Source organism: Microbacterium sp. sgz311019 (genome assembly GCF_056135325.1).
In genome coordinates this window covers 56,435-114,105 of sequence record NZ_JBWAXO010000008.1, presented here as the reverse complement: position 1 = coordinate 114,105, position 57,671 = coordinate 56,435, and the positions used below count along the sequence as shown (strand labels likewise).

The following is a 57,671-nucleotide window of genomic DNA, read 5'->3' as shown; positions in this document are numbered from 1 at the left end:
GCTTGTCGGGGACCGTGCGCATCGCCGCGTCGACATAGCGGTCGGTGAGGGTGGTGGCATCCATGTCAGTCCTCCTGAGGGAGATCGGCGATCGATGCGGCGATCGCTCCGAAGTCGTCGGTGAGCGACCGGGCGAGGGACCGTCCGGCGGCGCTCGTGCGGTAGAACTTGCGCGGCCGGGCCTCGTCGGTGTTCCACTCGCTGGTGAGGTACCCCTGCTTCTCGAGCCGGCGGAGCAAGGGGTAGAGCGTGTTGGCGTCGGCCGCGAAGCCGCGGCGGGCGAGCTGCTCGAGCAGCCCGTAGCCGTAGCCCGGCGTCGCCAGCAACCGCAGGCAGGCGAGCACCACGGTGCCGCGACGCAGCTCCTGCAGGTGCGTGTCGAGGATCTCGTCTTGGCTCACATCTCACACGATACTGTTTCTCACACACTATCGTCAACGGCACATTGTCGTCCGCGTCACGCGGACTGAATCCCGAACCTGGGGCGGCGGACGAACGCACCGACCGGATCGGAGGGCATCATGGGGACATGCCGCGCGACCTGCCTCCGCTTCCCGACCTCCTCGACTCCGCGCGCGTGGTCGCGCTGCCGATGGCGACCCGATTCCGCGGAATCGACGTCCGCGAGGCTCTGCTCTTCCAAGGGCCGGAGGGATGGGCCGAGTTCTCGCCCTTCGTGGAGTACGGCGATGCCGAGGCGTCGACCTGGCTCGCCGCCGCCATCGACGACGCCTGGATGCCGCGCCCCGAGGCCGTGCGCGACTCCGTCCGGGTGAACGCCACGGTGCCGGCGGTGCCGGCCGACCGTGTCGCGGCGGTGCTCGGGCGCTTCGACGGGTGCCGCACCGCCAAGGTCAAGGTCGCGGAGCCGGGGCAGACCCTCGCCGACGACGTCGAACGCGTGCGCGCGGTGCGCGAGGCCCTGGGCCCCGAGGGGCGTGTGCGCATCGACGCCAACGCCGGGTGGAACGTCGACGAGGCCGAGCGGGCGATCCACGCCCTCGCCGAGTACGACCTCGAGTACGCCGAGCAGCCGTGCGCGACCGTGGACGAGCTGGTCGAGCTGCGCAGGCGCGTGAAGTACATGGGCGTGCCGATCGCCGCGGACGAGAGCGTGCGCAAGGCGTCGGATCCGCTCGCGGTCGCCCGCGCCGGCGCGGCCGACCTGCTGGTCGTGAAGGCGCAGCCGCTGGGCGGCGTGTGCCGGGCCCTCGAGATCGTGGCCGAGGCCGGGCTCCCCGCCGTGGTGTCCAGCGCGCTGGACACAGCCGTCGGCATCTCGATGGGCGTCGCGCTGGCGGCGGCTCTTCCCGAGCTCGACTACGACTGCGGACTCGGGACGGGCGCGCTCTTCACCGCGGACGTGGCGGAGTATGGGGTCGTCGACGGCGCGCTCACGGTCACGCGGGTGACTCCGGATGCGACGCGCCTCGACGAGCTCGCGGCATCCCCCGATCGTCGCGACTGGTGGATCGCGCGCCTCGAGCGCTGCTGGGGTGCGCTCGAAAAAGCCGACTGATCAGCAGAGGATGAGGCGGGCGACCTCGTTCAGGCGAGCGCTCGCGGCGGCGCGCAGCGCCTCATCGCCCTCGAGCGACCGGTCGGCGACACCGCGGATCAGCGCCCGCACCGCCGACGACTCCCACACCGTGAGCATGAGCCGGGCGGCCTGCTCGGCATCCACCCGGAATTCGATGCCCTTGAGGGCGCCGATGTCGGTGATGATCTTCGCGACGCTGCGCTGCATCGCGGCATCCTGATCGAGGAACGCCCGCGCGATGTCGGGGTCGCGCAGGGCGCGGATGCGAATCTCGCTCATCAGCAGCACGCCCAGGCGGTCCTCGGCGCCGACGTCGAGCACCTGCTCGAGGATCGCCGAGATCTGACTCTCATCGAAGCCGTCCGAGCCGTCCGAGACCAGACCGCCGATGCGCGCCTGCACGGACTGCACACGCTCGGACGCGACGCGCGCGGCCAGCTCCAGGAACAGCTCGTCCTTCGAGTCGAAGTTCGAGTAGAACGCGCCGCGCGTGAAGCCCGCCCGCTCGCAGATCGCCTCGACGGACGCGGCGTCGAGGCCCACCTCGGCGAAGACCTCGAAGGCCGCCTCCATCAGGCGCGCGCGGGTGTTCTCGCGGCTGCGGGTCGCCACTCTCGTGTCGGTCATCGCGCTTCTCCCCTCTTCGTGATTCTCACATGGAGCATTCAGATTTGCCGGTCCCGATTCCTTTACGATACACGTATGTATCGGATACAGCGCCGTATCGAACTGTACTGATCACCACCCGGAGGCTCTCTCCGTTCTCCTGGAGGCATCGTGTCCACTCTCCTCTCCACGCTCGGGCGATGGTCCTTCCGCCACCCGTGGCGCGTGCTCGTCTCGTGGCTCCTCCTGCTGATCCTCGCCCTCGGCGGCGTCGCGCTGTTCGCGAAGGGCACCAACAACTCCTTCTCGATCCCCGGCACCGAGGCGCAGGCGGGTCTCGAGCAGCTGAGCCGCACCTTCCCGCAGGCGAGCGGCACGAGTGCGCAGTACATCGTCGTCGCCGCCCCCGGCGACAAGGTCACAAGCGACCCGTACAAGGGCGACATCAACGCCTCCGTCAACGACCTCCAGAAGCTCCACGGCGTCAACGCCGCCACCAGCCCCTTCGACCAGCACGTGACGGGGCTCGTCTCGGACGACAAGAGCGCGGCCATCGTCCGCGTGCAGTTCGCCGGGCAGTCGTCGACCATCAGCAAGGAGACGAAGGACGCCCTCCAAGCCCAGGTCGACAGCCTCGCAGGGCAGCTGCCGCACGGCAGCACCGTGAAGCTCGGCGGCGACCTGTTCGCCACCTCGGTCCCCGGCGTCTCGCTCATCGAGGCCGTGGGTCTGCTGGTCGCCCTCGCGGTGCTGATCGTCACGTTCCGCTCGTTCGTGATCGCCGGACTGCCGCTGGCGACCGCCCTCCTTGGCGTCGGACTGTCGATGGCGCTCATCTTCATCGCGACCGCCTTCGCCTCGGTGTCCTCGACGACGCCGCTGCTGGCGCTCATGCTCGGGCTCGCGGTCGGCATCGACTACGCCCTGTTCATCATCGCCCGACATCAGGACCAGGTCAGATCCGGCATGGACCCGGAGGAGTCGGCATCCCGCGCCACCGGCACGGCGGGATCGGCCGTCGTCTTCGCCGGCATCACCGTGCTCATCGCCCTCATCGGCCTGAGCTTCGCGAACATCCCGTTCCTCACGACCATGGGCATCGCGGCATCCGTCGCCGTCGCGATCGCCGTCCTGGTCGCCGTGACCCTCACGCCGGCACTGCTCGGCTTCGTCAAGGGACGCGTCGTCGGCTGGCGCCACCGCCCCGTTCCGGAGGGGAAGCGTGCCGCGGCGAAGCGTTCGAACCGCTGGGTCGTGCTCGTGACGCGGCATCCGATCGTCACGACCGTGTCGGTCGTTGTGGGCCTCGGCCTCCTCGCCCTCCCGGCGCTGAGCCTCGCCCTCGCCCTGCCGAATGCGGGTCAGCTGCCCAAGGAGTCGCAGGCGCGCCAGTCGTACGATCTCGTGGCCGAGCACTTCGGGCCGGGCTTCAACGGCCCGCTCATCGTCACCGGCACCATCGTGACGTCAAATGACCCGCTGAACCTCATGAAGAACCTCGGCGATGAGCTCGGAAGGCTCCCGGGGGTGAAGGCCGTCGCCCTCGCGACACCCAATCAGACCGCCGACACCGGCATCGTGCAGATCATCCCCGACTCGGCCCCGGACTCGGTCGCGACCGCGAACCTCGTGCGAGAGATCCGCGCCCAGCACGATCACATCCAGAAGAAGTACGGCGTCGACATCAAGGTGACGGGATTCACGGCCGTCGGCATCGACATCTCCGACCGGCTCGGCGGAGCCCTGCTGCCGTTCGCGATCTTCGTCGTCGGACTGTCGCTCGTGCTCCTCGCCATCATCTTCCGGTCGGTGTGGGTGCCCATCACCGCCGCTCTCGGGTACCTGCTCTCGGTCGCGGCGGCGTTCGGCATCGTGTCGGCCGTGTTCATCCACGGCGTCGGCGCCGACCTGCTGCACGTCACGAGAGTCGGGCCGATCATCAGCTTCATGCCGATCATCCTCATGGGCGTGCTCTTCGGCCTCGCGATGGACTACCAGATGTTCCTCGTCACGCGCATGCGGGAGGACTACGTCCATGCACGGCGCGCCCGGCACGGCCACAGCGACCGCGCGATGGCGATCGACGCCGTACGCAGCGGCTTCACCGCCTCGGCGCGCGTGGTGACCGCGGCTGCGATCATCATGTTCTCGGTGTTCGCGGCGTTCGTTCCCGAGGGCGACTCGTCGCTGAAGCCGATCGCCCTGGGTCTTGCCTCGGGCATCGCGATCGACGCCTTCGTCGTGCGCATGACGCTGATCCCCGCGGTCATGGCGCTCCTCGGAGACAACGCGTGGTGGATGCCGCGCCGGCTGGAGCGCGCCCTCCCCCACTTCGACATCGAGGGCGAGGCCGTCGAGCGCGAGCGAGCCCTCGCCGAGTGGCCCGAGCCGCACACGACCGCGGCGGTCGTCGCCGAGGATCTGTGGCTCCGGGCTCCCGCGACCGGAGGCTCCGCGCGACGTGCCGGCGGCGCGCGGAACGGGCGTGGGGACGAGCAGGACCGCGCCCTCTACAGCGACGTCGCGCTGCGCGTCGAGCCGGGCAAGGCGCTCATCACGACCGCGGCGGACCCGCGCACGACCGAGGCGCTGCTGCTGACGATCGCGGGCCGACTTCACGCAACCGACGGCCGGCTCAAGGTGGACGGCCACCTGCTGCCCGCCCGGGGCTCATGGGTGCGTCGACGTGTCGGCGTCGCACTGCTGCAGCGGACCCGCCGGCCGCTGCGGGACCTCCAGCAGGCGCTGCGCGGGTCGCGGATCGTCGTCATCGACGGCGCCGAGGCGCTGTGCGCCGCGGAGGTGCGCACGCCGGCCGTCGAGCTGCTGAGGGATGCCGCATCCCTCACTCCCCTGGCCCTCATCGTGTCGGCCGCCGACCCGGCTCCCGTGCAGGCGCTGCTGCGCGACGCGGGATGGGTGGATGCGCCGGTCCTCGCCGTCTCGGACGCCTCGATGCCTGAACCCACTTTCCCCGAACCCGCAGATTCTCCGTCCGCAGAGGTGAACGCATGACTCTCCACATCGAGCGCGCCCGCTCCCGTCGCCCCGTGACCTGGCTGACGATCGTCGGCGCCATCCTGCTCCCGGTCGTCATCGGCGGCATCCTCGTCGCCGCGCTCTACAACCCGACGACGCGCCTCGACTCGATGCATGCCGCGATCGTGAACAACGACGAGCCCGTGACGATCAACGGCCAGATGGTGCCGCTCGGACGCCAGCTGACGGCGGGTCTCGTGAAGGGGTCGCCGACTCTCGACAGCAACCTCGACTGGACGATCTCGAACACGTCGGATGCCGCGAAGGGCCTGAAGGACGGCACCTACCAGGCCGTCATCACGATCCCGAAGGGCTTCTCGGCCGCCGCAACCTCCATCGGCGGGACGACGCCCGAGCAGGCGACGATCCGGGTGACAACATCGCCGCAGGCGCTCGTGGTCGACGAGGCGATCTCGCAGCAGGTCGCCACCACCGCCGCATCCGTCATGGGCACGACCCTCACCGAGACCTACCTGAACAAGGTGTTCCTCGGGTTCACGACGCTCGGCGACAACCTGCAGAGCGCCGCCGGTGGAGCCTCGCAGCTCGCGGACGGCGCGAAGCAGACCGCCGATGGTGCTGCGCAGCTACCGTCGGGTGCAAGTGCGCTGGCGTCGGGCGCCACACAGCTCGGCTCGGGGGCGTCGGCGCTCGGCAAGGGTGCGGACCAGCTCGGTGCTGGCCTCGACACCATCGCATCGGGGACGCACGGTGCTGCGAGCGGGGCCTCGCAGATCGCCGACGGGATCAACCAGGTGGCGACCGGGCTCACGACCTCCGGCCTGGACAAGGGCGGTCAGGCGACACTCGACTATGCCAACAAGACCGCGGCGGACACGCAGGCGGTGGCGAAGTCGATCGGTGTGATGCTGCAGACGTACTGCACGCCGACCGCCACCACGCCCGCACCCGCGTCCCTGTGCGGCGACCTGAACGCCGCCCTGACCCAGGCGACCACGGCGGCCGAGAACGCCGGAGCCACCGCTTACTCGGCGAACCTGACTTCGCAGGGCATCGACACCCTGATCTCGAAGACCAGCGCGGGTCTCACCGAGATCGCCACGCAGACGAACGGTCTCTCTCAGGGCCTCACGGCCCTGGCGAACGGCACGAGCCAGTCCGCGGACGGTGCGCGCAAGCTCGGGGCGGGCGCGTTCAAGCTCGCCGACGGCGCCACCGGACTCTCCTCCGGCGCGACACAGCTCTCCTCCGGCGCGCAGAGCCTCTCCGACGGCGTGACACAGCTCGCGACCGGCACGGGCTCCCTCGCGAGCGGCCTCGACAAGGCCGCCTCCTCCATCCCGCGCTACACCGATGCGCAGGCGAAGGATCTCGCATCCGTCGTCGCGACGCCCGTCGCCACAAAGGGCGGCTCGTCGTCGCTGTTCGGAGCATCCGCCATTCCGCTGCTCGCGACGCTCGCACTGTGGGTCGGCTCCATCGGCACGTTCATCGCTGTGCAGGCGGTTCCGCGGGGATCACTCACGTCGCGCCGGTCGTCCGCGATGCTGGCGCTCCGCGCGTACGGTCCCGGGGCCGCGATCGGCGCCGTCCAGGGCCTGCTGGTCGCCGGCGTCGTGCAGCTCGCGGCGTCGTACGACTGGGGCACCTGGTCGCTGTTCGCCGCAGTCTGCGTCGTCGCGGGGCTGGCGTTCGCGGCCGTCAACCAGGCGCTCGTCGCCGTCTTCGGCGGTGCGGGCCGCTGGCTCGCTGCGCTCGTCGGCGTGCTCGTCATCGCGACCGGCATCGTCTCGACCGTGCCGGCAGTGCTGCTGTCGATCGCATCGATCATGCCGACGGCGCCCGCGTACACCGCGATGCTCGGGGTGCTCGGCACGTCGGGCGGCGTCGGCGGCGCCATCGTCGGACTCATCGTGTGGGGCGGCCTGGCCTTCATCGCCACGATCGTCGCGGTCACCCGTCGCCGGACGGTCTCGGCTCGCGAGGTGCTCAGGGTCCAGGTGGCCTGAGCGTCCCGCGCGCGCATCCGTCACGAACGGTCGGTCGGTCCGGCAGAACGTGACGGATGAAGCGCGGCCCCCACGAGCATCCGTCACGAACGGTCAGTCGGTCCAGCACGATGTGACGGATGAGGCACGCGATGCCCGCTCGCGCAGTGGGGAGGCTCAGGCGATGGTGATCGTCCCGACGGCCCGCGAGATGTTGTAGCCCGTCCCAGAGGTCAGCCTCACCACGAGCGACCTGCCCGAGCGCGCCGTCACCGGGATCGTGAAGGCCATCGTCGCCGTGGTGGAGCCCGCGGGGATCACGACGTACCCGGAGGTCGGCCCCGTGTAGTCCGTGCCCGCGACCGCGGTGGACGACGGGTCGATCGTCCAGTAGACCGTGGTGGCCGTCGTCGCGGGGGCCGACAGCGTCACGGTCAGCGTCGCCGTCGTGGTGCCGCTCGTCGGCTTCTTCACCGAACTCGCGGAAGTGATCGCCGACGCGGGTGCAGGGGGAGGCGCACCCGCGTAGGCGAGCTCATCGGTGCGCAGGCGGTAGTCGCCGATCGAGACGACCGCGCCTGTGCCCGTGCCGAACACGCCCTGGAGGCCGTCGGCAAGTGGGGAGTTGAAGACGTACGACGTCAGCACCTGTCCGTTGAAGGTCACGGTGACGACGGTCGCCTTCACGACGATGTCGAGGACGTAGTCGCTGCCCGCGGTGATCGCCTGCGCGATCGCCGCGTCGATCACGCGCGAGCCGCGGCTGACGTGACCGATGGCGATCCGCTGCCCGGCCACGTCGATCGCGACGAACTTGTAGTCGCCGGCGCTGTACCAGTCGAACATGAAGCCGCTGAAGCCCGATGCACGGAAGGTCGACGTGAGATTCACGTAGGCGTTCGGGTCGAACGCCTTCGGGACGGTTCCGCCCGTGGTCGGGACGCCGATCAGGGATGCGGCGACCCCGCCTGCGCCCGCGGTGCCCTCGTAGCGGCCGCCTGTCGTGGCGAAGGCGCCCGACACCACGGTCAGCGTGGTCCCCCCACTGCCCTCGAAGTAGTCGGTCCGGTCGATCGTGATGGCGGGCTGGATGACGGTCAGCGCGATGTTGTCGAAGATGCCGTGCGCCTGGTTCGACCCGAAGCCGGCGAGGCCCCTGTTCAGCGCCACCTTGTCGCCGTTGGGCATCACCCTCGGCTGGAACGTGTACGAGAAGGCATTTCCGCCGCTGAGGGTCACAGTGACGACGAGACCGTTGACGACGACGTTCAGGTCGTAGAAGGTATTGGACTTGACGCCGCCCGGCACGCTGCCCTGCGCGTCGTACCACCAGCCGTTCGCATCCCGGTGACCGATCACCATCTTGTTGATCGACTGGTCGACGCCGGCGAACTTGAAGTCGGTCGGGCCGAAGTAGTCGAAGATGATGAACGCGTTGCCCTTCCAGCCGGCGACCGGCTTGTCCATCGAGATCTTCGCCGACAGCTCGTAGTAGACCGTCTGATACGCGTCGTCGTACCAGACCGCGACCGCGTCGGACGTGGTATCGGTCGCGGTGACCGTCAGCTGCCCGCTGGAGACGGTGAAGGCTCCGGATGCGGTGGCGAAGCCCTGCAGTGTGCCGTCGTTGAAGTCCGCCCCGCGCACCGTGTCGCGACGGCCGCCGGGGATGTTGCCGGCCTGCGGGTCGGTCGGGCCGCCCGTCTGCGTCTGCCACTGGCCGTGGTCATGCTGGGTGATGAGGCCCAGCTCGCCGTTCGGCTCGCCGTTGCGCACCGGGTCGTCACCCGTGTCGGTCGCCCGCGTCGGGTCAGCGCCCTGGCTACGACTGAGCGCATACAGGAACTCCGGCAGCCACGGGCTCACCTGGCGGCTCACGGTCGCGATGCCGAAGGTCGAGAACGGCACGAGGTAGCTGTTGAACTCGCCGACCCAGTCGATGAGGCGGTCGCCGCCGGTGTTCGCGATCAGGATGTCGAGGCCGGCGCCGCCGTACACACGATCCTGGAAGCTCGAGTTGACGCCGTCCGGCACGTCGTTGAGGTAGGTGTCTCCGGGCGTGATGCACGTCCCGTTGTTGGCGGCGACAGCGCATCCGGAGTGCATGTCGTCGTCGGCGTTCGACAGGTCGTTGCCCCAGCCCGCCCAGATGGTGTCCTGACCGGTGCCGCCCACCATCCAGTCGTTGCCGAGGTCGCCGAAGATGACGTCGTTGCCGTCCGTGCGCTGGCTCATCGTGTAGGCGAGGCAGTTGCCCTGGTTGTCGACCGAGATGCACGCACCCTGGCCGGCGCCGGTGTAGATGTTGCCCGTGAGGTCCTCGTTGTTGAGGAAGAACAGGTACGGGAACGACGTCGCCGACGGGGCGGCCGTGCAGGTGTGGCCGCTCGGAGTGTAGGCCGTGCAGCCCCAGACTGCACCGGTGTCGCTGAACCGGATCTCGCGGCGCGGGTCGTACTCGTTGTAGAGGGAGAACTCGCCGAGGCGGATCGCGTTGTGGTTGTTGGCGTGCCACGGGTTGGTGTCGTCGCCGAAGTGGAGCACATCGCCCGGGTTCCACGGGTGGGCGAAATCGATGTAGACGATGCCGTCCGGGTTGTAGCTCGCGTCGAAGTGCTGGATGAAGCCGCCGGCGATGTAGCCCGCCTGACCGGCGCCGATGGCCTCCGAGCCGCTGATCGCGTCGTCGCCTGCGCCGCCGTGGATCGCGTCGTCGCCCCAGCCGCCGAAGATGATGTCGTCGGAGTTGTTGGCGTCGAACAGCGGCTGATCGGCCACGTGGTGGAGACCGGCATCCACATCGCTGCCGAGGTTATACGGCGTGAGGTCGGCGGCCTTGTTGAGGGCGCCGGCGGGGTTGATGATCGCCTGCTGCACCTGACCCGGCGTGTAGATGTACTCGTTGATGACGTTGCCGTTCGAGTACTTCGTGTCGGGGTCGGTCGCCAGCAGCGCCGAGATGCCGTACAGCGGCTCGCTGTAGCAGGTGCCCGCCGCGATGCCCGTGCAGGCCACGCCTGCGGCCGTCACGCCGGTCGTGCTGTTGCGGCTCGTGAAGAGGCGTCCGTCGTCGCCGAGGATGCCGTCATCCCCCGTTCCGCCGGAGATCCAGTCGTCGCCCCAGCCGCCGATGATGTCGTCGTTCTGCGCGTCGCCGAAGATGATGTCACTGTCGGCCCCGGTGTACACGGTGTCGTCGCCGGACTCGCCGTGGACCTCGTCGCGGCCGCCGATCTGGCTCGTCTTCCAGGCGCCGTACGACGTGTCGAGCGGCACCGAGCAGGTCGGCTGCGTCGGCGAGCCGTTGCACGTGCCCTGAGCCGGCAGGCCGAAGTTGGCGGGAACGAAGTCCGGTCCGCCCGGCGTGTAGTCGAGCAGCGTGACGCCGCGGACCACCAGGCGCTGGCCGCCGTAGTTGTCGTAGACGAAGGTCACGTAGTTCTGGGCGCCTGCCGCCCCCGTCGGGTTGATGTCGATGTGGTTGATGCCCACGATGCGGATGATGTCGCCGTTGTCGCCGACGATCGTGTCGGCGTCGCGGGCGTGCATGTCCTTGACCAGCGTGCCGTCGGCGAGGATGCCGCCGGCGGTCGTGGCGGTGGATGCCGTGCCCGACACCTGGTTGTCGATGCCGATCTGGCTGCCGGCGCCACCGAAGATGATGTCCGCGCCGCGGTCGCTGAGGCCCGCCACGTAGGCGAGCGACTGGACCGGCTGACCCCCGGCATCCACGAACGGCAGACCGTCGGGGCGCATGTCGGGCGTCGTGAGGCTGAAGAAGTCGCTCGAGCCGCCGACGATGTCGTCCTGGCCGAGGTTGCCGAAGATCACGTCGTTGCCGGCGTTGCCCTCGAGGTAGTCTTCGCCGTCCGTGATCGCCTCGTCGGAGGAGACCACGACGAGCAGGCCGGTGTAGTCGCAGATCAGGTGTCCGGCGGTGCCGGTGCAGCCGTCCGGGGTGCGCGAGGCGCCCACGTGGGAGGCGTTCGTGTGGTCGTCGATCCAGCGCTTGTACGCCTTGTCGATGCCGCCGTCACCCTGGATGACGTCGTTGCCGAGCTGGCCGAAGACCATGTCATTGCCCTCGCCGCCGGCGAGGTAGTCGTTGCCGAAGGTCGCCGCCCACTTCGTGCCCTGGTCGGACGCGAGGTCGTGGTACAGGTTCGTGACGTCGTACTCGGCCCACCACGGTGCGCCGTCGGGGTCGCGATACGCGCGCTGGACGCCGTCGACGAGCAGCTGACCGGAGTTGGCCTCGTTCCAGCTGCCGCCGCACATCGAGGGGAAGTCGCTGCGGCTGTACATGAGCGTGCCGCACAGCGTCTGGAAGCGCAGGCTCAGGAAGTCGGTGCGCAGGAGGACGGCCGCGTCGCCGAGCACCAGGTCGTCTGCCTGGTCGCCGTCGATCATGTCGTTGCCTGCGCCGCCGATCAGCACGTCGCGACCGAGGCCGCCGAAGATCACGTCGTCCGCGCCCTTGTCGAGGTTCGTGCTGGCGATGGAGATCAGCGTCGAGATCGCCGTCGTCTGGATCCGCTGCAGCCGCGGGTCGGGCTCGTTCGGATCGGCGACGTTCTGGACGACGATGCCGTGGTCGCCGAAGACGATGTCGTCGTTGGCGCTGTCCGGTCCGGGCACGACGGAGATCCCCATCCCGAGGCCCGGGCCGGCCGCACCCTCGCCGTAGATCAGATCGGATCCGGCGACGAGAAGGTCGTCGACCACGCCCGGGATGCCGCCCGCCACCGGGATGATGGTCGTCCCGTTCGGGATCACGCCGGCGCCGGTGACCGACGGCAGCGGGCTGCGGTTGACGACCGCAATGTCGAGCGCGCGGGTCAGGACGTTCACGTTTACGCCCGAGTCGCCGTAGATCTGGTCGGCGCCGCGCTGGCCGCGGATCTCGTCGTCACCCGAGCCGCCGGCGAGGTAGTCGCCCGCCTGGCTGCCGATGATGAGGTCGTCTCCGTTGCCGCCGTAGGCGGTGAAGCCGACCGTCGGCAGGTTCGTCGGTGCGAGCTCGGCGAACAGGCCGGACCCGTCGATGATGTCGTTGCCCGCCGTGCCGTGCCAGTGCGCGAGACCGAAGACCCACTCGTCGTCCTCGTTCTGCGCATCCGGGATGTTCGTGAACGGATCGAACGGCTTCGGGCCGAACTCCATGCCGCGGGTGTCGCCGGCGATGCCGGAGTACCAGATGCCGTCCTGAGAGGTGTCGCCGTAGACCACCAGCGGCGAGCCCGGTCCGGCCGTGTGCGTCTGGTCGCACGCGACACGGCTCTCCGGCGTGCCGTCGCCGTTCACATCGATGCCGAAGAGCAGCGAGGATGCGGCGCGGTTGCAGACGGTGATGACGTCTCCGCCGATCATGATCGCGGTCGTGGCCTTGTTCTCGTCCCAGGCTGTGACGGTGAGCGTCGGCCACTCCCACACCTGCAGGCCGCCGGCCAGGTGCATGCTCGGCGCCCAGGCGGTGTTGGCGAACGTCATCGTGCGGCCGTCGGCGGAGATGCCCGAGACCGTGAACGGTCCGGCGAAGGCGCTGACCTTGACCTGCATGCCGACCTTGAAGCCGAGCGCAGTCCACGAGCCGGTCTTGAGCTCAAGGCTCGACGTGCGCACGTTCATCTGCGCGGTGGTCGTGATCTGTGTCGGCGCGGCGACGCGTGCGTCGGTGAGGGCCGTTGTCGCCGCCAGCGCACCCGCCGTTCCGGCCAGCGGACCGGAGAGGAGCATGACCGAGCCCTTGCCGCAGCCCGGGTAGGGATCGGTGATGCCGAGGGTGAGGCAGTCGACGTCGGCGAAGCCGAGAATCATGCGCGTGAAGTTCTCGCCGATGAGCTGCACGTGCTGGTACTGGTGCAGATACGGGTCACCGGCGACGAAGCCGCTGCCGGGCAGCATCCCGTTGAACGCCCACGGGAGACCGTCGAGACGGGTGAGTGCGAACTGGCCGCCGATGGTCGAGCGCGTCATCGAGAAGACGTTCTGCAGCGGCGTGTTGCCACCGCCGTGGACGGTCGTGAGGCCGCCGTGCGGGCCGGGCACGAACACGCTCGCGGACGCCGGCAGAGCGACCGGCTGCGCGATCATGCCCGCGATGAGGTCGCCGCGCTGCAGCGTGAGAGTGGATGCCGTGACCGCGGTCAGGCGCCACTGACCGGGCAGGCCGTTGATCATCACGAGCTGGCCGACGACGAAGCCGTCGAGGATCCAGCTGCCGCTCGCGCGTGTCACCGTGCCGCCGTCGCCTGCGGCGTTCGGCGTCACCGTGATCGTCCCGGTCGCGTTGCCGGCGGCGATGCCGCCCTTGACCGCGGCGTCGCTGGCCGTGACCGTCTGCATCGACGTGCCCGTCGGGGCCACGCCCGACACGAGCTTCAGGTACATGACGGTGTTGTCGGTCGTGTCGCTCGGGTCGTCGTCGCCGAAGCCGGTGACGACGAAGGTCGCGCCGCCGATCGTCAGGGTCTGACCCGCGAGGAAGCCCTGGGCCTTGAAGTCGAACGGCGTCGGACGCGAGAGCCGGTGCGTGGTGCCGGCCGGGACCGAGCCGGTGACCGCCTGCGTGGCGAGCACCACCGTCCCGGTGAGCTTGACGGCGACGTCGGGCTGCAGCGTGCCCTGGATGTCGAGGCGGTCGTTGCCGGAGCCGAGGAAGAGGTTCAGCACCTCGATCGTGCTCTTTCCGCCGTCGGTCGTGTAGGTGCCGTCGACGACCGCGACGCTGCCGAAGCTGATGCCGCCGGGGAAGACGACATGCCCGTTCACGACCGGCTCGCCGAAGGTCGGGCCGGTGACGACGCCGAAGTCGAGATCGCGGGCCATGCCGAAGCCGCGGAGCGTCGTGGAGGTCATCGCGCCCCACGTGTTGGCGACGCTGTCGTCGTTGTAGATGTTCAGCACGTCGATCTGCGTCGACTCCGGCGCCTGCTGCGCGATCGCGAAGAGCTTCTGGTCCTTCTCACCCGGAAGCTTGAGTCCGAGCTGCAGCGACCGGTCGGCGCCCGACGGGCCGCCCTCGACGGCCAGCGGGCCGCGCAGGCGGTTCAGCAGGTGCTGGCTGGCCGGGAAGGTCTTGACGCCCGTGCGCGTGATCGGCTGGTAGTACCCGAGGTCGGCTGTCAGCTGGACGAACTGCTGCACGTACCAGTTCGCACCGGTGAAGGTGATCTGCGCGGCGATGCGCTTCACGGTGTACGGGCCGGCGCCGAGCGTCGCGAAGTCGTCGTACGAGACCGGGCGGAACTCGAGCTGGTTGTCGAACGTCGCGTTCGTGCCGCGGATGTTCTGGATCTTGACCCGCACGCAGTGGTTGGCGGCGTCGCAGACCTGCACCCACTGCCCCTCGAGGAACCCGTCGACGAGCCAGCTTCCGGCGGCACGCGTCAGCCGGTAGTGCTGGTTGCCGTCGTCGCCGAGCACGGATGCGATCGTGCCCGTGCCATCCCAGGCGCCCTGGCGCGTGACCGCGTTCACGGTCGTGCTCGACACCGTGCCGGCGCATCCCGCGAGCAGCGTGGTGGTCGTGAAGCTCTTGCCGTCGATCGCCACCGACAGGATTGTGTAGATCGTGCCGCCGCAGGCGCCGAGGCTGATCCGCATCCCGGCCTTCAGGCCCTCGTCGATGAAGCTGCCGGTGTCGCTGCCGTTCGCGCGGGTGACCGTGCTGCCCGAGAAGGACAGGTTGCCGAGGAAGACCCGCGATTGGACGTCGCCGCCGATGATCGCGTACTGGACGGGGCTGATCGGCGTGCAGTTCGCGCCGTTCGCGTCGCAGATCGCGGTGACATCCACGAGGCCGTCGGGCATGATCGCGATCTTCACATCGGTCGGCGTGTACGGCGGCGTGTTGGGGACCGGCAGGTGCGGCTGCGTCGTCAAGCGGATGAAGTAGCCGTCGCTCGGCCCCGGGATCGTGCAGGCGGCGTTGCCGCACTGCTGCACGATCGTGTCGGTGCCGGTCGGAATGATGACGACGTTGGCGCTCTCGTCGTCGTAGACGAGCACGTCGCTGCGCTGGTTGCCCGAGCGCAGGTTCGGGAACGCGTAGGCCGAGGTGATCGTGCCGCCCTGGCCCCAGTTGATGACCGCGACGGTCGGGGCGTCGGCGACCGAGTTCTCACGCGCCTGGAGGGTCAGCAGCACCGGGCTGTTCCAGTTCGTGCCGTCGAAGGTCAGTTCGTACCACGTGCCGGTCGAGTCGGTGTGCTTGATCCAGCGCGAGGCGAGACCCGGGTCGAGGATCTGCAGCAGCCGCTGGGAGTCGGCATCCATCGTGATCTTCACGGTGACGGTCAGAGCGCCCGGGTCCTTGGCGAGCTGCACGAGCACCTGGTCGTTCAGGCGCGTCGTGGCGTCGCCCTCGATGACGATGCCGCGATCGTCCAGCGTGCAGGCGTTCGGGGTCGCCGCCGTGCAGGTCGGCGACGGCGCCACATGCACCGCGTAGACGCCCGGCGTGTCGTTGTCGTAGACGGTCACGTTCACCTGGCGGACGGCCGCGCCGTCGAAGCTCTTGTCGGCCGAGATGACCGAGTGCTGGATGACGACGGTACGGTCGCCCTCCGAGCGCGGGTCGTCTACCGCCCAGATGTACACGTACTTGTCGGCGGACCAGTCGCCGTTCGTGAAGGTCAGGACGACGGCGCGGCCGGCGTCGTCGACGACCTGCCCGTTGCGGACGTAGTGACGCTGGAAGTCGCTCTTGCTCGAGCACTCCCCCGGTGTGCCGTTGCCGACGCACAGCCAGATCGTGTCGCCGATGCCGTCGGTGAGACCGTAGCCCGTCGGGTTCTGCAGCGTGTTGTTCGCCTCTTCCGACGGCGATCCCGCGGCCGAGACCGTCACGTAGACGTTCGCGGTCGGGGCGTGGCTGAGGTGCACCTTGTAGCTGTCGACCTGCGTGATGGGTCCCGTCGTCGTGCCCTCTCGGACGCTCGTCGAGCTGCCCGTCTCGGTGATGACGACGACGCCCTTGTCCGGGGTGGCGAGGTTGTACGCCACGCCGTCGACGACGATGCCGTTGTAACGCGGGTCGAGGGAGGTGACCATGTGGTTCACCGAGCCGGAGATGCCCTCGAGCTCGCGCGTCACGATGTCGGTCGTCACATCGCCGGCGACCGAGATCTGGTCGCTGCCGAGCCCGCCGATGACCCGGTAGGCCACGCCGTAGGCGGTGGAGAGGACGATGAACTGGTCGTCGCCCTCGAGGCCGTCGACCTCGACCACCTCGACCGTCGTGTACTTGACGTTCAGCCCGGCGCCGTAGATCGCCTTGTCGGTGATGACGAAGTCGTCGGCGAACTCCGTGCCGAGGACGACGACCTTGTCGAACCCGGTGCCGCCGTCGACGTTCACCGGCGCGTTGACGTTGTACTGCACCTCATCGTCGCCGCCGCCGGCGCGGATGTCGAGCGGGCGTGAGGTCGAGAAGCCGAGCCCGATGACCGGCACCGCGACGCCGTTCGAGTCGAGCGGGATGACGTCGTCCTGCCACATCGTGTTGTCGAGGTCGACGTTCGAGCCGACGGTGTGGTGGTAGGTGATGTGCGCGTCCGCGTTGTTGCAGACCTTGTCACCGTTGTTGTCGAGACGGATGCCGCTCGCCAGGGTGCAGATGCCGTTCACGACGCCGTCGAGATCGCCGGCGCCGCCGTCGATCGGGAACGCACCATTCGCCGGGGTGTACGTGACATCTGCGAGGTCGCACTTGCCGTCGCCGTTGGCGTCCGTGTCGCAGACCGCGGCGATCGCGAACGCCCGCACCACGAAGATGTCGTTGTCGTCGTCGCCGTTGAGCTGGATCTCCGCCTGGTTCGAGTACACGGTGAACGAGTCGTTCCCGGTGCCGCCGGAGGCGAGGAGCGGGGCGTGCGGGCCGGGGCTCAGCCATCCGCGCGTCGTCGGCACGAGGGCGGGGAACGTGTCGGCGGGCAGCAGCGCGCCCTCGGCCGCATCCCGCTTCGACCCGAAGATCTGGCCGATCTGGAACGTGTCGTCGCCCGCTCCGCCGTCGAGGGTCATCGTCGCCCGCGTGTCGTCCACGTAGAAGGCGTCGTTGCCGCCCATGCCGTAGACCGTGATGCGGCCGTTGAGCGCGGCGTCGTAGGTGATGCGCTGCACCATCCAGCTCGGCTCGTTGCCGACCGTGCGGTCGCGGTAGGCGCCGATGCCGCCGTCGGCGGCGCCCGACCCGGCGAGCAGGGCGATGTACGCCGGCTGGTCGGCGGTCTCGGTCGGGGTGGCGCACACGGCCGGCACGCCGGAGGTCGTGAACGGCGCCTCGTTGTCGATGCAGGTCAGCGCCCGCAGGAGGAAGATGTCGTCGGTCGGCTTGCCCGCGCCGTTCGCCGAGGCCGGTGCGTCGTACCCGTACACCGCGAGCTCGTCCACGCCGTCGTTCGCGGCGCCGGTGTCGAGCACCTCGATGTTGTAGTTGCGGATGTTGCCGTGGCTTCCGTTGGTGTAGACGGCGTAGTGGTCGCTCTCGCCCTGGCCGTCGAGGTTCAGCACGTGACCCGCGCCGTTGCCCTGCCCGGTCAGACCGGCCGGGCTCGTCAGGACGTTCATCGACTGGAGGTACCAGACGGTGATGCGGTCCTCGCCGTCCGCGGTGTTCGACGCGGAGGTCGCGTTCCCGTGGACCGTCGTCTTGGATCCGAGGAAGATGTAGCCCCGGTCGCCCCAGTGGGTCTTCGAGCCGAGGTCGGCCTGCACCAGGTCGAGACCGGACGGGTCGCCGAACGAGATCGTGTCGGCATCGCTGCCGCCCCAGACGTTGGTCTGGAAGCCCGTGTTCGTCGACGGTGTGCATGCGCCCATCGGCTCGTCGCCCGGGCCGCCGGCGGTGACGACGCATCCGGCGATGATCTTGCCCCGCAGGATCATCGTGGTGCCCCACTCGGGCGTCGGGTTCACGAGCGTGCCGCCGCTGTCGGCATTGCCGTAGTCGCCGCGGATGTCGATGGACTTCGCGGCCAGGATCTGGGAGTTCTGGTGGGTGACGACGTCGTCGGCCACCTGGAGCTCGACCGTGCCCTGCTCGGCGAAGACCGTGCCGTTCGGGACGACGCGGGGGGCGTCCGCATCCTGGTTCGGCAGCCGCGTGCCGGACTCGGCGAAGCGGGCGCTGCCGTTCTTGATGAGGTAGAGGTCCTCGCCCAGGGCCGTGGACTCGGCGACCGTCAGGACGATGTTCCCGGTCAGGGAGTGCGCCAGCACGAGGCGCAGGTACTTCTTGGTCTCGGTGTAGAAGATGCCGCCGGTGGCCTCGAGGCCCACATCGTCGCCCGCCATCGCGAGGGAGGCGTCGGACGTGCCGTCGGCGTTGTTGCCGCAGTACAGGTTCACGCACTCGAACGGAGGCGCGCGGTTCGAATCCACCAGGACGTGCTTGGACAGCAGGCCGATCGAACCGCCGTTGGCATCGACGTCCACGCTGTCGCCGCGGACGTTGTCCACCGAGTCGGCGCGGGCGTTCAGCACCGAGCCGCCGGTGGTGCGCAGCGACACGTTGCCGGTGGAGAGGCTCGTGGTGCCGAACGTGTAGATCGTGTTGATCGGCATGTCGCCGGTGAGCTCGTCGATGTAGACGCCCTGCGTCGTGCCGTCGCCCGCCGTGTCGTCGGCGGTGAGCACCCCGTTCGAGATGCCCGTCGGGTGACCGTAGGCGGTGTCGACCTCGAGGAAGTCGGTCGGGAGGCCCACGCCGCCGAGGCCGCCCGCGAGGCCCGCGTACATCGTGATGTTGCGACCGGCGACGTCGATCGTGGGGCGGCCGTCGGCATCCAGGATCCGCAGCAGCGAGCGCAGGATGACGTCGCCCTGCGTCGAGATGATGCTGCCGACCAGCATGTCGCCCACGAGCTCGTTCGCCGTGATGTCGCCGTTGGTGCGGATGAAGATCTGCGGGACGTCGCTCGCCATACCGGGGTCGTCGACGGGTCCGGCTGCCGCGCCGCCCGTCCAGGCGACGTCGGTGTGCGCCACGATGTTCACCGTGGTGCCGGGTGTCGTGTCGGCGCTCACGACGTGCGTGCCGCTGTCGATCGAGGACGTGAAGCAGGTCTTCGGCTCCTCGCCGCCCACCGACACATGGCAGACGTCGATGTCGTCGCCCGCACGGAGGGTCATCTCGTACGTCGAGTTGATCTCGTTCGCGGCGACCGTGCCGAGGGCGCGGAGGATGTGCGCGAGGTTCGCGTCGGCCCCATCGGGACGGAAGTGCGTCTGGTACGTGTGCGAGTCCGGCGGCAGCGGGCCGGCGTCGGTGAGCGCCGGGTTGTACTGGTTGTAGTACGTGTAGCCGTAGTACGACGTCCCCGGGTTGTACAGATCGACCTCGACGAGGACGAGGGCGCCGGTGTCGTTGCCGGCCTTGCTGTCGTTCACGACCACGTCGATGTCGTCGCCGGCGTTGATGTGGTCGATGACGACCGTGATGGCGTTCGTCAGGGCCTCGTCGGTGCGGCGGAACGTCGTGAGGTCGAGCACCGCGTCCTTGCCGGCATCCACCGTCACGACGACGTCGTGGAGGCACGGGGCCGGGCCGTACCCGACGCAGAACTCGGGATCCGGGTGGATGAACTTCACGAGCTCGACCTCGATCGGGTTGCGCTCCGGGTCGGGGTTCGCGTGCGTCGGGCTCTGGTGGCCGATGTCGCCGAAGGGCGCGGCCAGGTCGAGGACGTTCGTGCGGATCAGCTCGTGTCCCGAGCCGGACAGGATGTCGCCGGACTCGTTGTGGATCCACGTGGTGCCGATCGGGTTCTCGATGTAGTCGTCGAGGCGGATGAACGGCTGGCGCACCGAGCACGTGTGGGCGCACGAGTTGTAGATCTTCACGAGCGTCGTCGGGAAGCGGTAGTGGATGTCGAAGTCGAACGACGATGCCGGTCCGCCCTCGTTGAGCCCCGGCGAGTTGACGCCGGTGCCCGCCGGAATGGTGTCGACGCGGATGTCGATGAGCGGCGAGTTGACCGTGTTCACGACGTCGATGATGTTGGTCACCATGTTGAGGTTCGACGCGTTCAGCAGCTTCACGTAGTCCCACGTCTGCTGGAACTCGAAGCTCCCGGAGCGGCCCCAGATGACGCCGGCGGCGGTGCCGCCGTCGGGGCCGCCGAGGCCCGACAGGTCGTTGGTGAGGAACCGGGCCTGCGCGCCGTGGTCGTAGATGATGTCGTCGACGGTGAACGTCGTCCCGCTCAGCTGGCCGGACGTGTGCGTGTTGGTGAAGGGGTTGTCCTCGTAGCAGTGCCCGTTGTCGTCGCACACGCGGACGTTGACGATGTTCGTGATGTTGCCGGCGGAGTCCACCTCGAGCACCGGGTTCGGCTCGCCGAGCATGATGACGCGCACCTGCCAGAACGTCTCGCGCGACAGCGAGGTGGCGCCGTGCGAGTTCGCGTCGCCGAAGTCGAGGAAGCCGCGCGACCGGCTGTCGTCGCGGTTGAAGGTGCCGTTGCGCTGGTTGACGGCGACCGTCAGGTCGGCCGTGCGGATGAGCGAGCCGCTGCGGCCCGTCACCTTCGCCAGAGTGGTCGCGTCGATCGTGGCGTCCGCGTTCGAGGCGCCGCCGAAGCACGAGCAGCGGGCGTGCGCGTGGGAGGTGACCGACCAGTTCAGGTACTCGGCGATCAGCTGCGTCGCGACCTGGCCTTCGATGTCGGCCGTTGTGTCGAGGATGACGTCGGCCGTGCCGCGGACGTAGACGAAGGTCTTCGCGTTCGATCCGGCGCCGAACGCCGACACGCCGGTGTCGGAGCGGGCCTCGATCGACACAGGGTCGACGAACGAGTGCAGCAGCACCTGGCGCCCTGTCACCGTGCCCGACAGCAGCACGCGGGTCGATGCGGACGCGCCCCACAGCGAGGGTGCGCCCTCACCGACGTGGATGTCGGTGTAGGTCTTCGCCGCGCCCGCGAAGGTGCCCAGCTCCGCCGTGCCCTCCGCGTAGCCGTAGAGCGCCGTGTGCGCCTCGACCGTGGCCGTGCCGTTCTGCGAGACGAGGGAGCCGGCGACGCTCGCGAGCGTCGTGTAGTCGATGTGCGCGGTCTCGCCGCCGGAGCCGCCGGCGAACAGGCCTCCGGAGTCGGAAGACGCCTTCACGTAGGGGTCGAGCGCGCCGTTCGCCGAGATCGTGAGCGCCCCGAGGGAGGTGAGCGTCGCGCCCGACTCGACCGACACCGTGCTCGTCATCCGCACGTCGGCGCGAGCCTGGGCGTCGTTGACCGAGATCAGGCCGCCGCTGTCGTTGGACGAGATCGCCTTGGCGTTGGAGTGACCGTCGGTGGAGATCAGGATGGAGCCACCGGTGACGGATGCGTTCCCGCCGACGGTCGCGGTCACCGTCGCGTCGACCCAGGCGAACGACGAGGCCGTGCTGACGCTGATCGCGCCGCCGCCGCCGCCCGTCGCCGACGCCGAGACGATCTGGTCGCCGCCGATCGCCGAGAAGGGAACGGTCGAGCCGATGCCGGCGAGCTTCTCGTTCTTCGGGCCGGGGCCCGCGACGGGGGTGATCGCGAAGATGAGCTTCTGGACGGTGGCGCCGCTGCTCGTGAAGTCGATGCCCTCCGTGCGGAAGGTGTGGGTCCCGCCGCTGAACGAGAAGCCGACACCGTCGACCGTCGTCGCGCTGTTCGAGATCGCGATCGCGCTGCCGCCGGAGGTGTGGGAGAGCTGGTATCCGCTCGCATCGCAGCCCGAGACCGGGCAGCCGACGACGTAGTAGCCGTGCCCGTCGAACAGGCCCGTGATGGGTGCGAGGTTCGCAGCGGTCAGGGAGTAGAGGATGCTGCTGCTGCCGTTGCCGGAGATGGCGAGGGGTGTCACGCTGTGGCTGCCGGCACCGCAGTCGGCGACGCTCGCGGTCGCGTGGCACTTGGTGTCGGCGAGCTGGTAGCTCTGCCCGCTCTTGCGGATGATCCAGTAGTAGGCGCCGTTGACCAGGCCGATGCTGGTCGTGACCCCGAGCGCGACGCTCGACGTGTAGAAGCGCACGATCTGGCCTGAGCTGAAGCCCATGTCGTCGAACGAGCTGTTGTTGTCGGCATCCACCGCGAAGTAGACGTTGTTCGTGTCGCTGCCGGTCGTGGCCACCCACGCGCTTCCGTTCCATTGCGTGTCGACCTGTCCGGAGGTGAACGTCGCGTTCGTCGTCGGCGCGTGGTAGGTGACGTAGTCGCCGTTGTGGAAGCCGCTCGTGCCGGTGACCTTGCCGCCGGAGACGTCGCTGGCGTTGACGTTGTCCGTCGTCGTCGACGCGCCGACCGCCCGCAGCTTGATCGTGTGGTCGTCGACCTTGAACACCTCGTACAGCGTGTTGGCCGTCAGACCGCCGATCGCCGAGAGCGGCGTGCCGCTCACGAGCTGGTAGAGCAGCACGTCTCCGGTGTTGAGGCCGTGCGCGCGCGTGCCGAAGCTGATCGTGTCGAGCGCGGTGTCGACGTTCGAGTCGGAGAAGACCACGCCGAGCTGCACCGTCGTCGCGTCGATGACGATGATCGAGTAGGTGCGCCCGGGGGTCAGGCCCGAGATCGTGGGCTGGCCCTGCGTGTTGTAGGTGACGGTGTCGCCGGTGCTCGAGTTGTGGTTGGCGCCGAAGGTGATCGTGTGCGCCGTGCCGTCGACGCCGCCGACGGCGTCGAACGTGCCGTCCGATGCCGGGGGCAGCGGCGGGTTGGCCTGCGCCGAGAGGGTCACGAGACCGCCGGCGATGATGGAGGCGCCGCCCGTGATCGTCGCCGTCGAGGTGGGCTTCATCCACGCCGTCGCGCTGAACGAGGAGACGTTGAGCGCGCCTCCGGTTGCGCTGTAGGTGCTTGCGTCTGCGTCGTACGAGCTGATCGCCTTGGCCGAGATCGCACCGCTCACGCGGATGACGGATGACGAGCCGCCGAGCGTGACGCCGACGTTCGGCGTTCCGTTGGCCGTCGACGAGGAGCTTGCGATCTCGATGAGTCCGCCGCCGATGTTCTTGATGCCGGCCTCGGCCAGGTCGTTGCTCTGAGCGAGGACCGTCACGGAGCCCGCGCCGGTCGTCGAGTTCACGCCGTCGAACACCCGCACGTGGCCGAGCAGGTTCGCCTGGGTGTCGCCGGAGGCGATCGAGGTCGGGTTGGCGTTCGGCTGGGCGCTGATGATCGCACCGCCGGTGCGCCGGTAGAACGAGTCGGCGTAGTTGCCGGCGAGGGCCCGCAGCAGCACCGCGCCCTTGGGCGCCGCGATCGTGGCGCCCGCCTCGACTTCGGCCTTCGTCGACGCCTGGGCGGTCGCCGTCAGATCCGCGGAGCCGACCGACAGGCCGAGCGCGAAGTTCTCCTGCACGACCGAGGCATCCGCCGTGTTCCCGGTGAGGAACTTCGTGCCGTCGAAGTTGTGCCAGGCCTCGACCGTGACGTCCCCGTCGGTGCTGCGCGCGGAGCCTGTTCCGACGACGGCGGAGCGGATCTGCGAGCCGTCTGTCGCGGTGACCGTCGCGCTGCCGATGGCGGCCCCCAGCCCGAGGGCGAGGGCACGGTAGATGCCGGCGGCGGAGGTGCGCACGTCGCTGCGCACGACGACGGCGTTCGACGCCGTCAGGGTGCCGCCCACAAGGGCGCTGGCCGTGGGAGCCACGGTCGCGTCCTGGTGGCCGATCGAGACGCCGGCGCCGAGGCCGCCGCTGAACCCGCGGCCCTCCGCGAGCGCCCGCGCGTCCACGAACGTGAGGATGTTCGCCGCGGCGACCGTTCCCGCCGTGCCGTTGAACGCGGCCGAGACGCTGCCCTTGCTCTCTGCGGTGCCCGAGACCAGGCCGACTCCGACGCCGAGACCCGCGGCCAGCGAGTACCCGTCGACCTGGGAGTCGCCGAGCGAGCGGGCGACGACGTTCAGCGTGCCCGAGGCGGAGGTGGAGGTGCCCGATCCGATGGATGCCGCAACCGTCGGCGAGTTCGTCGCCTTCGCCTTGGCGCCCGAGATGCCGGCTCCGAGAGCAGCGCTGCCGAGCGAGGCGCGTGCGAAGGCGGGCGCCACCACAGTGGGCGAGTTGTCGCCGAGGATCGAGTTGTAGACGTACGTGGGGCGGATGGCGACGCCGGCCGCGTCGGTGTTGAACCGCGCCCGCACCGTGACGTCCGACCCGCTGAGCACGCCGTTGCCGAGCGTCCGGGCGCGCACCGTCGGGCGGAGGTCCGCAGTCGTCTCGATGAAGCCCACCGAGACCCCGAGGGATGCGCCGAAGCCGACGGCGTCGGCGATCGCCGTGACGACGGCCGCCGCGTCGAGGAGGACGTTCCCGCCCGTGGCGCGCACTTCGGCACGGTCGCCGAGGTACACGTCGATGGTCGGCGTCGCCGTCGCGGTGCCCTGCGTGTAGGAGCCGCTCGCGAGGAGGCCGAAGCCGGCGGCGACCGCATCCGCGTACACGTGGGCCGTGTAGTCGGTGGCGATCGTGATGCCGCCGCCGGTGGTCGCCACGTACGCCGGGTCGCTCGCGTTCGCTGCGGCGTTGCCCTCGCTCGGACCCACCCAGCTCGCGACGGTCGTGTTGTCGGTCGTGTGGATGAAGACGAGCGATCCGCCGAAGAGCGACACTCCGACGTTGGTGCTCGAGGCGGTCGGCGTGCTCGTGCCGCCCGCCGTCATCGAGAGCGAGCCGGCGGTGACGTGCGCGCGGTCATCGATGTGCGTCGCGATGGTGCCGGTCGTCGTCGCCTCGAGGGTGACGCCGGAGAGCGAGATGGGAGCGACCTGCACGGCGGTGCCGGTGACCCCGGCGTTGGCGGTCCGTGTCGCGGTGAGGGTCGCGGATCCCGAGCCGAGTGTGACCGTCTCGTCGAATCCGATGTAGGCCTCGGTGGTCCCGGAGACGGTGGCGGTCGGGTTCGTGATGAGGATGTCGGCCACCGCGGCGAGCCCGACCATCTTCGCCGTGGCGGTGGCATCCGGCGTCGCGATGGCGGTGATCGTCAGCGACGAGCCCGACACGGTCTTGCCGTTGCCCACGAACGCGCGGGTCGAGCCCTGCGACCGGGCCTCCGGCTGCAGCAGCTTCACGCCGAGCGCTCCGCCCGAGAAGCCGCCGGCCGTCGCCGTCGCGTTGTCGTCGGACGTGGCGCTCACCGAAACAGGGCCCGAGACGGTGGCTCCGCCGAGGGCCGCCTCCGTGGACGAGCTGACGACGGCCAGGGCGTAGGCGACGGAGACCGCGATGATGCCGACCGCGATGATCTTGCCCGCATCCGCCGTCGCGGTGTTGTGCGAGTTCGACGTGGCCGAGGCGCTCGTGCCGCTCGTCACCTGGCCCAGGTAGTTCGCCTTGGTGCTGCCCGAGACGAGCGCGCTCGGAAGCTTCACGTCGATCGTTCCGAGGCCGACCGTGGGACCGTCGGATGCCGCGTCCGCCGTGTCGGTGGAGTCGCTCGTCACCGTGAAGGTGCCGTTCGTCGCGGCGCTGCCGCTGTCTCCGCCCGCGATGGTGTCTCCCGTGACCACGGCCAGCGTCTCGGTCGCCGAGAGGCTCAGCGCGCCGATGCCGACGAACGTGCTGTGCGCGTTCGCGTACATCGTCGCGTCGGCGTTGATCGTGATCGACCCGGACCCCGTGATCGCCCCGTTGAGCTTGGCCCGCACAGAGCCGCTCGCCGTCGCGTTCGCGGAGACGAGGCCGGCGCTGATGCCGCCGAACGATCCGCCGTGGACGACGGCGCTCGCGTAGTTCTGCTGGCTGTTCGCCGTGGTCAGCTGCGCGTCGATCGACACGGCGCCCGAGACGTTCACCGAGGCGTGCGTGCCGACCTCGGCGTCCGCGTCGCCGCCCGCGCTCGCCTCGGCCTTGACGCCCGTGCCCGCCAGACCGAGCGAGACCGTGACGACGTTCACATCCGACGTCGCCTGGTTGCGTGCGCGCACCTGGACGGTCAGGCTCGCCGTCTTGGTGGCGGTGGAGAGGATGTCGCCGTCGAACGACGCCGTCGTGTCGCCGTCGGCCTTCGCCGTGCTGATCTGCACGCTGACGCTGAGGCCCAGGCCCGCGCCGACCGCCGTGGTGGTCGCACCGGCCGTGTTGGTGGAGGTGGCGGTGACGAGCACCGCGCCTGCCGGCGCGCTGACGGTGGAGTTCTGCAGGACCAGGGCGCTGGTCGTCGCAGCCGCTGTGACCTCCGCGTCGGCGACGTTGACGGCGACCGATCCGAGTCCGCCGATCGAGACGATGACCACGCTCGTCGTGGCACTGTTGCCGCTCGTCGACGACACCGTGACGCCTGCCGCGCCCGCGGTCACGTTCCCCTCGACGCTCGCCGTGGTCGCCCCGGCGACGATGGCCGACGGCACCGACACCGCGACCCCGAACAGCGCTCCCCCTGCACCCATGCCGGTGGTCGTGGTCGCCGTGTTCGTCGAGGTCGCCGTGAACTGGACCTGGCCGCTGCTGGTGATGCTCTGGTTGTTGTCCGCGTCGGACGACGTGGCCGACACGACGGCGCCGGAGCGCACCTCTGCGTCGGCGATCGAGACCGCGATGCCGGCGAGGCCGGCCGCGGCGACCACGACGAGGTCGACCTTCGCGTAGTTCTTGCCGTTGGCGGTGACCGAGACGGATGCCGACGACGTGACGTCACCGTCGAGCTGTGCCTTCGTCGCGCCGGAGATGAGCGCCTGGGCCGCGAAGATCGCCGCGGTGCCGAAGAGCGCCGCTCCCACGTTCTCGCCGTGGGCGATGGCCTCGTTGCGCTGGTTGGCGCCGCTCATGCGAGCGGTGACGGTGACCGGGCCCGAGCTCGTGAGCGAGGCGCCCGCGGTGACGGCGGCGATGATGTCGGCGCCGGCGGAGATCTCCGCCTTGGCGAAGGCGACGTTCGCCCCGACCGCGGAGACTCCGACCACGATCACGTTCGCGTTGGTGCGGTTCTCCGCCACCGCGTCGACGGTGATCGAGGTGGAGCCGGACACCGTGCCGGAGATCGTCGCCGTGGTGTGCCCCGAGACGGTCGCCACCGCGATCATCGCCTGGATGCCGAGACCGGCCAGCGAGACGCCGATCGTCTCGGCGTCGACGACGTTGTGCGCGTCGGCCTGGACGAGGACGGCGCCGCTCGTGTTGACCGAGCCGCCGAGCTCGGCCTCCGTGTCGCGGTCGCTGGTGGCCGAGTTGTACGTGAAGCCCGCGGCGCCGATGCCGCTCGTCGCGTTGACCGTCACCGGGGCGATGGGCTTGCGGTCGCCGACCGCCTTGACCGTCACGCCGCCCGTGAGCACTCCCCCGCCGGTCGTGAAGGAGGCCGCGCGGGTCGTGCCGGTGTAGCTGATGATCGCGACGACACCGCTGATTCCGACGCCGACGCCGCCGACCACGCCGATGGCCCACGATGTCGGGGTGAAGTGGTCTGTCGCGGTGACGGTGATCGCGCCGACGGCACCCTCGGCCCCGAGCGGCACCGATCCGATCGTCGCCAGCGTGTCGCCTGAGATGTCGATGACCGACACGGCCGCGCCCGCACCGCCGAGGGCGATCGTGATGCCGATCGCGTAGCCGGAGACCGTCTTGTTCGAGTCGGCGGTGACGGTGATGCCGCCGGTGGCCTGGGCGATGGCGGCGCCGCCGTCGATGTGCGCCTTCGTGGCGCTCGTGTCCGTGAGGAAGAGGATCTGGCCGCCGAGCGCGACGACTCCGACGGAGCCCGTCACGGCGATGATCGTGATGGTCTCGTCGAGGTCCGCCACGACGCTCACTCCGCCGGCGCCGGCCGAGACGGTCGCGCTGCCGTAGATGCCGGCATCCACGTTGCCCTTGACGTTGAGGATCGCGACCCCGACGCCGATCGCGCCCGCGCCGCCGGCGACGGCGCCCGCGAGGACGAAGACGTCGACACTCTCGCGGGCGGTGACCGCGACGCCCTGGCCTGCGTGCACCCGGCCGTAGATGCCGGAGGTGATGCCCGCCGGAGGTGCCGGCTGGGTGAACTGCTGGGAGACCGCGTTGCTGTCGCCGTACGAGCCGTTCACCGTCGTGCTCGACTGCGACGCACCCGAGGTCACACGGAAGCGGTAGTCGTCGTCGGCGTTCTGCCAGCGGGCCGTGTCGAGGTTCGGCGTCTGGTCGGCGTCGGCGATCGCGACGAGTGCGCGGTAGTGGTGGCCGCCGAAGGTGACATAGGCGTTGGCCGCGTATGAGGCGTGCAGCACGAAGGCCGCCGTCGAGTCGGCGGGTGCGCCGCCCAGGGCCGACTTCCAGCCCTCGGTTCCGCCGCCGGACGCGGTCTGGTCGGCGACCTGCTGCCCGCTGTCGTCCCCTCCGCCGTCGGTGGCGGTCTGCGGTTGATCCTCGTGCCAGGTGGCGCCTTCGACGGGTGCGACGCCGGTGGAGTTCTGCTTGGCGATCCAGGTGTGGCCGCCGGGCGTCGTCACGACATCGCCCGTGGCGTAGGGGGTGCCGGCATCCCACGGCCCCCGCTTCGGTCCCGTCGCGTCCGACGAGTACGACGATGTGGGCGCCGTGCCGATCGACCAGACCGAGACGGCACCGGCGGCGCCGACGAATCCGCCGCCGACCGAGACCGCGTAGGACTGCACGTGCTTGATGCCGAGCGCGGTGACTGAGACGTTGCGCCCGGCCCACACGTCGGTGCCGACCGCCAGGTAGGCGTTGGCGGTGATGGATGCGACGCCGATGTCCACGCCGCCCGCCGCGCCGACGAAGCCTCCGGCGACGCCGCCCGCGAAGGTCAGCGAGTCGAAGGTGTCGGTGGCGGTGACGATGACGTCCTGGGCGCTGTTCACGCCGGCGACGATCGTGTCGTCTGCGGTGTTCAGCGGCGTGCCGTGGTCGTCGCGGTTGACGGTCGTGCCGAGGTCGATGAACGCCTTGGTCGTCACCGTGAAGATGTTGACGCCGACGTTGACCGTGACGCCGACGAACCCGGCGCCGACTCCCGCGACGAGGCCGAACAGCTTCTCACGGCTGTCCGACTGCACGATGAGGCCGCGGCCGGTGCCCTGCGGGAATCCGCCGCCGGAGATCGTGCCGCTGTCGACGCCGGAGAGGCCTGCGCCGTTCGCGAGGACGATGACGACGTTGTTCTGGCCGAGGTGCGCGTCGGTGGTCTTGTCGATGACCGCGACGCCCACGCCGACGCCGACGCCGACGTAGCCGGCGGCGATGGAGGCCGTGATGAGGATGAGCTTCGAGTCGGAGTGGGCGAAGACCCCGATGTTGTTCCCGGCGCGCAGCGTCACGCCGTTGCCTGTGGTGGCGTTCGTGTACTCGTGGATGACGCTGACCCCGACCGTGCCGGCGACTCCGACCGTGCCGCCGCCCGCGGCCGCGTTGACCGAGATGACCGAGTCGAGCGCCTCTGCGTGGATCTCGATGTTGCTCGCCGCGTTGACGATGGCGCCCGCCGCGATGGACGCGTCGGTGTGCAGTTCGACGACCCGGACCGTCGCGGATGCTCCGACGCCGGCGCTGCCGCTGACGGCGATGGATGCGGCGATCCCGAGGGTGCGGAAGCTGTTCACGGCCGAGACGAGCACCGACTGCGCGGCGTCGGCGGCGACGTCGTTCGCGCTGCAGGCCAGGTTGCCGCAGTTGATCTTCGCTCCGGCTCCGATGGTGGCTGTCGTGTGCACCGTGACGACCGCGATCGCGCCGGAGATGCTGACCGCGAAGGTTCCGCTGCCGCCGGCGGCGATGCCGATCGAGCCGAGGTAGTCGGAGTTGGTCGCCGTGACGGCCACCCCGGCGAAGTCCGGGCGGGTGGGGGCCGTGATGGTCTGCGGGCCGAGATCGGCTGCGGGACCGGCAGGGAGCATTCCGGAGGGCACGAGGCTCTGGGAGCGGCCGCTTCCGGTGGAGGTGAAGTCGATGGAGCTCGAGGCCTGGGCGATGTCGCTCGCCGTGTTGCAGTCGCTGGCCTTGCCGGTGGCTTCGCACTTGGTCTTCACCAGCTGCACGTGGTTCAGATCCACGATGCCGTTCACGTTGCCCGGCGTGAACAGGTAGTACGTCTGCCCGTCGACGAGCCCGCCGATCGGGGTGCCTCCACCGGCGCTGTAGACGACAGGGTCGCCGTTGTGGAGGGTCATGGGAGTGCCGTCGTCCTTGCGGAGGATGTACGGCAGGACGAGGTAGTCGCCGGCGACGCTCACCGCGTGCTCCGCGGTGAAGCGGGGGCTCTGGTCGGCCTTGACGCCGGGGTCGGTGGTCGAGACGAAGCGCTGGTTCTCGCCGAGTTTGGCGCCTGCGGGCAGGAACATCGAGATGAAGCCGCCGTGGCACTGGGGTTCGTCGTAGTTCGGCGCGACCGGCGGGTCGAGGCCGGAGCACAGCCGGATCTCGGTCGGCGACGCCACGAACACGTAGTAGGTGCCGCCGTCCGTCAGGTTGCCGATGGCGACTCCGCCGCCGGCGTCGTAGACGACCTGCTGCCCGTTCTTGAAGCCGTGGTTGTAGCCGAGGTTGATGATCGTGCTGTCGGCCTCGAGGCCCGTGCCGTTGATCGGGTCGAGCGGGCTCGTCGGGTACGGCGTCGGCCAGCCGCCGAGGCGGCCGCGCGGGTCGAAGCGGATGTCGACGCCGTTGGTCGCGTAGCTGCCGGCGTTGACCACCGAGTGGCTGATGTGGCTCGCCTGCGCGAGTGCCGTGATGCGGGCGTTCGCGTCGATGAGGGCCGTCGTGGTCTTCGTCACGACCGGCACCGCGACGCCGGCGCCGACGGCCCCGGTGCCGCCGACCGAGATGTTGCCGGCGATCGAGTACAGCGTCATGGCCTCGTCGGCGGCGACGATGACGTTGCCGCCCGCGCGGACGTCCGCGCCGCTGCCGATGGTCGCGGTGGTGGTGATGGTGATGGCCGGCACGGTGACGTTGACCGTGACGGCGGCCGTGCCGCCGAAGGAGCCGCCCACCGAGATGCTCTTCAGGTCGTCGCTGGACACGGCCTGCACGACCACGTCGCCGTTGGCCCGGACGGTGGTCCCCGACCCGATCGATGCCGCCGTGGTCTTGTGGATGACCTCGACGTCGACGCCGACGCCGACGCCCGCCGTGCCGCCGATCGCGAGGATGCCGGCCAGCGCGAGCAGGGTCGTGTGGTCCGACGCCAGGACCACGACATCCTGCGTCAGACCGGCCGGAGAGTTCGTGCAGGAGACTCCCGCGCAGTTGATCTTCGCGTTCGATCCGATGGATGCCGTCGTGGTGTCGGTGAGGACGTCCACGATGACGGAACCGCCGACACCGGCCGAGTCGCCGCCCGCGCCGCCGACGGCCAGCAGCAGGTAGTCGCCGGTCTGCTCGGCGTTCACGGTGAGGTCGCCGCCGGCGCGGACGTCGGCGCCGTCGGCGATGGTCGCCGTCACCACGGTGTCGCGGACGGCGACCGTGACGGACGCGCCGACACCGGCGCTGCTGGTCGAGATGGCGAGGTTGCCGCTGGAGAGCTTGGCCGTGACGGTCTTCTTCGCGTGGACGGTGACGTCGCCGAGCGCGTCGACGAGCGCGTCGCCGATGCGCGCGCTCGTCTTCGGCGCGGAACCCCCCTGTCCCGCGACGAAGACGAGCACGGCGCCTGTGGCGGCGACCGAGCCGGCGCTCGCGCCGCCGGCGATGGCGAGGACCAGCCAGTCCTCCGCCGAGGTCGCCTCGACCGTGACCGCACCCCCGGCGCGGACGGCGGCGCTGTCGCCGATCCACGCGCGGACGTCGGAGTTGGACACCTCGACGACGACGGTGATGCCGATGCTCGCCGAGCTCTTGCTCAGCGACAGCGAGCCGCCCACATCCACGAGCCGCAGGTCGTCGGACGCCTTCGCCGCGATCGTCTGCCCCGACCCGCCGGCCGCGATCACCTGGTTGACCTGCGCGCCGTCGGCGATCCAGGCGCGGGTGGTCACGTTCAGGATGTTGATGATGAACGCTCCGGTGACCGCGACGCCTCCGCTGCTGGCACCGCCCGCGAGAGCGACGTTCGAGAGCTTCAGCCAGTCGACCTTGCCGTCCAGCGGCTTCGGCACCTTCGGAACGAGCGGGATCAGCTTCGTGTTCGCCGTCAGCGCGCTGGCGCCGGATGCGTCGGCGCTCGAGCCCGCCCCCAGCGACGCGGTCGTCGTGATCTCGAAGTAGTTCACGACGAACGATCCGCCGATCGCGGCGCCGTCGTTGGTGGAGAGCGCACCGGCGATCGCGAGCGCCTGAATGCCGAAGTACCGCTGTGCGTTGATCGTGATGCCGCCGGCCGGGGCGGAGAGGACGGCGCCCGCATCCACCTGCGCGTACGTCTTCAACAGCAGGATCTGCACGGCGGCGCTGCCGGCGAAGGCCGTGCTCTTGCCACCGCCCGCGGCGAAGCCCCAGACGACGTAAGTGCCGCACTGCAGGGTGTCGGCGGCGTCGCACTTGCCGGTGCCCGCCGCGGGCTGTGTGGCCTCGACGATGATGCCGGTCTGGCCGGTGATGTGCGCACCGGCGCCGACCTCCGCGAGGTTCGTGAGGTCTTGCACGTTGAGGCCGATCGCGGCGCCGACCTGGGCGCTGTCGGACTTCAGGTTGATGGCCGAGCCCATCGAGAAGGCGTTGGCCGTGGCGTCCCACGAGCTGCGCACGACGACGGTGCCGGTCGTGGCGATGACCGTGGTGCCGGCCGCGATCCGCGCCGTGCTCGTCGCGGAGAGCCAGTTCACCGCGACGGCGGCCGCGACGCCCGTCGAGCCGCTGCCGGTGCCGGACTGGCTGCCGGAGGTCGAGCTCGCACCGCTCGCGCCGTTCGATCCGTTCGTGCCGCCGTTGGACGACGGCATCCCCGAGGTCGCGCCGCTCGTGCCCTGCGTGTTGGGGTTCTTGTTGTCGGAGCCGGCGACCTGGTCCTTCGACTCCTTGTCGCCAGACTTGCCGCCCTCGTCGGCGCCTGAGGCACTGGCCGTCGAGAGGGCCTCCGTGTGCGTGAGGGACGTGGCGATGACGGAGACCGCCGTGCCGGTGACGGAGCGTGCGATCTCGGCCAGGGTGGCCCAGCCGACGATCACGTTGACGGCGAGGTCGACGCCGATCGCGGCCTTCTTGCCCGCGGCCTTCGCATCGCCCGACGTCTTGACGCGCAGCTGGTGGTCGGCGGCGACCGTGATCTGGCCGGCGTTCGTGAGGGCTGCGCCCGTGCCGATCCGCGCCGTCACGATGTCGTTCACACTGACGACGAGCGGGACGACCGGGGTGATGGCCACGGATCCGCTGGATGCGGTGCCGCCCTTCGCCTTGGTCGACATCTCGCGCTGGCCCCAGGCCCGCACGGTGAGCCCGCTACCGCCGGTGAAGGCTGCTCCGTCGGCGATCTCGGCGCGGACGCTGCTGCCGTCGATGACCTGCAGGGCGAAGGATGCGCCGACCCCCACCGCGTTGCCGACCTTGGCGGAGGCGGTCGCGGTGGCCGCGTCGTACTCGATGCTGCGGGCGGTGACCTCCGCGCCCGCGCCGCTTGCGCCCGTGAGCGTGACCTGGGCGCCGGCCGGGACGAGGGCCTCGGTCGTGTTGCTGAGGATGTTGAGGGCCAGGGCGCCGGCGACGCCGACGCTCGTGGCATCGCTCGATCCCGCGTATGCGGTGGAGATGATCTCGTGCTCCGGGAACCGGATCAGCTCGTCGGTCGTCGGTGATGCCGGGTAGGTGTCGGTGGCGACGACGGTGGCCCCGGACTGGACCACCCACTGGTGGCTGCCGTTGCGCTTGTAGAAGCCGACCGCGTTCGAGCCGTCCGCGGTGGTGAGGTGGAACCACGTGTTCTCGGCGATCTCGTCGGTCGGCAGCTCCGACTTGGTCTCGGCGGTGAACTTCGTGACGAAGGTCCACGTGGAGCCCGTCTTCTTCCAGACGCTGCCGGCCGGGTGGCCGTCCTTCGCGAAGGTCAGCAGGTAGTAGCCGTCCGTCGCCGCGTTGTTCGGCAGTTCGTCGACGGTGCCCTGGAGGGCCGCGTCATCCTGGATCGTCCAGCTCGAGCCGTCGAAGGTGTAGGTGCCGTGGTGGTCGCCGGAGTTGTCGGGGTCGGTCGTCTTGACGAAGTAGACGTCGTCCTTCGACGGGCCGGGCAGCTGCTCGCCGGAGTCGACGATCTCCCAGTCCGATCCGGTCCAGTGGCGCACCACGTCGCTGTCGTCGGTCGTCTTCATCGTGGCCACGACGGCGAGGCCGGCGGCGTTGATGGTGCTCGCACCGGTCGTGGCCCGGTTGACGATGGTGACCTTCTGCACCGCGACGCCCGCCCCGATGCCGACCGACGCCTTCGCCGCCGAGTCGCCGCGGGCGGTGGCCGAGGCATCCGTGTTCGCCTGCGACTTCAAGGTGACGACGCCGCCGGACGAGATCGTGATGCCGTCCGCCAGCCATGCCTTCGAGGTGGTGGCGACGACGTTGATCGCGATGGCGCCGGCGATCGAGAGGGATGCGCCGCCGTTGTCGTTGGTGGCCGCCTTCGGCGTCGACGACGTTCCGGAGCCCGTCCCCGTCTCGGACTGCTTCTGCGAGGACGCCTTCGAGAGGTTGTCGTCGGCCTTCTGGTTGACGTCCTTGCCGCCGCCGTCCTTGCCCTCGGACTTGTCTGCGCCCTTGGCGGCGGCCTTCGCGGTGGTCTCGACCTTCACGGCCTGATCGGCCTGGAACGCGACGGCGCCGGTAGCGGTGATGCTCCGCGCGCTGCCGGAGTCGGCGACGATGTCGTCGACGACCGCCAGGGCGAGTGAGATGCCGAACCCGGCCGTGGAGCCGACGGTCGCCGAGCCTTCGGCGGTCGTCGTCGCGGAGACTGTCTGGGAGGCCGTGGCGGCGACGCTTGCGGCGGTGAGCGCGGAGGCGGATGCGCCGATCGACGCGCTCGAGTGGAGGGTGGCAAGAGTGATGGCGACCGCGGGAACGATCGTGACGGATCCGGACTTGCCTCCGGCGGTGGCCTCCGTCGTGAGCGTGACGACCTGCGTCGCCGCGAGGCTCATTGCACCGGCTCCCGTGAGCGGGGGCCCGCGCGTCGGGTCGGCGACCTGCTGGATCCCGGCGTAGACGATCTGCGTCACCAGGGTGAGGGCGAAGGATGCGCCGATCCCGACGGTGGCGTCGCCCTCCTGGGTCGCCTTGCCGGATGCCTTGCCGCTGCTCTTGGACTGCGCGGTCATCGAGACGGCGCCCCCGCCCACGATCGCGACGCCCGGAGGAATCGGTGCAGGCCCTGCGGCCGGGTCGGAACGCAGGTCTGCGCGAGTCTGCTCATCGACGATGTCGAGGGCGAACGCACCCGCAAGGCCGAGAGTGCCGCTTGTGTTGCCGGCACCTGCTTCCGCCGTCGCCTGGAACGCGTGGGCGTCATCGGCCCCGACCGTCCGTACCGTTGCGCTGAGGGTCAGCGCGTGGGCCTGCACCGAGGCTCCGATGCCCACCTCGGCCAGATTCCGGAGCATGACCTTCGTCACCGCGAGGGCGGCGCCGATGCCGATGGACGACGAGTTGGTCGCCGTGCCCTTCGCCGAGGACGAGGCGTCCGTGTTGTTCGTCGTCGTCAGCAGCAGCGCGCCGGTCGTGACGATGTGCGCGCCGTCGGCGACGATGGCCGTCGTCCACGACTTCACCATGTCGAAGGCGATGGCGGCGGCGACCGAGAGCGTCGCTCCGCTCTCGTCCTGCGCCTTCGGCGTGTCCGTGCCGCCGCCCGCGCCGCCCTTCGTCTTGCCCGAGGCGTTCTTGAGCTTGTCGTCGGACTTGGTGTTGGCGTCCTTGCCGGTCGTGTCGTTGTTCTTGTCCGGCGCGCCCTGGGCCGTCGCCTCGGCGGACGTCGAGGTGGTCGAGGTGCCGTCGGCGCGCATCGAGATGTCGCCGCCGGCGGCGACGTCGCGGTAGAGCGACGAGTCGGACTCGTGGTCGGCCGACGTCAGCGCGAACGAGATCGTGGCGGCCAGCGTCGCGCCCGAGCCTGCGGTCGTCGCACCCTTCGCGGTGGTCGTCGCCTTCGCGGTCTGGTCGGCGTGGGCGGTGAGTCCGCCGGAGAGCGTCAGCGGGGTCGCTCCGGAGAGGACCGAGGCGGTGGTCTTCACGTTGTGGATCGCGATGCTCGCGACGCCCGTCAGTGTGGCGCTCGTGCCGCCGTCGGCGCCGCCCGTCGTCTCGGTCGTGGCCTCGTCGGCGCCGATCGCGGTGAGGGTGAGTCCGGCGATGCCCGCCGGCGCCGCGTCCGCGTCGACGTCGGCATCGACCAGCGTGGTCACGAGCGTGAGGGCGACGGATGCGCCCGCACCGACCGAGCCGGTGCCGTCGGACTTCGAGGTGGCCGACGCGTGGCTCTTGGAGCTGCCGCGGGCGCTCAGTGCGACGTTCTTGCCGTGATACTGCCCGGTGCCACGCAGGTAGGCCTGCGTGGTCGAGTCGATCTTGTTGACGGCGAGCGATCCGGCGATCGTGACGGTGCCGGAGCCCTTCTTCCCCGAGGTGGCGGTGGCGTTGTACGTCGAGTCCCCGGTCGCGGGGTTGGACGCCGAGATGTCCACGCCGCCGTTCGCGGCGATGTCGGCCGCCTGGGCGAAGGCCTGGGTGAGCGCCGAGATGATGTTGATGGCGATGCCGATGCCGAGCCCGAACCCGGTGCTGCCGCCGCCGCCGTCGGTCGTGCCGCCGTCCGCGGTCGTCGCGACGGTGTTGGTGCCGGTCGCGTGGATCTGCACGGCACCGGCGCTCGAGATGAACGCGCCGACGATGCGGGCGATCGTGGTGGCGGTGAGGACCGCGACGGCGAGGGCCCCCGCGACGCCGATCGATCCGTCGGACGTGTTGGCCTGTCCGTTCGAACGGCTCGAGTCGTTGGCGTCCTTCTCGTTCTGCGTCGCGCCGCCCTTGCCGGCATTGGCGTCCGGCGTGATCGTCGACGACTGGGTCGCCGTCACGGCGACGGACGATCCTGTCGTCGCCGTGGCGCTCGTGCTGTCGACGGCGGCCGTCGTGGTCTGATCGAGGTGGAGGACCGCGATGCCGGCGCCGCTCGTGGCGTCCTTCGCATCCGCCATCCCGATGAGGGTCGCGGTGTTCGTCGCGAGGATCGACAGCGCCCCGCCGGCTGCGATGCGGGCGGTGCCGGCCAGGGTGGCGAGGGCGCCTGCGGTGACGTTCACGATCGCGACGGCCGCATCGAAGCTGCTCGCGCTGGTGTTGCCGCCGGTCGAGCCGCCCTCGTCCTTGCTGCTGTCGGATCCGACGTTCGCCTCAGCATCCACCGTGGAGGTCGCCGACACGGTCGTCGCGCCGCTCGAGGTGATGAGCGCGTTGCCGTCGACGAGTGCCGAGGCCTCCGAGTCGACGATCGCGAGGTCGCCGTACTTCTTGTTCAGAACGAACTTCCCGACGGTCGAGGACGCGGTCAGCTTCGCATCCCCGTTGGTCGCGGTGATCACAGTGCCCGTGCCCGCGTGGACACTCGCGTTCGACGTGACGTTCACGACGTATGCGGTCGCGTGGCTCGCGTCGGGAGTGACGGATGCCGCCGCGTTGAGCGTCACCGAGTCCGCGGTGAGCGTCGCGCCGGTGACCTCGATGGTGGCGACCGCGCAGTGCGTGACCAACGATGCCAGGCAGGTCAGCGACGGGCCGCCGGTGATGTCTTCGGCCGCCTCGAGGTCGATCGCGCTCGCCGAGATGGTGATGCCCGGGGCGACCGTGATCTCCTCGAACGAGGCGAACAGGGCCGCGAGGGCCAGCGTGATGTTCGTCGTGATCGTGAGCTTGTCGTGTCCTTTGCCGCCGAGCAGCCGCAGGTGCGTTCCCGCCGCCGTCGGACCGGTGAACGACGTCTGCTCGAACGTCGGGCTCGCATCGGTGGAGCGCAGCCGCAGCTGCGCGCCGTCGGCCTCGAGCACCGCGGTGTCGTCGCTGTCGCTCAGCGTGAACTCGACGTCACCGCCGCTGCCCGTGTCCGTGATGGGCTCGATGTTGGCGTAGGTGATCGCCGCCGCGCCGATGTTCAGGACTCCGGAGTGGCCGTCGGTCGGCCGGGACGACAGCCCGGACCCGCCCTGGGTCTTCAGGGTGTCGAAGCCCTCGGCCCCGTCGAACGAGATGGCGATCGCCGGGGCTGCGCCCTCGAACACGATCGTGAGGATGTCGTCGGCGCCGGTGCCCACGACGTCGATGCGCACCACGTCCGCGAGGTTCCGGGTCTCGCCCCCGAACGTCACGGTGCCGTCCGCGTGGACGACGAGCGTCGCGTTCGCGGTCGTCATCTGGATCACCCAGGGCGCCGGGGCGCTTGCCGCGGGAGCCGGGGCGGGAGCGGTGGGAGCCGGAGCCGGGTCGACCGGGGCGGGGTCCGCAGGAGCGGGCGCAGGAGCCGGGTCGGCAGGTGCGGGCGCCGGGTCCGACGGAGCCGGAGCAGGTGCAGGGTCCGAGGGCGCCGGGGCCGGATCGCCCGTCACGGTCACCGGGTCGCTGGGCGCCGCCGGATCTGTCGGCGCGGCCGACGGATCGGAGGCGACGTCGAACGGGTGGACGTCGAGGAACGCCGCCGTGCCGACGACCTCGCCGACGGGTGCCCCCTGCGGGGTCCCGTCCGCCGCCGGTGATGAAACCGACTGCGCCGGGGCGGCGGCCGCCTGCGCGGTGACGGGCGCCACGCCGAGGATCGTCGCGGTGTTGGGCGCCATCGCCGTCAAGGCGAGCGCCACCGACGTCACCATGGTCAGAGCGGCAAACCACCCCGCGCCACGGCCGCGTCCCCACACGGTCCCAGCGTTCAAATTCCTCACCCGTCGGTACGAGAATCAGAAAATCCGTATCAACGACGCGAGAAGCATCTGACCAGGTCAGCTCCCCCAAGCTTCACGGTCGGCGTTTGCTCATACCCCCAGCAGACGGCTGAGCTGAACGATCCGAGGCCGAACGTAGCCTGCGCCCGACACGGACGTCAAGGGTTTTCATCAGCGGATCTGGGCGAACACTCAGGAAAGAGCATCATGCCGAATCCGGCATACGAGTCCTGACCAGGGATTTACTGCAGTCCGCTGTAGACGTGCAGGCCCTTGAAGAACATGTTGACGATGGTGAAGTTGAACATGACGGCGGCGAAGCCGACGATCGAGAGCCAGGCCGATCGGGTGCCGCGCCAGCCTCGCGTCGCGCGGGCGTGGATGTAGCCCGCATACAGCACCCAGATGACGAAGGTCCACACTTCCTTGGTGTCGAAGCCCCAGTATCGGCCCCAGGCGTCGTTCGCCCAGATCGATCCGGCGATGAGTGTGAACGTCCAGCCGATGAAGCCGATGATCGCGAACCGGTAGGCGAGCGACTCGAGGGCGTCCGCGCCGGGCAGGGTGCGCAGGAAGCCCGGGCCGGTCTTGACCGGCTGGGCGTCCGGTCCCGCGGCCGCCGCCTCGACGACCTTGCGCTCGCGGTGCGACTGCATGAGCTGCGCGACCGAGAGTCCGAACGCGATCGCGAACAGGGCGGTCGAGAGGGATGCGACGAAGACGTGGATGACGAGCCACACGCTCTTGAGCGGGTCCATGAGCGGGGTGATCGGCACGTAGAAGCCGACCATCGCGCCGCCCATGAGGAGCACGACGAGGCCCGTGATGAACGCCCCGAGGAAGCGGAGGTCGTAGCGGATCAGCACGATCAGGTACACGAAGACGATCAGCATCGTCCCCGTGAGCGAGAACTCGTACATGTTCGACCAGGGCACGCGCCCGGCGGCGATGCCGCGCGTGACGTCGGCGCCGATGTGGAAGAGCAGGCCGAGCACCACGAGGGAGGTGCCGATGCGGGCCCAGACCTGTCGCGAGCGCTCGGCGATGGGCGCGTGCAGCTCCTTCTCCGCCGCGCGCTCCTCGGCGCGCATGACGGATGCCGCGTCCCCTGCGACCGGCGCGGAGCCGCCCGCCGCGGCCACGGCGACGAGTTCGCGCGCCGCCTCGCGCTCCGCCGCATCCTTCGCCTCGATCGCGAGCGCCGAGCGCTTCGACAGATCGATCGCGTATGCGATGAAGGCAAGGGCATAGATCGCGACGGCCGTCCAGACGAGCAGGATCGAGATCGAGTCGAGCGAGGGCATGGTGTCAGTCTACGCCCGGTTTTCCGGGGCTCCCGAGGCCCCGGCCGGCGTCGCCGTTCCCTCCGTGCGGAGCGCCTCCGCATGCTTCTCGGCCAGCGTGTCGACGGCTGCGGCGAGGGTCGGATCCTCGCCGCGCGCTAGGCCCGCGTACTCGAGGCGCACCGCGGATCCGTCGGCCTTCGCCGCGACCCACATGCGCCGCCGCGGCACGAACAGCGCGACCACGAGACCCGCGACCGCGAACGCGGCGAACAGCAGCACCCAGGGCCCCGCGGCGTCGTGGTGGATCGACAGCGACACGAAGCGCTTGACCGACTGGCTGCCGTCGGTGGAACCCGCCGGCGACATGTCGTCGAACGTGATGGTGCCCATCCCCTTCGGCAGCGACGCGGTCTTGCCGGGCTCGAGCTCGATGGAGTCGACGCCGGTCTTCCCACCGGTCAGCTGCGTCATGCCGGTCTGGTCGAGCGCGTAGACCGAGCGCGGAGTGCCGTTGTTGATGCCGAGATCGCCGCCGTACACATTGAGGGTCAGCACGGGGTTCACGAGCGCCGGATACGCGGACGTGAACGCGCCGGTGCTCATCTTGACGCTCGTCGGGTAGAAGAACCCGACCAGACCGAGCTGCTCCGGCAGGCCGTCCGGGATCTTGATGACGCCGAGCGAGGTCAAGTTCGCGTCCTGCGGCAGGAAGGGGATCGAGTCGTGGAAGACGATGTCCCCCTGGGCGTTGCGCACGGTGACCGTCGGCGCGTAGCCGTTGCCGAGCAGGTAGATCCGGTCGCCCGCGAACGTGAGCGGGTGGTTGACCCGCACCTCGTCGCTCGTGGGCTGAGCCCCCTCCATCTGGGTCGTGACGTGGGCGACGAAGTCGCCGGCCTGCCCGGATCCGGGCTTCCCGTACGGCTGGTAGGTGACGTCGAACTTCTTGAGCGACAGCGTGTACGGCACGAGCGCGTCCGAGTTCACGAAGCGCCCGGGGTTGAACGAGTCGTAGTCCGTGAGCGCGTCGACGAACGTCTGCCCCTCGACCACCACGCGCTGGCCGGTGTAGGTCAGCCCGCCGCCGATGCCGACCGCCAGCAGGACCCCGACGAGGGATGCGTGGAACACGAGGTTGCCGGTCTCGCGGAGGTAGCCGCGCTCCGCCGAGACCGAGAAGGCGCCCCTGCCGTCATACCGCTCGACCCGGTAGCCGGCGCGACGCAGCTGCTGCTGGGCGACGTCGATCGCGTGCTCGGCGGCGATCGCCGCATCGGTTCCCGCTGCGAGCTCGACGACCTCCTCACGGTGGTCGGCCAGTCGCGAGAGGCGCGCCGGCGTGCGCGGCGGCCGGGCGCGGAGGGCCTGCCAGTGGTGTCGCGTGCGCGGGATGACGCAGCCGATGAGCGAGACGAACAGCAGCATGTAGATCGCCGAGAACCACGCCGACGTGTAGACGTCGAACAGCTGCATGTGATCGAGGATCGGGAACAGGACGGGGTTGTCCTGCTTCCACTGCACGACGCCGTTCGGGTCGGCGCTGCGCTGCGGGACGATCGAGCCGGGCACCGCGGCGATGGCGAGCAGCAGCAGCAGCACGAGCGCCGTGCGCATGCTCGTGAGCTGACGCCAGCCCCACCGCATCCATCCGACGAAGCCGAGCTTCGGCGACGTCACCGATTCGTCGATCTCGATGCCGTCGACGGCGTCGGACGGCCGCAGGGGGTCCGAGCTGGTGCCGGTCGAGGGCTCGTCAGAGCGGGAGCGGGACACTGCCGATCACCCCTTGCAGTTGGGACATGAACGCGCTCCAGACGCCGGTCACCATCAGGATGCCGAGGGCGACGAGAAGCGCGCCCCCGATGAGGTTGACCGCGCGGATGTGACGGCGCAGGAAGGTCAGGGAGCGGGTCGCCCACCCGAATCCGAGGGCGATGAGGACGAACGGGATGCCGAGTCCCAGCGAGTATGCGAGGCCGAGGAGCGCCCCCCGCATCGGGTCGGCGGCATTCCAGGAGAGGGCCATGATGGCGCCCAGGGTCGGGCCGATGCACGGGGTCCAGCCGACGCCGAGCGCCAGCCCGAGCAGCGGCGCGCCGATGAGGCCGATCTCGCCGCGCACCTGCGGGTGGACGGTCCGCTGCGCGAACCCGAACACGCCGATGAAGACCAGGCCGAGGGCGATCACGACGACGCCGAGGATGCGCGTGATGAGGTCGGAGTAGAGCTGGAGGAACTGGCCGACCGTACCGCCCAGGATCGTCATCGACACGAACACGACCGTGAATCCGGCGATGAAAAGTAGGACGCCGAGGAGGAGACGACGACGCCCGGGCATGCCGGAGTCGGCGGCCGCGTCATCCGTGGCCCGAGGCTGGACCGCGCCTCCGATGTAGCCGAGATACCCCGGAACGAGCGGCAGCACGCACGGCGAGAGGAACGAGAGCAGCCCGGCTGCGAGCGCGATCGGCAGGGCGAGCCACAGGGCCCCATCGGCGATGAGGCCGCCGAGGTTCACGAATTCTCCGTGAGGACCGTGCTCACGATCGACGTCAGGATCGACGCATCCGGCAGCTCGCCGATGATGCGGGCGGCCACGCGCCCCTTCTTGTCGAGCACGATCGTGGTCGGCGTCGCGCTGAGCGGCGTCGCCTTGGAGAAGTCGAACTTCACCTGGCCGTCATCCACCGCGATGATGCTCGGGTAAGCGACCTTGTAGGTCTTCGCGAACGATGCGGACGTCGCGGCCTGGTCTCGCGTGTTGACGCCGAGGAACGAGACGCTCTTGCCGCTGAGGTCCGCGAGCGCCTTGTCGAGACGCGGCGCCTCCGCACGGCACGGGCCGCACGCGGCGTACCAGAAGTTCACGACCAGCACGCCGCCGCTGTAGTCGGTGCTCGAGACCTTCTTGCCCTCGTCGGTGGTGCCGGTGAAGACGACGGGCGCACCGCGCTCGGCCGGAGCGATCTCCTTCGTCTGGAAGTCGCCGGCGACATACCCCTTGTTGTCGCCGCTCTTGTACTGCGCGGCGAGCGGATTGTCGGACGTGCACGCGGCAAGACCGCCGGCCAGCACGACGGCGAGCAGGGCGGATGCCGCGACCGTCGCCCGGCGTGTCCTGAACAGCCTCATACCGCCCCCACATCCACCGCACCCGCGGTGACCGCGGGCTCTGCGTAGGCGACCTCGACCCACTGGTCGGGACCGCCTTCGAAACTCGTCACGCTCGACAGCGCGCACCGCCTCTTCGCGGGATTGTGCTTGAGCGGCTCGCCGGCGACGGCCAGGTGGGTGACCCAGATCGGCAGCTGGTGGGAGACGACGACCACGTCGCCGTGACGGGTGCGGGTCCACGCATCCGCCATCGCCGCACGCATCCGGGCGACCACCTGTGCGTACGGCTCACCCCAGCTCGGCACGGACGGCCGCACGAGGTGACGCCAGTTGAGCGGATTCGCGACGGCGCGCTTCATGCGCTTGCCCTCGAAGACGTTGGTGGGCTCGATCACCCGCTCGTCGATGACGGGCTCGATGCCGAACAGCTCGACGAAGGGCTCGGCCGACTCGCGGGTGCGCTGCAGCGGCGAGCACACGAGGGCTCCGACCGGTCGCTCGAGGCGCTTCACATAGTCGGCGCTCTGCCGCGCCATCCGCCGCCCGTCGGCGCTCAGCCGGAACTCCGGGAGTCGCCCGTAGAGCACGCGGTCGGGGTTGTGGACCTCCCCATGGCGCACGAGATGGAGGCGATCGGCGGGCACCCCCCCAGTCTACGTGGGAGGGTTCTGTGGGCAGGCTGAGCGTCACCCGAGCGGGCCCGCTCCGGATACGGAGGGGATCCCCTGGGCGTTGGCTGACCAGCCGCGTGCCGAGGGGATGCGCCGGCGTGCATCGCGCGCATAATGGGCGCAGAGTGGCGCCTCCCGAGGGCGCCGTCCGGCTCGGGCAGAGCCGTCCAGGAGGAGAGGTGATCGTGGTGCGCAGAATCGTGGGATGGCTGACCGCGGTCGTCGGCATCCTCTTCCTCGGCGGCGTCGCCGCCGGCATCGTGCAGGCCTCCGCGTCGGCCAATCCCTGCCCGGACGTGCCGCCGACGACGGTCGGTCAGATCGAGGTGCCCCGCGGGCCGGTGGAGGGCTACTGCCAGCCCGAGCTCGTCAACGCGGCCAAGATCATGACCGCGGCCCGCGACATGGGCATCGGCCAGCGCACCCAGACCATCGGCGTCATGACCGCGATCGGCGAGTCGAAGCTGCGGAACCTCGACTACGGCGACGCGGCGGGCCCCGACAGCCGTGGCGTGTTCCAGCAGCGCGACAACGGCGCGTGGGGCACGCTCGCACAGCGCATGGACCCGTATGTCGCGGCGCGCACCTTCTTCACGAAGCTGACGAAGGTCCCGGGCTGGCAGACAATGGATCCGACGACGCTCGCCCACGCCGTGCAGATCAATGCGGATGCCGGGTACTACAGCCAGTTCTGGAGCCAGGCCGAGCGCATCGTCGCGACGCTCACTCCGTCCTCGCGCTGAGGCGCGGCGTCGCTACGAGCTGAAGCCGCCGTCGCTGTGGATCAACTGGCCCGTGACCCACTCCGCCTCGTCGGACATCAGGAAGCGCACGAGCCGCGCCGTGTCGTCCGGCAGGCCGAGCCGGCCCGACGGCTGGCGCGCCACGATCGTCTCGCGGATCGACGCATCCATCCATCCCGTGTCCACCGGACCCGGATTGACGAGGTTGGCGGTGATCCGCTGCGGTCCGAGCTCGACCGCGGCCGCCTGCACGATGCGGTCGAGGGCGCCCTTGCTCGAGCCGTAGGGCAGGTTGTGCGCGACGTGATCGCTCGTGAGCGCCACGATGCGACCGCCGGATGACGGAGCCTGCGCCGCGAACGCGCGGATCAGCAGCCACGCCGCACGGACGTTGACCGCGAAGTGCCGATCGAAGCTCTCGACCGTCGTGTCGGCGATGGACGAGTCCACGCTCTCCGAGTGCGACAGCACCAATCCGGAGATCGGACCGAGGGCCGCCGACGCATCGGCCAGCACGCGCTCCGGCGTCGCCGGATCTGCGAGGTCTGCCTCCAGACGCAGCGACCGCGCACCCCGCTGTTCGAGCTGGGCGGCGAGGGCGTTCGCACCCTCCTCCGGATCCGCGCCGAGCGGCACGCGGGCCTCGTACGCGGTCCACGTCGTGAACGCGACATCCCACCCGGCGTCGGCGAGCGCGAGGGCGATCGCGTTCGCGATGCTGTTGGCGCGGCCGGCGCCGGTCAGGACGGCCGTTCTGCGATTCGCGGGCATCGGTGGCGCCTACTGCTTGGTGGCGCGCTCGATCGAGCCGACGAGGATCACCCTGTCGGCCTTGTCGCGCGGCGGGTTCGTGCTGTCGTTGCCGTACCGGTTCTGCAGGCGCACGTAGAAGGCGCCGTCGGGGTCGGGGACGACCTCGACGATGCGGCCCGCGACCTCCAGGTAGTGGAACGGGTTCCCGGGGTCGATGATCGACAGCGCGAAGGAGTCGTTGTGCTGCAGGTTCCGGAACTTCTGCCGGTACGTGGTGTGCGTGAATCGTACGTTCTCGCCGTCGAACTCGAACCACATCGGGTTCACCTGGACGGTGTCGTCCGGGCGGATCGTGCCGAGGTGGCCGTAGTTCGGGTTCTCGAGGAGGTGCCGGTAGTCGGCGGGGATGGTCTCGTCGGCTGACGTCATGCTCCCAGTCTGGTGCACGGGACGGATGCCGCGCGCTGCGTCGGATCCGTCCCGCGGTCACATCGTGGAGGCGACCCAGCGCGCCTCGTCCTGGACGAGATCGACCCCCGTCCCGATCGGCCGATATCCGAGCGCCAGCGACGCGCTGGTATCGAGCACGATGGGATGCCGCGCCGCCCACGGGTTCGCGCCGCGTTCGTCGTCGCCGTCGAGCAGCTCGAGCCTGCCCTTCCATCCGAGTTCGGCTCCGATGGAGTGCACGATCTCGCGGGCGGACGGCGCATCCGGATCGGCACTGTTCAGCAACCTTGCTCCCGGCGACGCGGCGACCGCCTCGATGAGGGCCGCCGTGTTCGCCGCGGCGCTCAGATGGTCGATGGATGCGCCGCGCCGCACGAGCGGGATGACTTCGTCGCCACGCAGCATCCGCTCCACGAACACGCGCGTGCGCGCATTCCGCGCCCAGCGCCCGTGCACCTTCGAGGGCCGGATGACCGTCACGGGCAGGCCGCTGTCGAGCACGGTGCGCTCCACCGCGACCTTCGAGGGCGCATAACCCTCCCGCGTGTACGGGTCCACCTCGTCGCCTGCGGGCGCGACGGTCGGATTCGCCTCGCGCATGGGCACAGGGAACCGAGGCGGCTCGTCGCCGTTGATGTCGCGCCCCTCGGCGTCGATGTAGACGGCGCGCGACGAGATGACGACCGGGCATCCGACGGATGCGAGCATCGGCAGCAGCGCGCGCGCATCGGCTGCTCGGTACGCGAGGAGATCGACCAGGAGGTCGGTCCCGCTCCCGAGGAGATCCGAGATCGCGGGCGCGTCGCCGCGTTCGACGGAGTGGAACCGTACGCCGACTGCCCGCAGCTCGGGCGGCATGAGATGAGCCGAGCGCCCGGTGACATCGACCGACCAGCCGACTCGCGCCAGGCGGAGCGCCGTCGCCCCGCCGATCGCACCTGTCCCGCCGAGGATGACCGCACGCATCCCTCGAGTCTCGTGCATTCCGCCAATGCCCTTGACACGTGACCAAACAGTCACCTATCTTGACTGTGATGGATGACGACGCGACGGACGCTCGCGACGCCGGCGCCGGGCCACCCCGAGCGCACGACGACGACGCGGTGTTCAAAGCCCTGGCCGACCCGACGCGCCGCCACCTGCTGGACCGACTGTTCGAGAAGGGCGGACGCACGCAGACCGAGCTCGAGTCCGACCTGCCGCTCACCCGCTTCGGCGTCGCGAAGCACCTCGGCATCCTCGAGGCCGCCGGCCTCGTCGTCATCCGCCGCTCCGGAAGGGAGAAGCTGCACTACCTCAATCCCGTGCCGATCCGCATCATCCACGACCGCTGGATCGACAAGTACACGGTCGGGCCCGCATCCGCGCTCGCCGACCTCAGATCACGGCTGGAGGAATCCGAATGAGCAATGACGCGATGAGCATCCACCCCGACCCGCGGGAGACGATCCAGGTGTACCGGATCTTCATCAAGGCGACGCCGCAGGCGATCTGGGATGCCATCACCAAACCCGAGTTCACTGCGCAGTACTTCTACGGCTCGCGCGTCGAGACGACGGCCGAGGTGGGAACACCGTTCCGCTACCGCGCGCCGGATGGCGAGACGCTGTGGGGCGACGAGACGGTCTTCGAGTCGGATCCGCCGCGACGCCTCGTCGTCGGCTGGCGCTCGCTCTACGACGAGGAGGCGGCGGTCGAGCCGGCGAGCCGCATCACGTGGGAGATCGAGCCGCAGGACGGCGGCTTCTGCCTGCTCACCGCCACCCACGACCAGCTCGAAGAGTCGCCGATCACGGCGGGCAACGTCGCCGGTGTGGGGTGGATGATGGTGCTCAGCGGCCTGAAGTCCGTCCTCGAGACCGGCAGCGGCCTCGCCGCCTGAGGCGCACGCCGCTGGACGGGGATGCCGACAGGCGGCCTGCGGCATCCCCGTAGACTGTTCGCTCGTGACTGAACGCGTCCTCGTCAAGCAGCTGCAGGCCCGGGAAGACGGTGCCGTCTCGGTGTCCGGATGGGTCGAGACCGTCCGCGACCAGAAGAAGGTGCAGTTCGTCATCCTGCGCGATGAGACGGGCGCCGTGCAGCTCGTGAACCCTGCGACTCGTCCCGCCGAGGACGGCTCGGAACAGGATGCGGCGGCCCTCGCCCTCACGGACCTCATCTCGAACCTCACCACGGGCACGTTCCTGACGGCGACCGGCACGCTCAAGCACGACGAGCGCGTCAAGCTCGGCGGCGTCGAGATCAAGATCGACGACCTCGCCGTCGCCGGCGCCGCTCCCGCCGAGCTGCCGATCGCGGCGGACAGCAGCCTCGACAAGCGGATGGACTACCGCGTCGTCGACCTGCGCCAGCGTCGCAACCAGCTCATCTTCCGGGTGCAGACGACGCTCGAGCACGCGATGCGCGCGTACTGGGTCGAGCGCGACTACATCGAGATCCACACACCCAAGCTCATGTCGACCCCGTCGGAATCGCGTGCCGAGCTCTTCCAGCTCGAGTACTTCGGCGACCAGACCGCCTACCTGGCGCAGAGCCCTCAGCACTTCAAGCAGATGGCGCAGGCCGCCGGCTTCGGCAAGATCTTCGAGATCGCCGACGCGTTCCGCGCGGACCCTTCGTTCACGAGCCGCCACGCGACCGAGTTCACCTCGATCGACGCCGAGATCAGCTGGATCGACTCGCACGACGACGTCGCGAAGATGCAGGAGGAGCTTCTGCAGGTCGCGTTCACGGCCGTCAAGGAGAAGCACGGCGCCGAGATCGAGGAGCTCTTCGGCATCGAGGTCGTCGTGCCCTCGATCCCCTTCCCGCGCATCCCGCTCGCCGAGGCGCGCGAGATCGTCCGGCAGCGCGGCTACGAGATCCCGCGCACCGACGGCGACCTCGACCCGGAGGGCGAGCGCCAGGTCTCCGCCCACGTCGAGGAGACCTACGGCCACCAGTTCGTCTTCGTGACCGACTACCACCCCGAGATCCGGCCGTACTACCACATGCGCGACCCCGAGACCGGTCTCACGAAGAGCTACGACCTGCTGTTCAAGGGCGTCGAGATCACGACGGGCGCGCAGCGCGAGCACCGTGTCGAGGTGCTCGAGGAGCAGGCCGTCGAGAAGGGCCTCGACCCGGCGGGCATCGAGCACTACGTCGACTTCTTCCGCTTCGGCGCTCCCCCGCACGGCGGCTTCGGCATGGGCCTGGCGCGTCTGCTGATGCTGATGCTCGGCGAGTCGTCGATCCGCGAGGTCACCTTCCTGTTCCGCGGTCCGACCCGCCTCGCCCCCTGAGCAGCCACGAAACGCAGAACGGCCCCCCGCCTCGGGGGGCCGTTCGCTTTCGCCGACGTCAGAGCTCGAAGTCGACGGCGACCCGATCGCTCACGACGCTGCGGACGTACGCGACGACCTCCTGATGCACCGGATGCGTCTGGTAGGCGTCGAGGGCGTCGGCATCCGCGAAGTCGGCGACCAAGGCGACGTCCCAGCCCCCCTCGACCACATTCGGGCCCACCGTCAGCGAGCCGATCGACGGGACGACTCCGACGAGGGCGCGCAGACGCTCGGAGATCTCGCGCGCGTGCGTGTCCCGCGTCTCCTGATCGGATGCCGCGAGCTTCCACGCGACGACGTGCCTGAGGGTCATCGTGTCTCCTTCTGTGCGAGGCTCGGGGCCTCCTCCAACGCGGCGCGCAGGCGCGCAGCATCCAGTCGCCAATGCGCGTGCAGGTGGTCATCGATCAGGACGACCGGGATCTTCTCCCACCACAGGTCGTAGAGGGCGGGGTCGTCGAGGATCGACGTCTCCACGACCTCGATGTCGGCGTCCTCGGGAAGCTCCGCGACGACCTGCTCGACGATCTCGTGCGCCACGTCGCAGAGGTGGCAGTCGGGCTTTCCGATCAGGGTGAGGGTCGTCACCGGTCCATCCTACGAGCGGCTGAGAACCCGAGCGGCCGTACCGGAGGGACGGTCAGTGCTCGACGGCGTAGCCCGCCTCGATCCAGGCCCGCGTGCCGCCGTCGACGTTCACGGCCTCGTGGCCGCGGGCTTCGAGCGCCTGGGCGACGCGCGCCGATCGGCCGCCGATCTCGCAGATCACGTCGAACTCGCCCTCGGGCAGCAGGTGCAGCTGGTCGCCGAGCGTCGACATCGGGAGGTTCACGGCCCCGGGGACGTGCCCGGCGCGGAACTCGTGCTCCTCGCGCACGTCGATGAGCGGGATGCCGGCGCGGTCGTGACGCTGCTGGACGGTGATCGACTTCATGGGTTCCTCCGTGACGATGCGAGTGCACAGACACGAAGCGCCCGTCCGGAGGGACAGGCGCTTGTGTCGGAGCCGCAGCTTACTTCTTGTTGCGGCGCTGGTGGCGAGTCTTGCGAAGCAGCTTGCGGTGCTTCTTCTTCGCCATGCGCTTGCGGCGCTTCTTGATGACAGAACCCACGGAAAACCTCACAATGTCGGGGTCTGGACGCGACATCGGACGCGTCCGGGATCGGGCAAAGGAAAAAAATGCCTCGGAACAGTCTAGCCGACGCCGGACGCCACCTCAGCCGACATCCGCGATGGGCCGTTGCAGGGCGTCCGTGACGGCCCCTTCAGGCACTCGGTAGCTGCGCCCGAAGCGGACGGCGGGCAGCTCGCCCGCATGGATCAGGCGGTAAACCGTCATCTTCGACACGCGCATGAGCTCTGCGACTTCGGCGACCGTCAGAAAGCGCACATCCGGCAGCTCGGCCATTGGTCCTCCGCGTATCCCCAGGAGATGTATCTCCATACTGTAGGGGTCGCGAGGGACAGGTGTAAACCCATGTGACTTCTGTGATTCCCGTGACTACGCGCGCCCGCGCCCCTTGACCTCGCGCTGCCGTGCCCGTTCCCGCGCCTCACGCAGGCTGGCACGCTCCTCGCGGTGCGCCGCACGCAGCAGTTTCTCGGCCTCACGCACCTTCTTCTGCGATTCGCGGTACTTCTTGTCGGCCAGCACCTCGGGGGCCTCCGGAGGCGGAGGCGGCTGCGGCGGCACGAAGGTGCCCGCCGCGAGCGACTCGAGGTGGGCGGCGATGCCGTCCACGATGACGCCGAGCCCGAACCAGAAGGGGTCCGTCCCCGATGACAGCACGCCGGCGGCGACCGCCCGGTGCAGCGAGGGGTACTCGTCGGCGGTGACGAGCCGGGCGAGCAGGTCGTCCTCGGCATGGCTGACCTCCTCGAGATCGCGACCGGATGCCGCAGCCCGGCGAGACATCCCCGCGATCACGGTCGCATTCCAGTGCGCGTACCCCGTGAGCAGCAGGGTGAGCGACAGGCGAGCGTCGTCGTCGAGCGGCGTGCCGTCGAAGACCTGGAGGCCGGCATCCATCCACGCGGCCGAATTCGGGGTTGCGGTGACGCCGGTGATCGGGATCTCGATGACCCATGCGTGTGCGAGGTAGGAGCGCATCAGCGCATCGTGGAAGGCGACGACGCGCTCTCGCCACCCCTCCCCCTCGATCGGCGGCGGGGCGCCGATGGCGGACTCCTGCATCAGGAGGATCAGATCGTCCTTGGCGCTGATGTAGCGGTAGAGCGACATCGGCGTGTAGCCGAGGCGCGAGGCGACGGCGGCCATCGAGACGGCCGCGAGACCATCGGCGTCGGCGAGTCCGACGGCCGCGTCGACGATGCGCTCCACGCTCATCTCGCGCTTCGGTCCGCGCTGGGGGCTCGCCGCGACCCCCCACGCCAGGGCGATCCCGCGTGGCAGGTCGTCCGCATCCGGTTCGGTCATGCTCGTCATCCTATGGTTGTGTACGTCATAAACAGTATGTTACCGTCATAAACAGTTTCGGTCATATACAGAAAGGATGCCGAGATGATCCCCGCCATCGACGTGCAAGACCTGCACGTCTCATACGGAGCGAACACTGTGCTCTCCGGCCTCGACCTCACGGTCGACCCCGGCGAGGTGTTCGCCCTCCTCGGCCCGAACGGGGCCGGCAAGACCACCACGATCTCCGTGCTCACGACTCTGTCGGCGCCGACCTCGGGGTCGGCGAGGGTCGCGGGCTTCGACGTCGCGACGGACGCCGTCGAGGTCCAGCGCCGGATCGCCCTCACGGGTCAGAGCACCGCGGTCGACGACATGCTGACTGCGACCGAGAACCTCGTGATGCTCGGTCGGCTCTCGGGCCTCTCGCCGCGCGAGTCGAGGCGGCGCGCCGCGGAGCTGCTCGAGCGGTTCTCCTTGACGGATGCGGCATCCCGGCGCGTGAAGACCTTCTCGGGCGGAATGCGCCGCCGCCTCGACCTGGCGCTCAGCTTCGTCGTCGTGCCCGAGGTGCTCTTCCTCGACGAACCGACGACGGGCGTCGACCCGCGCAGCCGGCTGGAGCTGTGGGGCGTGATTCGCGGCCTCGCCGACCTCGGCACGACAGTGTTCCTCACGACCCAGTACCTCGAGGAGGCCGACCTCCTCGCCGACCGCGTGGCGATCCTCGACGGCGGACGCATCGTCGAGACCGGAACGCCCGCTCAGCTCAAGGCGCGGTTCGGCTCCGACACCCTCGTGCTGCTCGGCCCCGACGGCAAGCCCGTCGAGGAGTTCCCCACCGACGGCACGGTCGCCGACCTCCGCCGCGTCCTCGCCCTGATCGATGCGCAGGATGCAGGCGCCTCCGTGGCGCTGCGACGCCCGACGCTCGACGATGTCTTCCTGGCCCTCACCGACACGCAGGCCCAGAAGGCCGCCCGCATCCCGCAGGAGATCTCATGAGCACGGCAGTCCTCCCCGCATCTCTCAGCCGCCCCCTGCCGCGCCCTCGCCTGCGGGGCATCGCCGCCGAGCTGGTGTTCGCCCGGCGCAGCCTCACGCAGTGCATGCGCGACGCCGAGTCGCTGAGCATGTCGATCATGCTCCCGGTGATGCTCATGCTGCTGTTCACGTATGTGTTCGGCGGCGCGCTCGAGTCCGACGGCGGCTACGTCGACTATGTCGTGCCCGGCATCATCCTGCTGTGCGCCGGCTTCGGCGCGGCCACGACCGCGACGTACGTCGCACAGGACATGAAGACCGGCATCATCGACCGCTTCCGTACGATGCCGCTGCGCGCCGGCGCAGTGCTGACCGGGCACGTCGTCGCGAGCCTCGCCCGGAACCTGGTGGCCACGGCGGTCGTCATCGGCGTCGCGCTGCTCGTCGGCTTCCGTCCGACTGCCGACCTGTGGGAGTGGGCGGCTGCAGCCGGCCTGATCGTGCTCTACATCCTCGCGATCACCTACCTCTTCGCGGCGATCGGCCTCGCTGCCGGCAGCCCGGAGGCGGCGAGCGGCTACGGGTTCATCCTGCTCTTCCTGCCGTACCTCTCGAGTGCATTCGTGCCCGTCGACACGATGCCCTCGTGGCTGCAGTGGGTCGCGCGGAACCAGCCGATCACGCCGATCATCGAGACGCTGCGGGGCCTACTCATGGGGACGCGCATGGGGAGCGAGCCGCTGTGGGCGATCGGCTGGACCGTGTTGATCATCGCCGTCTCGGCGATGTGGGGCGCGTGGCTGTTCGGCCCGCGCCGCAGGCGCTGAGCGGCGTGCGCGGCCGACTACGGTCGGCCGGGCAGCTTGCGGAAGGCGGACGTCACAGCGTGCTTCGCCGACGCGGCGGCCCGGCCGACGACCTCCGCGGCGTGGGCGGCAGGCTCAGGCAACGTGGAGTCGAGTGCCGCGGCCACGACCTCCGCTTCGTCGATCATGAACGGCATCAGCCAGTCGTCCACCTCGTCGAGGGGGCCCGGCACCAGGCTGTAAAGGCGGTGCTGGCCCTCCTCCCGGACCGACACCAGCTCGGCCTCGCGCAGGACCTTGAGATGCTTCGAGACCGTCGGCTGGCTCACCCCGAGCTCGAGCACGATGTGCGACACGCTCGTGCCGTCGTCGCCTGCGTTCGCGCGTTCGAGGAGGTAGCGCAGGATGTCGCGCCGCGTACCGTCGGCGATCACGTCGAAGATGTCGGCCATGTGCTCAGACTAGCCGGGCACCCATCCGAGTACCATGACGGCGTGACGCGACCGGACAGCGGAGGGGCCGGAGGTGGGCGGCCCCGGCGCTGGGTCGTCACGGCGGGCGCCGGCATCCGGGATCTCGCGACGTCGTCGCCCTCGCGCTTCGCGGTCATCGTCTTCGCGCTGCTGATCAGCGTGTTCACGGTGCTGTTCTCGCTGCCGATCTCGACGGCGGATCACAAGGTCACGCCCTTCGCGGATGCGCTGTTCACGGCGGTGTCCACGATCTGCGTCACCGGCCTGTCGACGGTCGACATGTACACATACTGGTCACCGTTCGGGCATGTCGTCACCTACATCGGCGTGAACGTCGGCGCCATGGGCGTCCTGACCCTCGCCTCGATCCTGGGTCTCGTCATCTCGAAGCGCCTGGGACTGCGCGCCAAGCTCATCGCGGCGGGCGACACCAACCCGCTGCGCGCGCACGGCGGTCCGGTCAACGAGGGCCAGACCGTGCGCCTCGGCGAGGTCGGCCAGCTGCTGGTCACCGTCGCGATGTCGACGCTCGTCATCGAGGCCGCCCTGACGGTGCTCCTCTATCCCGCGCTGCTGGTCGCCGGCGTGGATCCGGTCGACTCCCTCTGGCAGGCGCCGTACTACGCCGCGATGGCGTTCACCAACACCGGCTTCACGCCGAACAGCGCAGGCCTCGCGCCGTACATCGACCAGTACTTCCTGCTCTCCGTGCTGATGATCGGCGTGTTCCTCGGACAACTCGGCTTCCCCGTCATCCTCACCCTCTACCGGCGCCGCTGGCGCACCCGGCTGTGGTCGCTGCACGCCAAGCTGACGCTCATCACGACCACGCTGCTGTTCGTCGCCGGTGGGCTCGTCTTCCTCGGCCTGGAATACGACAACCCCGCGACCTTCGGGCCGATGAACCCGATCGAGGCCGCGTTCCAGGCGTTCTTCCTGTCGGCCATGACCCGCTCGGGCGGCTTCTCGACCATCGACATCGGCCAGCTGCACGGCTCGTCGCTCGTTGTCGGATCGATGCTCATGTTCGTCGGCGGGGGTTCGGCCTCCACGGCCGGCGGCATCAAGGTGACCACCCTCGCGGTGCTCGCGCTCGCGGTATGGTCGGAGGCCAAGGGCCGGCCCTCGGTGCAGGCGTTCGGTCGCCGCATCCCGAGCGACGTCCAGCGCGTCGGTCTGTCGGTCGTCGCGTGGGGCTCCACGATCGTGGCGATCTCGACGATCACGATCGCCCAGATCACCCAGGCGCCTGTGCAGGACGTCATCTTCGACGTCATCTCCGGATTCGGCACCGTGGGCCTGTCGACGGGGCTCACGGCGAACATGCCCGATCTCGCCGTGTACGTCCTGGCCGCCACGATGTTCATGGGGCGCGTTGGTACAGTGACTATCGCGGCGGCCGTGGCCGCCTCCAGCCGACCGCAGCTCTACTCGCTGCCCGTGGAGAGGCCCATCGTTGGTTGAGCGTCTGCGCAGCGATGCGCCCGTCCTCGTGATCGGACTCGGGCGCTTCGGCGCCGCCTGCGCGGGCGAGCTCGACCGCCTCGATCGCGAGGTGCTCGCCATCGACGACAGCATCGATCTCGTCCAGAAGTGGTCGGAGCGCGTCACCCATGCCGTGCAGGCCGACGCCCGCAACATCGAGGCGCTCACGCAGATCGGGGCGCAGGACTTCGAGGTCGCCGTCGTCGCGGTCGGCTCGATGATCGAGGCATCCATCCTCATCACCGCGAACCTCGTCGACCTGGGAGTGCCGCAGATCTGGGCGAAGGCGGTCAGCCAGTCGCACGGCAAGATCCTCGCGCGCATCGGCGCGAACCACGTCATCTACCCGGAGCGCGAGGCCGGCGAGCGCGTCGCGCACCTCGTCAGCGGGCGGATGCTGGACTTCATCCGCTTCGATGACGACTTCGCCCTCGCCAAGATGTACCCGCCGAAGTTCCTCCGCGGGGTCGGCCTCGGCGAGTCCGGCGTGCGCTCGAAGTACAACGTGACGATCGTCGGCGTGAAGAGCCCGGGCAGGCCCTTCCGCTACGCGGAGGCGAACACGATCGTGACGAACCACGACCTCATCATCGTGTCGGGCACCAACAGCGACATCGAGCGATTCGCCGATCTCGATCGCTGACTGCCGACGTCACGCCTCCGACGACGCGGGTCGAACGTCAGCCTCCGGCCGCGAGCTCCTGCGCACGGGCGAGCGCCGCATCCGTCGCCTCCGTGAACAGGACCTCGAGCTCCGCCTCCTGGAGCACCGCGACGGCGCGCTCCGTCGTGCCCTTGGGGCTCGTGACGCGGCGGCGGAGCTCCGCCGGGTCCTCCCCCGTCGCCTCGAGCAGGTAGGCGGCGCCGATGAAGGTCTGCTCCACCATGGTGCGGGCCTCCGCCTCGGCGAAGCCCTTGCCCACCGCGGCCTTCGTGAGCTCCTCCATGAGCAGGTACACGTACGCCGGGCCCGAGCCCGAGATCGTCGACAGGGCGTCGATCTGCGACTCCGGCACCTCGACGACCGTCCCCACGGTCTCGAACAGCCTGGTGACGACGGCCACGTCGTCGGCGGATGCCGTCGACCCCGCCGCGAGTCCGGTCACCGCGCGGCCGACGAGGGCCGGGGTGTTCGGCATCGAGCGCAGCACCGGGATGCCGTCGCCGAGGATCCCCTCGAAGGTCGCGATCGTGACACCGGCGGCGATGCTGACGACGATCGTGCCCGGGCGCAGACGCGGCGCGATCTCGCGCAGGAGGTCGGGGACCATCACCGGCTTCACGCCGATGAGGACGACGTCGGCGGAGGCCGCGGCATCGCCGTTCGCCTGCGGGTCCGCCTCGAGCGCCACGCTCGTGACGCCCTCCAGACCGGAGAGGGCCTCAGCCTTCGCCGTCGTGCGGTTGGTCACGGTGACACCGCCGCCGAGGCCGGAGGCGACGATCCCCTGGAGGATCGCGCCGCCCATCGAGCCTGCACCGAGGATCGCGACGGGAGGGAGCGTGTCTGCGGGCATGCCCGCCATCTTATGGCCGAGGCTCCTCCCGGTCGGCGGGCGGCGAACCCGGCAGCCGCCTGGGAGGCGACGGTGGGATGCCGCGGCTTCCCTAGACTCGTTGCATGAGTGCTTCCGGCGGCGGCAAGGCGATCCTCGCGGCGTTCCTGGCGAATCTCGGCATCGCGCTGGCGAAGATCATCGCGTGGCTGCTCTCGGGGTCCGCGGCGATGATGGCAGAGGCGATCCACTCGCTCGCGGACAGCGGCAACCAGGTGCTGCTCATGTTCGGCGGGCGCAGGTCGCGCCGTGCGGCCGACCGCGATCACCCGTTCGGCTACGGCCGCGAGCGCTACATCTACGCGTTCCTCGTGTCGATCATCCTGTTCTCGGTCGGTGGACTGTTCTCGATCTACGAGGGCGTCGACAAGATCATCCACCCGCACGAGCTGGAGAACTGGTGGATCCCGATCGCAGTCCTCGTCGTCGCGATCATCCTCGAGTCGTTCTCGCTGCGCACCGCCGTCACCGAGTCGAACCACCATCGCGCCGAGGGCGAGTCGTGGTTCGCGTTCATCCGTCACGCGAAGGCGCCCGAGCTGCCCGTCGTGCTGCTCGAGGATGTCGCGGCGCTCATCGGCCTCGTCTTCGCCTTCCTCGGCGTCGGGCTCACCGTGGTCACGGGCAACTCGCTGTTCGACGCGATCGGCACGCTGTTCATCGGCTCCCTGCTGGTGCTCGTCGCCATCGTGCTCGGCATCGAGACCAAGAGCCTGCTGGTCGG

32 protein-coding genes (2 of these 32 running past the window's edge) are annotated in these 57,671 nt (G+C 69.8%); 12 read left to right on the top strand and 20 right to left on the bottom strand.

Annotation, left to right across the window (positions count from 1 at the left end; translation table 11 throughout):
* Together AC0NZN_RS14005 and AC0NZN_RS14000 are read right to left on the bottom strand one after the other, a co-directional pair.
* Positions 1-64 carry the beginning of a permease prefix domain 1-containing protein gene (locus tag AC0NZN_RS14005; RefSeq protein WP_474592925.1) on the bottom strand. It extends 917 nt beyond the left edge of the window, so only the first 64 of its 981 coding nucleotides appear in the window; its start codon is at positions 62-64; the stop codon falls past the left edge of the window.
* Position 65: 1 nt separating this feature from the next.
* Positions 66-401 carry a PadR family transcriptional regulator gene (locus AC0NZN_RS14000; RefSeq protein ID WP_474592924.1) on the bottom strand — a complete coding sequence of 112 codons (336 nt, stop codon included), beginning with the start codon at positions 399-401 and terminating at the stop codon, positions 66-68.
* Between the two features lie 128 nt (positions 402-529).
* Here AC0NZN_RS14000 and AC0NZN_RS13995 point away from each other — a divergent pair, with 128 nt between their 5' ends.
* Positions 530-1,519: an o-succinylbenzoate synthase gene (locus AC0NZN_RS13995; protein WP_474592923.1), complete on the top strand. Its 990-nt coding sequence runs from the start codon at positions 530-532 to the stop codon at positions 1,517-1,519.
* On the opposite strand, the gene AC0NZN_RS13990 is transcribed toward AC0NZN_RS13995, so the two are convergent.
* Positions 1,520-2,167, bottom strand: a complete 648-nt coding sequence (locus AC0NZN_RS13990) for a TetR/AcrR family transcriptional regulator (RefSeq protein WP_474592922.1) — start codon at positions 2,165-2,167, stop codon at positions 1,520-1,522.
* A gap of 150 nt (positions 2,168-2,317) precedes the next feature.
* Between AC0NZN_RS13990 and AC0NZN_RS13985 the strand changes: the two genes are divergently transcribed.
* Together AC0NZN_RS13985 and AC0NZN_RS13980 are read left to right on the top strand one after the other, a co-directional pair.
* Positions 2,318-5,161, top strand: a complete 2,844-nt coding sequence (locus AC0NZN_RS13985) for an MMPL family transporter (protein WP_474592921.1) — start codon at positions 2,318-2,320, stop codon at positions 5,159-5,161.
* Positions 5,158-7,155, top strand: a complete 1,998-nt coding sequence (locus AC0NZN_RS13980; protein WP_474592920.1) for a YhgE/Pip family protein — start codon at positions 5,158-5,160, stop codon at positions 7,153-7,155. The genes AC0NZN_RS13985 and AC0NZN_RS13980 overlap by 4 nt, the downstream gene beginning before the upstream one ends.
* A 156-nt stretch (positions 7,156-7,311) precedes the next feature.
* Here the strand turns inward: AC0NZN_RS13980 and AC0NZN_RS13975 are convergent, their stop codons facing one another.
* From AC0NZN_RS13975 to AC0NZN_RS13950, 6 genes are all read right to left on the bottom strand, one after another.
* Positions 7,312-38,811, bottom strand: coding sequence for a hypothetical protein (locus tag AC0NZN_RS13975; protein ID WP_474592919.1), 31,500 nt, complete (start codon positions 38,809-38,811; stop codon positions 7,312-7,314).
* A gap of 311 nt (positions 38,812-39,122) precedes the next feature.
* A complete protein-coding gene (gene ccsB, locus AC0NZN_RS13970; protein ID WP_474592918.1) occupies positions 39,123-40,184 on the bottom strand; it encodes a c-type cytochrome biogenesis protein CcsB in 1,062 nt (353 codons plus the stop codon).
* Positions 40,185-40,193: 9 nt separating this feature from the next.
* Complete coding sequence (resB, locus tag AC0NZN_RS13965; protein ID WP_474592917.1) at positions 40,194-41,939, bottom strand: cytochrome c biogenesis protein ResB; 1,746 nt, start codon at positions 41,937-41,939, stop codon at positions 40,194-40,196.
* Positions 41,920-42,684, bottom strand: a complete 765-nt coding sequence (locus AC0NZN_RS13960; RefSeq protein ID WP_474592916.1) for a cytochrome c biogenesis CcdA family protein — start codon at positions 42,682-42,684, stop codon at positions 41,920-41,922. The genes resB and AC0NZN_RS13960 overlap by 20 nt, the downstream gene beginning before the upstream one ends.
* On the bottom strand, positions 42,681-43,298 hold the full coding sequence (locus tag AC0NZN_RS13955) for a TlpA family protein disulfide reductase (protein ID WP_474592915.1): 618 nt from the start codon (positions 43,296-43,298) through the stop codon (positions 42,681-42,683). The genes AC0NZN_RS13960 and AC0NZN_RS13955 overlap by 4 nt, the downstream gene beginning before the upstream one ends.
* On the bottom strand, positions 43,295-43,924 hold the full coding sequence (locus tag AC0NZN_RS13950) for a histidine phosphatase family protein (RefSeq protein WP_474592914.1): 630 nt from the start codon (positions 43,922-43,924) through the stop codon (positions 43,295-43,297). The genes AC0NZN_RS13955 and AC0NZN_RS13950 overlap by 4 nt, the downstream gene beginning before the upstream one ends.
* 212 nt (positions 43,925-44,136) lie before the next feature.
* Here AC0NZN_RS13950 and AC0NZN_RS13945 point away from each other — a divergent pair, with 212 nt between their 5' ends.
* Positions 44,137-44,694, top strand: a complete 558-nt coding sequence (locus tag AC0NZN_RS13945; RefSeq protein ID WP_474592913.1) for a hypothetical protein — start codon at positions 44,137-44,139, stop codon at positions 44,692-44,694.
* Between the two features lie 12 nt (positions 44,695-44,706).
* On the opposite strand, the gene AC0NZN_RS13940 is transcribed toward AC0NZN_RS13945, so the two are convergent.
* Genes AC0NZN_RS13940 through AC0NZN_RS13930 form a run of 3 tightly spaced genes read right to left on the bottom strand, consistent with a single transcriptional unit; the run spans position 44,707 to position 46,863 of the window.
* Entirely contained in the window at positions 44,707-45,465 is a 759-nt protein-coding gene (locus AC0NZN_RS13940; protein WP_474592912.1) for an SDR family oxidoreductase, read from the bottom strand.
* 9 nt (positions 45,466-45,474) lie between these two features.
* Positions 45,475-45,876 (bottom strand): PPOX class F420-dependent oxidoreductase, encoded by a 402-nt coding sequence (locus AC0NZN_RS13935; RefSeq protein WP_474592911.1) that lies wholly within the window; start codon positions 45,874-45,876, stop codon positions 45,475-45,477.
* A 57-nt stretch (positions 45,877-45,933) separates the two neighbouring features.
* Entirely contained in the window at positions 45,934-46,863 is a 930-nt protein-coding gene (locus AC0NZN_RS13930) for a Rossmann-fold NAD(P)-binding domain-containing protein (protein WP_474592910.1), read from the bottom strand.
* A gap of 68 nt (positions 46,864-46,931) precedes the next feature.
* On the opposite strand from AC0NZN_RS13930, the gene AC0NZN_RS13925 reads away from it, so the two are divergent.
* The 3 genes from AC0NZN_RS13925 to aspS all read left to right on the top strand — a co-directional run bounded on the left by AC0NZN_RS13925 (position 46,932) and on the right by aspS (position 49,184).
* A complete protein-coding gene (locus tag AC0NZN_RS13925; protein ID WP_474592909.1) occupies positions 46,932-47,303 on the top strand; it encodes an ArsR/SmtB family transcription factor in 372 nt (123 codons plus the stop codon).
* Entirely contained in the window at positions 47,300-47,779 is a 480-nt protein-coding gene (locus AC0NZN_RS13920; protein ID WP_474592908.1) for an SRPBCC family protein, read from the top strand. Before AC0NZN_RS13925 ends, AC0NZN_RS13920 begins: the two co-directional genes overlap by 4 nt.
* Before the next feature lie 64 nt (positions 47,780-47,843).
* A complete protein-coding gene (gene aspS / locus AC0NZN_RS13915; protein WP_474592907.1) occupies positions 47,844-49,184 on the top strand; it encodes an aspartate--tRNA(Asn) ligase in 1,341 nt (446 codons plus the stop codon).
* Between the two features lie 58 nt (positions 49,185-49,242).
* On the opposite strand, the gene AC0NZN_RS13910 is transcribed toward aspS, so the two are convergent.
* From AC0NZN_RS13910 to AC0NZN_RS13885, 6 genes are all read right to left on the bottom strand, one after another.
* Entirely contained in the window at positions 49,243-49,539 is a 297-nt protein-coding gene (locus AC0NZN_RS13910; protein WP_474592906.1) for a Dabb family protein, read from the bottom strand.
* Complete coding sequence (locus AC0NZN_RS13905) at positions 49,536-49,814, bottom strand: glutaredoxin family protein (RefSeq protein ID WP_474592905.1); 279 nt, start codon at positions 49,812-49,814, stop codon at positions 49,536-49,538. Before AC0NZN_RS13905 ends, AC0NZN_RS13910 begins: the two co-directional genes overlap by 4 nt.
* Positions 49,815-49,866: 52 nt before the next feature.
* On the bottom strand, positions 49,867-50,160 hold the full coding sequence (locus AC0NZN_RS13900; protein ID WP_474592904.1) for a rhodanese-like domain-containing protein: 294 nt from the start codon (positions 50,158-50,160) through the stop codon (positions 49,867-49,869).
* A 79-nt stretch (positions 50,161-50,239) separates the two neighbouring features.
* Positions 50,240-50,338 (bottom strand): 30S ribosomal protein bS22, encoded by a 99-nt coding sequence (locus AC0NZN_RS13895; RefSeq protein ID WP_003792170.1) that lies wholly within the window; start codon positions 50,336-50,338, stop codon positions 50,240-50,242.
* A 105-nt stretch (positions 50,339-50,443) separates the two neighbouring features.
* Positions 50,444-50,635: a helix-turn-helix domain-containing protein gene (locus AC0NZN_RS13890; protein ID WP_474592903.1), complete on the bottom strand. Its 192-nt coding sequence runs from the start codon at positions 50,633-50,635 to the stop codon at positions 50,444-50,446.
* 93 nt (positions 50,636-50,728) lie between these two features.
* Positions 50,729-51,664 carry a TetR/AcrR family transcriptional regulator gene (locus tag AC0NZN_RS13885; protein ID WP_474592902.1) on the bottom strand — a complete coding sequence of 312 codons (936 nt, stop codon included), beginning with the start codon at positions 51,662-51,664 and terminating at the stop codon, positions 50,729-50,731.
* Between the two features lie 84 nt (positions 51,665-51,748).
* Between AC0NZN_RS13885 and AC0NZN_RS13880 the strand changes: the two genes are divergently transcribed.
* Together AC0NZN_RS13880 and AC0NZN_RS13875 are read left to right on the top strand one after the other, a co-directional pair.
* The gene (locus AC0NZN_RS13880; RefSeq protein ID WP_474592901.1) at positions 51,749-52,648 is read left to right on the top strand and encodes an ATP-binding cassette domain-containing protein; all 900 of its coding nucleotides are present in this window, start codon (positions 51,749-51,751) and stop codon (positions 52,646-52,648) included.
* A complete protein-coding gene (locus AC0NZN_RS13875; protein WP_474592900.1) occupies positions 52,645-53,454 on the top strand; it encodes an ABC transporter permease in 810 nt (269 codons plus the stop codon). Before AC0NZN_RS13880 ends, AC0NZN_RS13875 begins: the two co-directional genes overlap by 4 nt.
* 17 nt (positions 53,455-53,471) lie before the next feature.
* On the opposite strand, the gene AC0NZN_RS13870 is transcribed toward AC0NZN_RS13875, so the two are convergent.
* A complete protein-coding gene (locus AC0NZN_RS13870) occupies positions 53,472-53,885 on the bottom strand; it encodes an ArsR/SmtB family transcription factor (RefSeq protein ID WP_474592899.1) in 414 nt (137 codons plus the stop codon).
* Between the two features lie 114 nt (positions 53,886-53,999).
* On the opposite strand from AC0NZN_RS13870, the gene AC0NZN_RS13865 reads away from it, so the two are divergent.
* On the top strand, positions 54,000-55,370 hold the full coding sequence (locus tag AC0NZN_RS13865; RefSeq protein ID WP_474593010.1) for a TrkH family potassium uptake protein: 1,371 nt from the start codon (positions 54,000-54,002) through the stop codon (positions 55,368-55,370).
* Positions 55,363-56,034: a potassium channel family protein gene (locus tag AC0NZN_RS13860; RefSeq protein WP_474592898.1), complete on the top strand. Its 672-nt coding sequence runs from the start codon at positions 55,363-55,365 to the stop codon at positions 56,032-56,034. Before AC0NZN_RS13865 ends, AC0NZN_RS13860 begins: the two co-directional genes overlap by 8 nt.
* 37 nt (positions 56,035-56,071) lie before the next feature.
* Here AC0NZN_RS13860 and proC read toward each other — a convergent pair whose 3' ends face one another.
* Complete coding sequence (gene proC, locus AC0NZN_RS13855; protein ID WP_474592897.1) at positions 56,072-56,908, bottom strand: pyrroline-5-carboxylate reductase; 837 nt, start codon at positions 56,906-56,908, stop codon at positions 56,072-56,074.
* A 104-nt stretch (positions 56,909-57,012) separates the two neighbouring features.
* Here proC and AC0NZN_RS13850 point away from each other — a divergent pair, with 104 nt between their 5' ends.
* Positions 57,013-57,671, top strand: partial view of a cation diffusion facilitator family transporter gene (locus AC0NZN_RS13850; RefSeq protein ID WP_474592896.1) — the 5' portion only. 307 nt of this gene lie beyond the right edge of the window; only the first 659 of its 966 coding nucleotides appear in the window; it begins with the start codon at positions 57,013-57,015; its stop codon lies off the right edge, out of view.

What these genes read in the sequence shown, in the direction of transcription:
- AC0NZN_RS13995 (WP_474592923.1), top strand. Translation starts at nt 530, where the DNA reads ATGCCGCGCGACCTGCCTCCGCTTCCCGACCTCCTCGACTCCGCGCGC.
- AC0NZN_RS13990 (WP_474592922.1), bottom strand. Translation starts at nt 2,167, where the DNA reads ATGACCGACACGAGAGTGGCGACCCGCAGCCGCGAGAACACCCGCGCG.
- AC0NZN_RS13980 (WP_474592920.1), top strand. Translation starts at nt 5,158, where the DNA reads ATGACTCTCCACATCGAGCGCGCCCGCTCCCGTCGCCCCGTGACCTGG.
- AC0NZN_RS13975 (WP_474592919.1), bottom strand. Translation starts at nt 38,811, where the DNA reads ATGGTGACGTCGGTGGCGCTCGCCTTGACGGCGATGGCGCCCAACACC.
- ccsB (WP_474592918.1), bottom strand. Translation starts at nt 40,184, where the DNA reads ATGCCCTCGCTCGACTCGATCTCGATCCTGCTCGTCTGGACGGCCGTC.
- AC0NZN_RS13955 (WP_474592915.1), bottom strand. Translation starts at nt 43,298, where the DNA reads ATGAGGCTGTTCAGGACACGCCGGGCGACGGTCGCGGCATCCGCCCTG.
- AC0NZN_RS13940 (WP_474592912.1), bottom strand. Translation starts at nt 45,465, where the DNA reads ATGCCCGCGAATCGCAGAACGGCCGTCCTGACCGGCGCCGGCCGCGCC.
- AC0NZN_RS13935 (WP_474592911.1), bottom strand. Translation starts at nt 45,876, where the DNA reads ATGACGTCAGCCGACGAGACCATCCCCGCCGACTACCGGCACCTCCTC.
- AC0NZN_RS13930 (WP_474592910.1), bottom strand. Translation starts at nt 46,863, where the DNA reads ATGCGTGCGGTCATCCTCGGCGGGACAGGTGCGATCGGCGGGGCGACG.
- AC0NZN_RS13925 (WP_474592909.1), top strand. Translation starts at nt 46,932, where the DNA reads ATGGATGACGACGCGACGGACGCTCGCGACGCCGGCGCCGGGCCACCC.
- AC0NZN_RS13920 (WP_474592908.1), top strand. Translation starts at nt 47,300, where the DNA reads ATGAGCAATGACGCGATGAGCATCCACCCCGACCCGCGGGAGACGATC.
- AC0NZN_RS13910 (WP_474592906.1), bottom strand. Translation starts at nt 49,539, where the DNA reads ATGACCCTCAGGCACGTCGTCGCGTGGAAGCTCGCGGCATCCGATCAG.
- AC0NZN_RS13900 (WP_474592904.1), bottom strand. Translation starts at nt 50,160, where the DNA reads ATGAAGTCGATCACCGTCCAGCAGCGTCACGACCGCGCCGGCATCCCG.
- AC0NZN_RS13890 (WP_474592903.1), bottom strand. Translation starts at nt 50,635, where the DNA reads ATGGCCGAGCTGCCGGATGTGCGCTTTCTGACGGTCGCCGAAGTCGCA.
- AC0NZN_RS13885 (WP_474592902.1), bottom strand. Translation starts at nt 51,664, where the DNA reads ATGACCGAACCGGATGCGGACGACCTGCCACGCGGGATCGCCCTGGCG.
- AC0NZN_RS13880 (WP_474592901.1), top strand. Translation starts at nt 51,749, where the DNA reads ATGATCCCCGCCATCGACGTGCAAGACCTGCACGTCTCATACGGAGCG.
- AC0NZN_RS13875 (WP_474592900.1), top strand. Translation starts at nt 52,645, where the DNA reads ATGAGCACGGCAGTCCTCCCCGCATCTCTCAGCCGCCCCCTGCCGCGC.
- AC0NZN_RS13870 (WP_474592899.1), bottom strand. Translation starts at nt 53,885, where the DNA reads ATGGCCGACATCTTCGACGTGATCGCCGACGGTACGCGGCGCGACATC.
- proC (WP_474592897.1), bottom strand. Translation starts at nt 56,908, where the DNA reads ATGCCCGCAGACACGCTCCCTCCCGTCGCGATCCTCGGTGCAGGCTCG.